The organism is Mucilaginibacter rubeus (assembly GCF_014643835.1).
Taxonomy (GTDB): domain Bacteria; phylum Bacteroidota; class Bacteroidia; order Sphingobacteriales; family Sphingobacteriaceae; genus Mucilaginibacter; species Mucilaginibacter rubeus.
This window is the reverse complement of sequence record NZ_BMKD01000002.1, coordinates 865,073-922,743: the sequence shown is the minus strand read 5'-3', so window position 1 is coordinate 922,743 and position 57,671 is coordinate 865,073. Positions and strand designations below refer to the sequence as shown.

General features: G+C 42.6%; 35 protein-coding genes (2 of these 35 running past the window's edge). 20 read left to right on the top strand and 15 right to left on the bottom strand.

Features of this window, described 5'->3' with window-relative positions; all coding sequences use genetic code 11:
- The 4 genes from IEX80_RS10335 to IEX80_RS10320 form a co-directional block, all read left to right on the top strand.
- A protein-coding gene (locus IEX80_RS10335; protein ID WP_218117248.1) for an IPT/TIG domain-containing protein crosses the window boundary here: on the top strand, nucleotides 1-1,296 show its 3' portion. The gene continues 39 nt to the left of window position 1, outside the view; the window shows 1,296 of its 1,335 coding nt (coding positions 40-1,335); its start codon lies beyond the left edge, outside the window; its stop codon occupies nucleotides 1,294-1,296.
- A gap of 227 nt (nucleotides 1,297-1,523) precedes the next feature.
- Nucleotides 1,524-3,077 carry a right-handed parallel beta-helix repeat-containing protein gene (locus IEX80_RS10330; protein WP_188832802.1) on the top strand — a complete coding sequence of 518 codons (1,554 nt, stop codon included), beginning with the start codon at nucleotides 1,524-1,526 and terminating at the stop codon, nucleotides 3,075-3,077.
- Nucleotides 3,078-3,102: 25 nt separating this feature from the next.
- A complete protein-coding gene (locus tag IEX80_RS10325; RefSeq protein WP_188832801.1) occupies nucleotides 3,103-4,620 on the top strand; it encodes a right-handed parallel beta-helix repeat-containing protein in 1,518 nt (505 codons plus the stop codon).
- Nucleotides 4,621-4,653: 33 nt separating this feature from the next.
- Entirely contained in the window at nucleotides 4,654-5,688 is a 1,035-nt protein-coding gene (locus IEX80_RS10320) for a LacI family DNA-binding transcriptional regulator (protein WP_090532961.1), read from the top strand.
- Between the two features lie 306 nt (nucleotides 5,689-5,994).
- Here the strand turns inward: IEX80_RS10320 and IEX80_RS10315 are convergent, their stop codons facing one another.
- The 3 genes from IEX80_RS10315 to IEX80_RS10305 are packed head-to-tail and all read right to left on the bottom strand — an operon-like array spanning nucleotide 5,995 to nucleotide 11,016.
- The gene (locus IEX80_RS10315) at nucleotides 5,995-7,452 is read right to left on the bottom strand and encodes an alpha-L-fucosidase (RefSeq protein ID WP_229701588.1); all 1,458 of its coding nucleotides are present in this window, start codon (nucleotides 7,450-7,452) and stop codon (nucleotides 5,995-5,997) included.
- Between the two features lie 17 nt (nucleotides 7,453-7,469).
- Nucleotides 7,470-8,831, bottom strand: a complete 1,362-nt coding sequence (locus IEX80_RS10310) for an alpha-L-fucosidase (RefSeq protein WP_090532959.1) — start codon at nucleotides 8,829-8,831, stop codon at nucleotides 7,470-7,472.
- A gap of 55 nt (nucleotides 8,832-8,886) precedes the next feature.
- Nucleotides 8,887-11,016: an alpha-N-acetylglucosaminidase gene (locus IEX80_RS10305; RefSeq protein WP_188832800.1), complete on the bottom strand. Its 2,130-nt coding sequence runs from the start codon at nucleotides 11,014-11,016 to the stop codon at nucleotides 8,887-8,889.
- Between the two features lie 425 nt (nucleotides 11,017-11,441).
- Between IEX80_RS10305 and IEX80_RS10300 the strand changes: the two genes are divergently transcribed.
- Nucleotides 11,442-13,988, top strand: coding sequence for a glycosyl hydrolase 115 family protein (locus IEX80_RS10300; protein WP_188832799.1), 2,547 nt, complete (start codon nucleotides 11,442-11,444; stop codon nucleotides 13,986-13,988).
- Nucleotides 13,989-14,261: 273 nt separating this feature from the next.
- Here IEX80_RS10300 and IEX80_RS10295 read toward each other — a convergent pair whose 3' ends face one another.
- Together IEX80_RS10295 and IEX80_RS10290 are read right to left on the bottom strand one after the other, a co-directional pair.
- The gene (locus tag IEX80_RS10295) at nucleotides 14,262-15,005 is read right to left on the bottom strand and encodes a LytR/AlgR family response regulator transcription factor (protein ID WP_090532953.1); all 744 of its coding nucleotides are present in this window, start codon (nucleotides 15,003-15,005) and stop codon (nucleotides 14,262-14,264) included.
- Nucleotides 15,002-15,988: a sensor histidine kinase gene (locus IEX80_RS10290; RefSeq protein ID WP_175490079.1), complete on the bottom strand. Its 987-nt coding sequence runs from the start codon at nucleotides 15,986-15,988 to the stop codon at nucleotides 15,002-15,004. Before IEX80_RS10290 ends, IEX80_RS10295 begins: the two co-directional genes overlap by 4 nt.
- Before the next feature lie 404 nt (nucleotides 15,989-16,392).
- Here IEX80_RS10290 and IEX80_RS10285 point away from each other — a divergent pair, with 404 nt between their 5' ends.
- Nucleotides 16,393-18,948 (top strand): TonB-dependent receptor domain-containing protein, encoded by a 2,556-nt coding sequence (locus IEX80_RS10285; protein ID WP_176627746.1) that lies wholly within the window; start codon nucleotides 16,393-16,395, stop codon nucleotides 18,946-18,948.
- A 250-nt stretch (nucleotides 18,949-19,198) separates the two neighbouring features.
- Here the strand turns inward: IEX80_RS10285 and IEX80_RS10280 are convergent, their stop codons facing one another.
- The 10 genes from IEX80_RS10280 to IEX80_RS10235 all read right to left on the bottom strand — a co-directional run bounded on the left by IEX80_RS10280 (nucleotide 19,199) and on the right by IEX80_RS10235 (nucleotide 33,936).
- Nucleotides 19,199-20,245, bottom strand: coding sequence for a DUF6807 domain-containing protein (locus IEX80_RS10280; RefSeq protein WP_188832798.1), 1,047 nt, complete (start codon nucleotides 20,243-20,245; stop codon nucleotides 19,199-19,201).
- Nucleotides 20,246-20,326: 81 nt separating this feature from the next.
- Entirely contained in the window at nucleotides 20,327-21,682 is a 1,356-nt protein-coding gene (locus IEX80_RS10275; protein ID WP_090532946.1) for a Gfo/Idh/MocA family protein, read from the bottom strand.
- Between the two features lie 463 nt (nucleotides 21,683-22,145).
- Nucleotides 22,146-22,595 carry an SRPBCC family protein gene (locus tag IEX80_RS10270; RefSeq protein WP_188832797.1) on the bottom strand — a complete coding sequence of 150 codons (450 nt, stop codon included), beginning with the start codon at nucleotides 22,593-22,595 and terminating at the stop codon, nucleotides 22,146-22,148.
- Nucleotides 22,592-22,918, bottom strand: a complete 327-nt coding sequence (locus IEX80_RS10265; RefSeq protein WP_176627743.1) for an ArsR/SmtB family transcription factor — start codon at nucleotides 22,916-22,918, stop codon at nucleotides 22,592-22,594. Before IEX80_RS10265 ends, IEX80_RS10270 begins: the two co-directional genes overlap by 4 nt.
- Complete coding sequence (locus IEX80_RS10260; RefSeq protein WP_188832796.1) at nucleotides 22,899-23,348, bottom strand: SRPBCC family protein; 450 nt, start codon at nucleotides 23,346-23,348, stop codon at nucleotides 22,899-22,901. The genes IEX80_RS10265 and IEX80_RS10260 overlap by 20 nt, the downstream gene beginning before the upstream one ends.
- A gap of 250 nt (nucleotides 23,349-23,598) precedes the next feature.
- The gene (locus IEX80_RS10255; protein WP_188832795.1) at nucleotides 23,599-24,726 is read right to left on the bottom strand and encodes a zinc finger domain-containing protein; all 1,128 of its coding nucleotides are present in this window, start codon (nucleotides 24,724-24,726) and stop codon (nucleotides 23,599-23,601) included.
- A gap of 32 nt (nucleotides 24,727-24,758) precedes the next feature.
- Complete coding sequence (locus IEX80_RS10250; RefSeq protein ID WP_188832794.1) at nucleotides 24,759-25,874, bottom strand: SPFH domain-containing protein; 1,116 nt, start codon at nucleotides 25,872-25,874, stop codon at nucleotides 24,759-24,761.
- Nucleotides 25,875-26,033: 159 nt separating this feature from the next.
- Complete coding sequence (locus IEX80_RS10245) at nucleotides 26,034-27,908, bottom strand: RagB/SusD family nutrient uptake outer membrane protein (protein WP_188832793.1); 1,875 nt, start codon at nucleotides 27,906-27,908, stop codon at nucleotides 26,034-26,036.
- Nucleotides 27,909-27,924: 16 nt separating this feature from the next.
- Entirely contained in the window at nucleotides 27,925-31,092 is a 3,168-nt protein-coding gene (locus IEX80_RS10240) for a SusC/RagA family TonB-linked outer membrane protein (protein ID WP_188832792.1), read from the bottom strand.
- A gap of 951 nt (nucleotides 31,093-32,043) precedes the next feature.
- Entirely contained in the window at nucleotides 32,044-33,936 is a 1,893-nt protein-coding gene (locus IEX80_RS10235) for a 7TM diverse intracellular signaling domain-containing protein (protein WP_229701587.1), read from the bottom strand.
- 319 nt (nucleotides 33,937-34,255) lie between these two features.
- Between IEX80_RS10235 and IEX80_RS10230 the strand changes: the two genes are divergently transcribed.
- The 14 genes from IEX80_RS10230 to IEX80_RS10165 form a co-directional block, all read left to right on the top strand.
- Entirely contained in the window at nucleotides 34,256-38,326 is a 4,071-nt protein-coding gene (locus IEX80_RS10230; RefSeq protein WP_229701586.1) for a hybrid sensor histidine kinase/response regulator transcription factor, read from the top strand.
- Nucleotides 38,327-38,753: 427 nt separating this feature from the next.
- Entirely contained in the window at nucleotides 38,754-41,717 is a 2,964-nt protein-coding gene (locus IEX80_RS10225; RefSeq protein ID WP_229701585.1) for a SusC/RagA family TonB-linked outer membrane protein, read from the top strand.
- A 17-nt stretch (nucleotides 41,718-41,734) separates the two neighbouring features.
- Entirely contained in the window at nucleotides 41,735-43,357 is a 1,623-nt protein-coding gene (locus tag IEX80_RS10220; protein WP_090532928.1) for a RagB/SusD family nutrient uptake outer membrane protein, read from the top strand.
- 56 nt (nucleotides 43,358-43,413) lie between these two features.
- Nucleotides 43,414-44,733 (top strand): BNR repeat-containing protein, encoded by a 1,320-nt coding sequence (locus IEX80_RS10215; protein ID WP_090532926.1) that lies wholly within the window; start codon nucleotides 43,414-43,416, stop codon nucleotides 44,731-44,733.
- Nucleotides 44,734-44,860: 127 nt separating this feature from the next.
- Nucleotides 44,861-46,096: a DUF2264 domain-containing protein gene (locus IEX80_RS10210; protein WP_188832790.1), complete on the top strand. Its 1,236-nt coding sequence runs from the start codon at nucleotides 44,861-44,863 to the stop codon at nucleotides 46,094-46,096.
- A 14-nt stretch (nucleotides 46,097-46,110) separates the two neighbouring features.
- Nucleotides 46,111-47,217 (top strand): glycoside hydrolase family 43 protein, encoded by a 1,107-nt coding sequence (locus IEX80_RS10205; protein ID WP_188832789.1) that lies wholly within the window; start codon nucleotides 46,111-46,113, stop codon nucleotides 47,215-47,217.
- Between the two features lies 1 nt (nucleotide 47,218).
- Nucleotides 47,219-49,072, top strand: a complete 1,854-nt coding sequence (locus IEX80_RS10200; protein ID WP_188832788.1) for a glycoside hydrolase family 2 protein — start codon at nucleotides 47,219-47,221, stop codon at nucleotides 49,070-49,072.
- An 8-nt stretch (nucleotides 49,073-49,080) separates the two neighbouring features.
- The gene (locus IEX80_RS10195; RefSeq protein ID WP_090532918.1) at nucleotides 49,081-50,964 is read left to right on the top strand and encodes a glycoside hydrolase family 35 protein; all 1,884 of its coding nucleotides are present in this window, start codon (nucleotides 49,081-49,083) and stop codon (nucleotides 50,962-50,964) included.
- Between the two features lie 69 nt (nucleotides 50,965-51,033).
- On the top strand, nucleotides 51,034-51,348 hold the full coding sequence (rhaM, locus tag IEX80_RS10190) for an L-rhamnose mutarotase (protein ID WP_090532916.1): 315 nt from the start codon (nucleotides 51,034-51,036) through the stop codon (nucleotides 51,346-51,348).
- Nucleotides 51,349-51,523: 175 nt separating this feature from the next.
- Nucleotides 51,524-52,333 carry a helix-turn-helix domain-containing protein gene (locus IEX80_RS10185; protein WP_176627730.1) on the top strand — a complete coding sequence of 270 codons (810 nt, stop codon included), beginning with the start codon at nucleotides 51,524-51,526 and terminating at the stop codon, nucleotides 52,331-52,333.
- 64 nt (nucleotides 52,334-52,397) lie between these two features.
- On the top strand, nucleotides 52,398-53,837 hold the full coding sequence (locus tag IEX80_RS10180; RefSeq protein ID WP_176627729.1) for an alpha/beta hydrolase: 1,440 nt from the start codon (nucleotides 52,398-52,400) through the stop codon (nucleotides 53,835-53,837).
- A gap of 102 nt (nucleotides 53,838-53,939) precedes the next feature.
- Nucleotides 53,940-54,506 carry an RNA polymerase sigma factor gene (locus IEX80_RS10175; RefSeq protein WP_176627728.1) on the top strand — a complete coding sequence of 189 codons (567 nt, stop codon included), beginning with the start codon at nucleotides 53,940-53,942 and terminating at the stop codon, nucleotides 54,504-54,506.
- A gap of 79 nt (nucleotides 54,507-54,585) precedes the next feature.
- Complete coding sequence (locus IEX80_RS10170; protein ID WP_188832787.1) at nucleotides 54,586-55,602, top strand: FecR family protein; 1,017 nt, start codon at nucleotides 54,586-54,588, stop codon at nucleotides 55,600-55,602.
- A 110-nt stretch (nucleotides 55,603-55,712) separates the two neighbouring features.
- Nucleotides 55,713-57,671, top strand: partial view of a SusC/RagA family TonB-linked outer membrane protein gene (locus tag IEX80_RS10165; protein ID WP_188832786.1) — the 5' portion only. It continues 1,494 nt past the right edge of the window; the window shows 1,959 of its 3,453 coding nt (coding positions 1-1,959); the start codon lies at nucleotides 55,713-55,715; its stop codon lies beyond the right edge, outside the window.

Genomic DNA, 57,671 nt, shown 5'->3' with positions numbered 1-57,671 from the left:
CAATACCTGCTTGCCGGGGCGCTTTTTATAATGATAGCTTTTGTAAGCTGTAAAAAAGAAAAAGTGCCTGCACACGATCCTGCATCACCTATCAGTATCAGTACATTTATCCCGGCACAGGGTGGCGGTGGTACCGAAGTATTGATCTCCGGTACTAACTTTTCAACAGATACCTCGCAAATTTCGGTTACCCTGAATGGGTTTAAACTGAAGGTCATCGGTGCCAACACCAAACAAATGATGGTAGTGGTGCCTAAGAAAGCAGGTTCCGGGCCTATTGTTGTAACTATTGGAAAAGGAACCGCAACAAGCACCGATAATTTTACATACCAATATACCAGGACTGTCACCACGCTGGCAGGATCAGGTAAAGCCGGCTTTGCAAACGGTAAAGGAACAGATGCTATGTTTGATTTTAGCGGGCAAAGCTGGTACCGAAGCTGCGGAGTAACCGTTGATGATAACCTGAATATTTATGTTGCCGATCCCGGAAATCATTGCATCAGGAAAATTGACACCGCGGGCAACGTATCTACACTCGCCGGTAATCCCCAGGTTTCGGGCTATGCTGATGGTAAGGGGAGCGCGGCAAATTTCTCCATACCTTATGATGTTGCCGTTGATGCCCAGGGAAATGTATATTCCGTTGATCCGGGAAATTATGACATCCGTAAAATAAGCCCCGATGGTACTGCAACCACCTGGGCCTGGGGAAATCAATCGCCATGGAGTGTTGCTGTCGACAAAACAACGGGTTTTGTTTATTACTCCAGTTGCTCCAGCCCCGGAAACATCTACCAGGTATCAGCTCAGTGGACTACCAAACAGGTTATATCCGGCCTTAATTATCCTGCAGGAATCAAATTTGACAAAGCCGGTAACTTATATGTATCAGTTAACGGAGACCAGGTTATCAGGAAGTTCAGCGCCGGCAACTGGAATGGTAGCATAGTGGCGGGGCAACTTGGCGTTTCGGGTTATTTAAACGGAACCGCTACAACCGCAAAATTTGCTTATCCATGGGGCATTGCCGTTGATAACAGCAGTAATATTTATGTAGCAGGCAATGGAACATGGGATGGTGGAAGCTATAACCCCGATCAAAGTATCCGCTTTATACAGGCCAATACTTTTGATGTAAGCACCTTTGCCGGCAGCGGTACAGCAGGTTATGCTGACGCGATAGGAGGATCTGCGCTTTTCAGCGGGCCAACCGGTGTTGCTGTTGATAAGAATGGAACCGTGTATGTTTTGGATAAAAACAACAATCGGATAAGAAAAATAGTTTCGGAATAATAACGATCCTTTTTAAAAATACTATCACAGTTTATTTTTCAACCCAGGCATATCCTTGTTGCCCGGGATAAATATGAGTAGTAGTTAATAATTGTTTGGGTTTATTTAAGGGTACTCCGTAGCAGAAACGTGTTTCTGCTACGGGCAGGTACTGCGCGGTTTTAAGTGCGAATAAACTTAATGCATGTCAAACAATTGCTACGCCAATTTTTCTTAGAATAAATTTAATGAAACATTATATAAATATCTTTTTAATACATGTTTTTGCCATTCAGGCAATGGCTTGCAGCAAAAAAACGGTAGGTAATGACGTAATAGTCTCAACCGGTAATACACATATCTACTATGTATCAGTTAACGGCTCTGATGCAAATTCGGGCAAAATCAATGCCCCTTTCCAGTCTATCAATGCCGCCTTAGATCATGCCTTGCCCGGTGATACCGTTATGGTTAGAGGCGGCAGCTATTATGATAAGGTGGTGTTTCCTAAATCGGGGGCAATGGATAAGTTGATCACATTGAAGGCTTACCCCGGCGAAAGGCCGGTGATAGACGGTAGTAAAATAATTGTTTCGGGCTGGGTGCCGCTGGTTACACTGAGCAATGTAAGATATATAACATTGGATGGCTTTGATATCTGCAATCTCACGAGCTCAACTTTTAATACCGATCCTGAAGGGATCGCCATCAATGGCAATTCGCACGATATCACTATCAAAAACTGCAACATTTATAACATAAAGAACAACGCATCCCTGAACGACTGGCGAAGCGGACACGCTATACTGGCAATTGGTAACGGAACTACTGCCATTACTAACCTAGTTATTACGCGTTGTACTGTACATGACACGCAGACCGGTACAAGTGAAAATGTAACGCTGGCCGGTAATATTGACGGCTTTGTTTTTAGCCATAATAAAGTATATGATACGGAAAACATCGGGATAATTGTTGCCGGTGGTGATGGTTTAAACCCTAAAGGAGATGTATCTACCAACTATGCCCGCAATGGAGTGATAAGTGATAATATTTTTCACGATAATACCATGACCAGGACCCCGGAAACCTGGGGCCCCGACAGGTACGGTGCTATCTCCATTTATGTTTGCGGCGGTGCTAATACCATTATCGAAAGAAACACAGTATACAACAGCGACCGGGGGATAGGACTGGTAAGTGAAAGCAACGTGTATGCAACCAAAACCACCATCGTGCGAAATAATTTTGTATATAACTGCTATCGCACAGGTATATACATGGGCGATTATCTGAACTACACATCCGGCGGAACTAAAAACTGTTACGTTGTAAATAATACCTTATATCAGAATAACCGTGTGCCAGGCGCTTTTGGCGAAATTGAAGGAGAGATCAGGCTTACGGAGCATTGCGACAATAACGTGATTAAAAATAACATAGTTTATGCAAGGCCCGTTGATGTATTTATTCATAAGTATACCACAACAGGCAGCAATAACATTATCGACAATAATTTATACTATACCACAGGCACTTCCCAATGGATCTGGAACAGCACTAACGGCGCACCATATACCGATTTAAATGCCTGGCGCGCAGCCAGCGGTAACGATGCCAATTCAACAAATGGGCAAGACCCTCTTTTGCTGAACACCTCGTCGCCCGATCTTCATATACAAGCGGCCTCTCCTGCAAAAAATACCGGAAATGTAATTTCTGCCGATATAAATGGCGCCACAGATATTGACGGAAATACCCGCATTGTAAATAATAAGATAAGTAAAGGCGCACAGCAGTAAGATGTTTAATTAAAAAAGTATGCTTATGAAATGTAATGTCTATGTTTTTTTAATGCTTGGTTTTGCTATACAGGCATTTGGTTGTAGTAAAAAGAACGATTCCGGCGGTAATGTTACAATTACCGGGAGCACTCATGTTTATTATGTAGCTGCCAACGGGTTAGAGTCAAATAAAGGAACAATTGACGCGCCTTTTCAAACTATCAATACCGCGCTTTCCCATACCATTCCCGGCGATACTGTAATGGTAAGGGGGGGAGTATATAGCGAAAAGGTTGTATTTCCCAAATCTGGCGTAATGGATAAGTATATCACGTTGAAAGCTTACCGTGGGGAAACACCTATAATTGACGGTAGTGCTTTTAGTGTTAACGGGAGGGAAGCCCTGGTAACTATTGATAAGGCAAAGTATATAGTTGTAGATGGCTTTGAAATACGCAATCTTAAAACCGCAACCGGCGATCCCAAAGCCATTATGGTTGAAGGTGGATCCGACTACGTTATTATAAAAAACAATACGGTATACGGTATTGATTATACTCAGCTCCCGCTCAATGGAGGCGGAAATGCTATACTGATCATCGGGAATACTGCCGATCCCGTAACTAATATTACCGTTACCGGGAACACAATCCATGATTGTAAAACCGGGTACGGCGAAAATTTAACCATCAATGGCTATGTTGACGGTTTTACCATCACCAATAATACCATTTATAATGCTCAAAATATTGGGATAGATGCAGCAGGAGGCTATGCAGCAAATAGCGATCCAACGCTTAACTATGCCCGTAATGGTGTTATCAGCGGCAACACCCTCTATAACATTGAAAGCAAAAGAGGGCCGCTTGGTGGACATGGCGCCATAGGTATTTATGTAGACGGCGGCAGGAATGTGGTAGTGGAAAAAAACAAAGTGTCCGTTACAGACAGGGGGATTGGTGTTGTGAGCGAAACCAATGGCTTCCCCACCGATCATGTTACCATAAGGAATAACCTGGTATTTAACTGTTGGTGCTCCGGGATCTATATGGGTGGGTATTTAAATTACACAGGCGGTGGTACAAGCAACTCGGCTATAGTAAACAATACCTTGTATAATAACAACCAGGCATTAGGTGCCTTTGGCGAAATAGAAGGGGAGATAAGTATTAGGGAAGATTGCACCAATAACGTTATAAAAAATAACATCATTTATGGCGGGGCATCAGATATGTTTATTCATAAATATACCAACCGCGGATCGGGTAATATCATAGATTATAACCTGTATTACACCACAGGCCCCGCGCAGTGGACCTGGAACGGCGTGGCCTATACCGACTATAATTTATGGAATGCAGCCTGCGGTGGAGACGCCAGTTCAACATATGGCACCGATCCTTTATTTGTCAATACATCCGGCCTTGATTTTCACCTGCAATCATCGTCAGTAGCAAAAAATAGCGGGCAGGTGATATCTGATGGCGTTAACGGTACGGTTGATTTTGATGGTAATACGCGTATCGTAAATAAGCAGATAAGTAAAGGGGCATATCAATAATCAATACCCATTGTTTTTAATCTTTATTACAAAATGGAAAAGATTCCCACAATTAAAGAGATAGCTAAACGCTTAAAAGTAAGCCCTTCAACAGTGTCGCGTGCCCTTCATGGTCATCCCAGCATTGGCCTTGTAACTACCATGCGGGTTAATAAGGTAGCAAGCGAACTAAATTATGAGCGAAATCAAACAGCTGTATTTTTTAAACAACGAAAAACATTAACTATTGGTGTAATTGTTCCGGATTTTTCTGACGCGTTTTTTTCTTCGGCCCTCAGTGGGATAGAAGATTACGCCAGCAAAAGGAATTATAACGTTTTTATTGGGCAATCGTTAGAAAACCCTGATAAGGAAAAACGTATCCTGGAAACAATGAAAACCCATCGGTTAGACGGTATTATCATTTCGATAAGCAAAAATACCACGAATTATGAAGTGTTTGAACAATTGAAAAAATATAACATTCCTGTTGTGTTTTTTGACCGTATTCCTGGCATGGAAGATATTCATTACTCGGTTTGTAATCTCCAATCGGGAATGCTACAAGCCATTGATTGCTTAATAGAAAAAGGGCATCGTAGTATTGGGTTAATTAATGGTCCATCGCAACTGGCTGCAAGTAAAGAGCGCCTGGATGCTTACAAACAGGGGCTTGATAAATATCAGATAGCAGTAAATACGGACCTGATAGTCTCTTCGGATCTGTCGTCTGCCCAAAATACTTATGCTATGCGGCGGCTATTATCTTTAGCAGATAAACCTACAGCTATTATCACTTTTAACGATTATGTGGCACGCGATGCAATTAAGTTGTTGAAGAACTATAATCTGGCTCCCAATCACGATATTAGCTTTGTCAGTTTTGCAAATTCTCCTATTTGGAGTTTTATGGATAGTGCCCCAATGGCGTCCATTGAACAATTTCCCCAAAAGCAGGGCATAAAAGCGGCCGAAATACTTTTTAAAATAATTGATGATCGCATCAGTGAAGCGTCGTTAACCCCGGTTTTCCATCATGCGGTATTTGATTCCAGTATGGTGTCTCACAGAGGGCGTACCAATGTATAGGATAAGGTTATAAAGAAGTTCGGGTTTTGATTTGCATAAAGCATTAGCGGGTAATATTTATACAAAAAGGGGTTTACATATTTTTTAGAAATTACACTTAATAAGTTGATTATTAAATATATATATGGGTGTTAACCCCGAATTGTGTTAACCCTGTTAACCTCTCTTTGTTAACAGTGTAAATCCAACCCAACACTATATATCGCTTAGTATCTGAAAAATCCCAAAAAAGCGAGGCTCATCATACCGCCTCGTTTTTTTTGAATTATAAGGTAGAAGTTGATAGGCTTGTTGTTTGTATACTCTTTAATATTCCAATTCAAAAGTGTCACTATACTTTAATATGCTGCTCTTTTGTAAAGATTTGGGAATTTGAATACGCAACTGCCCATTTTGATAGGCCCATTTTAACTTTTCAGAGTTGCCCAACAGGCTTACTTTTTTAATCCGTTTAATATTGTTTACAGGGAAACTTACCTCGGCCGGAAGGGTTACATTATCTTTTTCTGATAGCCAGAAGGCATATAATGTTTTTTTTGTTTTTGACCTTGTAAAATATATGTTCCCAACAGAATAAGGTATAACAGGTTCGGAAGCGTAAATTCCTTTTTCGTTAATCTTCATCCAATTCGCAATGTCCTGTAACCTTTGATAGGCAGTCGGATTCCAGTCGCCATCCGGTCCGGGGGCTATATTAAGCAAGAGGTTACCTCCTCTTGAAACTATTTTTATCAGCGTTTGCACCAATAGGCGGCTGGGCTTAAATTCGTCATCAGGAACATAACTCCAGTATTTGCCAATGGTCATACAGGTTTCCCATGGGTAGGATAAGGGCTTGTCCGGTACTTCCTGTTCGGGCGTGGTATAGTTTTCAAATTCGCCGGTCACTGTCCTGTCTACCATAATCAAACCCGGCTGATAGCTGCGGCTCATTTTTGCTATCCGGGCCATATCAATGTCCTGGTTATAATGTTGCGGGTCGTTATCCTTTGTAACTGATGGCCGTACCCAGCCGCCATCGAGCCATAAAATATCTATTTTACCATAACCGGTCATTAATTCTTCAATTTGGTTGTAAGTAAAATCTTTAAATTTTTGCCAGCGTTCAGGATATCGTTGCGGATCGTAATTTACATTATGATCTTTAGGAGGAAAGTAAGGCCACCAATAATTTTCATTATGCCAGTCGGGTTTGGAAAAATATGCCCCGATCATAAAATTGTCGTTACGGAAGGCGTTAAATATTTCTTTGGTGACATTGCTTCGCGGATTTTTCGAAAACGGAGTTTTAGGGTCGGTAATTTTATAATCTGTTTGTTTAGTATCAAACATGCTAAAACCATCGTGATGTTTAGTGGTAAACACCACGTAATTCATCCCCGCAGCCTTGGCCGCTTTAACCCATTTTTCGGGGTTAAAATTGGCAGGGTTAAAGGTGGTTTGGAGGTTTTCGTATGCTTTTTTATAGGCGAAATAATCATTGCTGTAGGGGCCGGTACGTGTAACCCAGTCATCAGGGCAAATAGTCCAGCTTTCGGCCACACCCCATTGGCTGTATGTTCCCCAGTGCATAAATAAACCAAACTTTTTGTCTTGCCAGCGGGCAAGTTTTTGCCGTACCAGCGAATCTTTAGGAAGCTGGTACGTATCTGACATTTTATGTTCGTTTTGTGCCAATACCGCCTGGCTGCATCCTAAAATAAACAGGCAGGGTAAAAGTTTTCGGATCATGATGATATAATACATTGATAGTTTTGTTTTCATAGGTAGATGAGTAAACATTAATTTAAAACCAATTCAATTACCGGTATCTCACTATCGGGCTTGGTTTCCGGTAGATTTAATATCAGGTCGTTACCTGTGCCTTTTGATTTGCTATCCTGTTGTATCTCCGACGCGTCATGTAAAAACTGAACGTATTTTACTTTATCCTTGTAGCCTGGTAAAGTAAGTGTTTTGCCGGGATATGCTAACAAATGCACGTATAAGCGCCGGGTATTTGCATTATAGGTAAGCAGGGTGTGCTCCGGGGCTACAAAGGTTTCCGGAGCTTCGGTACATCCATAAATGGAGCGGCTGTTATATTTCATCCAGGCTGCTATTCCGTCCAGCCTTTCGTTAGCACGTTTATCAAATAAACCGCGTGCAGTAGGGCCCACGTTAAGCAACAGGTTACCTCTTTTGCTTACAGCCTCTATCAGCATGGTAATTAATTGCGTGGTACTTTTCCAGCTGTTTTCGTCGCGGAAATAACCCCAGGAACCAGAAAACGTTTGGCAGGTTTCCCAATAAGTTTTGTAATCGTTTTTTTTGACCCACTCCGATAAATTTACCTGTTCGGGTGTCAGGTAATCCCAACCATCCTGGTATTCATTTAAATCGAGGCGGTTATCAATTATAATATTGGGCTGTAATTTTCTTATTTCTTTAACGAGTTCAACAGATCCCCAGTCTTTGGCCCCTTTCCCATGTTTGCCATTATCAGGGTACGAAAAATCGAGCCATAGCATATCAATTTTGCCGTAATTGGTAAGCAGTTCTTTAATTTGGTTATGCATGTAGGTGCGGTACCTGGCCACATCGCGGCCTTTGTTCAGCTTATCATAATCCTCATCTTTTTCGCTTGCCGGTTGCAGGGGGTGTAAAACATCAACGGTAAAGTCTGGGTGATGCCAATCCAACAGTGAATAATAAAAACCTATTTTTATACCCTCAGCTCTAAATGCATCAACAAACTCCTTTACAAGGTCTCTTTTAGCAGCGGTTTTAGTAGCCTTGTAGTCAGTATATTTTGAATCAAACAGGCAAAACCCTTCATGATGTTTAGTAGTAAGCACAGCATATTTCATCCCGGCTGCCTTAGCTTTCTTTGCCCACTCTTTGGGATTAAACAAATCTGGATTAAACTCATCAAAATAAGGCTGGTATTGCGCATCCGTCATGCGCTCCCATCTTTTTACCCATTCATGCCTTGCTGCCTGCGAATAAAGCCCCCAATGGATAAACATACCAAAGCGGTCATTAGTCCACCAGGACATACGTTTGGCTTTTTGTTCGGGTGTTTCTGTTCCTATTTTCTTTTGGGCATATAAAGGGGAAAATGCAATAAAAACCAATAAAATACCTGTTAACGTTTTTTTCATTTGGAGGATAGCTGACGTCAGTTTTAAGAAAGAGTGTTAAAAAAGGGCGATGTTTTTACATTGATAAAATTTCATCAACCACTTCCAGTAAAGGCCTTTGAGGCTTTTCAGGGTTTAGCTTTTGGTTGTCGTCCACCCATTTTCGTTCCCAGGAAAAGTAATCAGGTTCCTGAACGTTTTTACCTTGCAAATTGCTGCGCAGATAATCAAAATAAATCTCCCAGCGGAGCAAGTAATAGCTATCCATCAGGCCGGCCCACTCTTTATAAGCATACTCATGCAGATTGTCTTCGGTACGCACATTTTCGCCCCAATAGGTAATTTGCATTAATTCGTTTTTTAAATTGTTTGCTTTTTCTTCCGCGGTATTGCCGTTATCTATAGCTTGTTTGAGATAGGTGTTGAGCCTGAAATATTGATCGGTATTTAAGAGGTCATCTGTCAGCCTTATCATATGCAGGAATTTTGCGCTGGCTGCGTTAAATGTTTGCAGATTCTTGCTGTTATAAGCAGTTACCATTTCATTAAATGTGAGCGTGCCTTTATTAGCCAGCAGTTGCCGCACCATATTGATGAGGTCTATTTTATAAGTGGCCGAATTTTTAAGATCTGGTGCTGCTTTTGCAAATTCTTTTACCGCATTTGCAAAAGCAACCGTGTCATAATTACGAGTGAGCGTACCCCAACTGGAAATTGATTTAACTTTAAGTGCGGGTCTTGCGCAAAAAATGGATTCGCCAGCCCCTTCCTGGTAACCGGGAAGGCTTTGATAAATGGTTTGTAAAAATCCTTGCCAGGCGTTACTTGCATGCCCATCGCTTTTACCATAACGATATTGGGCGTATTTATCGATCCAGTTCCGGATATCCACATGTTCCTGGCGCCAGCCCAGTTCAAGCATCAGGTCATAATCAGGAGGGTTGTTATTGATGCCTTCAGGCATAATCCCCACACCTTTAAGATAATTGCTGTAAGTGCTTTTACGGACACGGTATACCTCATCGGCAAAGCGCTGCAGTTTTCCATATACGCCAGGCCGTTCGCCAAAATTATTAACGCTGCACCATATAAATGGTGTATTATCGTAAGCCTTACGCTTTTCCCAGTTATTTGTAAATTCACCAAAAAGCTCCTGTACCAATACTTTTGATTTATCGAGGCCATCAAGCATGGCCTGCTTGGGATTATCCTGCCAGCCCTGCAATACCCATGTTGAACCGGGGTAGTAATTTTGCATCGATGCCTGTATGGCAGTGCCTGCTTTTTTCAAATCAACACCTTCCGTTTTACCACCCTCATGAAAAGGGTCGCCGGCAAAAAAATGGATGTTCTTACCGTATAATTTTTGAATTTCGCTATAGTAGATGCCGGCAATGCGGCTAAACTCAGGATCAGTGGGGTCAAGTATATCAGGTCTTTTAAAAGCACCCCAGGTACCCTGATCAATAATATGTGCTTTTTTGTTTTTTAATGTGCTTGGCACCATGCCATAAAAACCTTGCAACACAGGTTGTATACCCAACTCCTGCATCCGCTTCATCATTTTCTGTTGAATCAGCTTCCTGTTGTCTATCTGGCTTTGCGGCATGGGACCTCCCCAGCCTTCAATATTTCCCATCAGCCACCATGCGGTATAAGCAGGCCCAACAATGAAACTGTTAATTTCACTTTCAGTGTATCCTATTTTCCTCAGCGTGTTTTGCCATACCGCTTCCATCCCTTCAACAGTAAGCATTGTATTAACACCATTTAACGCCATCCAGTCAAGCTCCCGTTCCCAGTCGGGCCAACTATAAAAGCTCATGGTATAGTTATAGGTGCAATAATTTAACGCATAACGATACTTGGCCGCAGCTTGTACGGTTACTTTTTTGTTAACATTAGGAATAGGAAACACGGGCGACATGTTATCACCCATGTGCGACATAGAACGATGGCAATAATATTTTAAATACCAGTTTACACCAACAGCCGCCGCATTGGCTCCTGAAGCATGGATAACCAGTTTATTCTTGATGGTTTGCAGTTCAACTATTTCTGAACTGGTGTTTTTTAAGGGTTCAAAAACGATATGGTTGCTTAACCACGGCGCGCGCCTTTTAACCAGTGCTTTTACAGGATCAAATTGTTGCGCTAAAAGCTGTATAGGCAATAATAAAAGTAGCAGACAGGTTGGTTTTCGCATAAAAATTTGTTGGTTTTTTTCTGTTAATATGTCCGAAACTAACTAAAATTTTATGGAAAGATTATGCATAATTCTATGCCCTGGAGCCTTGAAACTTACGCAAACGTTTGTTACTGCAAAGACAAACGTTTGCGTAAATTTTCACTGTTTTTTATCAAATATAGAGCGGGCGAAATGCTAATCCTGCCTGGACAACCCCGATCGACATTAACAGCCTGGGCTATTTTATGATAGGGTGAAAAAATGTAACCGATATTACGGTTACCTATGGCTGCCGATAACTACGGCCTATAAAGGCCGCTGAAAAATAGAATAAAGGCGCTAAATTAGAGCAGAATTACGGATATTAATAATCTAACTAAACTGGTGGTTTAACTCACGAGTTCGGTTGATTTTTAATACGGTCACATGATACAATATTATAAATGTTAAAATCACTCTTGAATACCCGCATAAGTTATTATAGATATTATAACCGCAGTATATTAAAAGCAACACCGCTACTGTTACTGGTAACCTTAACAACAATAAGCGTTAGTGCTCAAAATTTGATTGTAAAAACTGCTTTAGCCTCAAAATCAACAGATATTACAGTGGCCACTGCTCAAAAAAGTATAAGTTTAGCTATTGATAATTCTGATTACCAGGCGGTGAAACTTGCGGCTGGCTTTTTTGCTGACGATATAAAACAGGTTACCGGAACTTCGCCTGCTATTACTACTTTGCAACACCCCGCCGGTGAAATGATTATTGCCGGCACTATTGGTAAAAGCCCAGCTATTGATAGGTTGATAGCTGCACACAAGATCAAAGATATTAATAAAATTAAAGGCCGTTGGGAGGCTTCATTATGGCAAATAGTTAACAACCCCGCACCTGGTGTAAAAAAAGCGCTCATTATAGTTGGAAGCGATAGACGAGGGACAGTTTATGGACTCTTACAAATTTCAAGGAAAATAGGTGTATCGCCGTGGCATTGGTGGGCAGATGTTCCTACTGCTAAAAGAAAAACAGTTACGATCTCCGTACCTAAACCAACTTGGGATGAACCGGCAGTTAAATATCGCGGCATTTTTATTAACGATGAAGACTGGGGAATAAATCAATGGGCGAGGAAAAACTTTGAAAAGGATTTTGCACATGGCATTGGCCCCAAAATATATGAAAAATTATTTGAATTGATGTTGCGTTTGCGGCTTAACTATATTTGGCCTGCTATGCATGAAGTGTCTAAAGAATTTGGCGACACTCCCGAGAATGTAGCTTTGGCCGATCATTATGGTATTGTTGCAGGTTCATCACATTGCGAACCGATGCTGTATAATAACGTGCATTGGAACGAGAAACTTAAAGGTGTATGGAATTATAGCACTAATCCTGATAGTATTTATAAATACTGGAAAGAAACTGCTAAGCACAGAAAAGACAAAGAAGCAGTTTGGACAATGGGTATACGCGGTATACATGATCGTGGTATGGAATCGCCACCGTCAGGTATACCTGAAAGGATAACCCTTTTGGAAAAGGTATTTAAAGACCAGCGAGATCTTATTAATCAATACGTCAATAAACAATGGGGGCCTGTTGCCCAATGTTTTGTTCCTTATAAAGAGGTATTGCCTGTGTATGATGCCGGCTTAAAGGTACCTGATGATGTAACTCTGATTTGGGTAGATGACAATTTTGGGTACATTCGCCGCTTATCGAATCCAACCGAAAGGAAGCGGTCTGGCGGAAGCGGATTATACTGGCACTTATCTTACTACGGTGGTCCTCATTCGTATACCTGGATCAATTCTACCGCCCCGGCATTGATGTGGGAAGAGTTTCATAAGGCCTGGGAAAATCAGGCCCGGACGATGTGGGTGATTAACGTAGGTGATGTTAAACCGATGGAATTGGGGATCGACTATTTTTCACGCTTATCATGGAACCCGGAAAGTCAAAAGACGGATGCACAACCCCAATTTTTAAAAGCATTTCTTACAGAACATTTTAATGAAAATGTAGCTACGCTTAACAATTTGCTTACAGAATTTTATCGTTTAGGCACAGTACGAAAACCTGAATTAATGAATCGTGATTGGGCTATTTCTTTGTCGGATAACGAAGCTGTGCAATTACAAGCTGATTATCAGAGATTATTAAATCTTGAAACTTCTGTAGCAAAGTCTGTACCTTTAAATAAGCAGGATTCTTACACAGAAATGATTGGTTTTCCGGCCCGTATCATGGCAGAAACCGGACTTATATTTATGCATGACAGGGCAATTGTTTATGGTGCAAATCAATCTGCCCATCAGGTCGAGATAGATCGCCTTAAAGCAGCTTTGGAATCCGAAGTTGATAATTACAACAATAAAATAGCAGGGGGGAAATGGCAATATATGATGCCGGGAACAGTAACCGGTCAAAATCTTCTATCATGGAATAGCCAGGTAGCATGGCCATGGGCTGAAACCAGGAAACCGGATACCACCAAAAAAGCAATTCAGGCGGATATAACAAGAAACGCTTCATCTGCCGATGAACAAACCACAGCTGGAACCGCAAAATGGTCGGTTATACCAGGATTGGGCAATAGCGGCCAGGCTATGGCATTGACACCGGTTAACCTTAATTTATTATGGAAACCTGGTGATGTAAAAGCTCCAACATTGAATTACAATTTTAAAACTGATGGTAATTCAGCAAAGGTGAGGATTGATTTTATGCCAACTTTTAGAATTTATCCGGGTATGCAATTAAGGGTAGCCATTTTAGTTGATAATAAATTTATTTCAACAACAGAAGTGCCGGGGTCAAATGGCAAGGAAGATGAGAATGGACCCAACCGTAACCAGGGTATTAGAAATAATTACGTTAGTGCATTAATAGACTTACCAGCATTAACCACCGGGACACATAAATTATCTATCAGGGCTATTGACCCTGGCGTAGTAATTGATAAAATTTCATTTTATAAAAATTAGCGTCCTTAACTTTTTTATTTATTCCCAAAGCCGACGGTCCCAAAAGAAAAGACATATTCGGGAAACCGTTCCTGAGGAAATCAGCAGGTGATTGCTGCGTGTGCTTCTTAAAGTATTTCACAAAGTAGGATGGGCGTCTACGACCCATGCAAAACTCCATTCCTTTATGGCAGGATCTGTAAAGTTTGTATTGGAACATGCAGAGCCATTTTGGAGAAACGAGGGTTATGCCGGCTCATAAATATTTAACCCCTGATAGACAACCAATGATGATCAAGACCAATCTTTCAGGAATGTGGTAAAAACTTCTTTATATTGTTCGGTTACAGGTATCGTAGTATTTTCAATCTGGACAGAATTTTTGGTAACGGATTTGACTGCTTCTTTGGATACGATAAATGAGCGGTGGATTCGCAGGAAAATACTGGCCGGGAGTTTCTCTTCAAGGTTTTTCAGGCTTGTGAGGGTCAATAAGGGTTTATCCTGGTTCGCCAGGAAAATCTTTACATAATCTTTAAGTCCTTCGATATAAAGGATGTCTGCTATGTTAACTTTTACCAGCTGATAATCGACCTTAAGATAAATATAGTTCTTTTCAACAGGCGTTCCGGGAGTTATATTATTTTGAGCGCTTTCCAAAATCTCAAAATAATCATATGCTTTAGCAGCCGCCTTTGAAAAATCAACAAAACTAAACGGTTTCAATAAGTAATCTAACGCGTTCACCTTAAAGCCCTCTAAAGCATATTGATCATAAGCCGTTGTAAATATAACGCGCGGACCTTTTTTCTTTCCGGTTTGCTCTATGATCCTTGCCAGCTCAACACCGCTTAGGTCGGCCATCCGAATGTCTAAAAATATCAATTGAAGGCCGGGTTGTTGATGAATAGCTTTCAGCGCTTCGATAGCGTTGCCGAACCTACCCTGTAAATTTAAAAACGGGGTTTGTTCAATGTACGAAGTAATTAGCTTTAAAGCTATCGGTTCGTCGTCTACAGCTATGCAGTCAATTTTCATTTGAATCGGAACGTTAAATTTACAATGAATTCCCTGATATTGGAGTCGCGGTCAACCGATAATGTGTAGCGCCCGGGATATAGCAGGTCGAGCCTTCTTTTCGTATTGACAATACCGATGCCATTACTATCTTCCAACTGAGCCGTTTGTTCTTCAAAAAGGGAATTCCTGATCTCCAACTTCAGCTCGTCGGCAGATTGGCTGATCTCTACATAAATGTAACTTGGGTGTACACCGCTGATGCCATGCTTAAAGGCATTTTCAACAAATGGCAGGAAAAGCATGGGGGCTATTTCATGATTTTTTAGGTTGACCTGTTTTTCAAAAATGATCTGTACATCATCGCTCAGCCTCAGCTTCATCAGCTTGATATAGTCCTCAATAAATTTGATCTCCTTTTCCAGGTCGGTCAGATCGTTCTTGGTTTCATAAATAACATAACGCATCATATGCGAAAGCGTGTAAACCGCATCTTTAGACGCCACAGGGTTGCTATCGGCGAGTGCATAAATGGTATGCAGGATATTAAAAAAGAAGTGCGGATTGATCTGCGCTTTTAAAAAAGAAAGCTCTGAGCTGATTTTTTCCTGTTCGGTGGCACGGAAGGCTTCCTGGTCGGCCTTGATCTTCCGGGAGACCGCGATGATTGTGCTTACTCCGAGTAAAACAAGTGCAGTTATGATAGTCCAATAATTATAAACATGGTTATCGTCAGATGATTTTTTAGCCGGGTTTTTGTAAACTTTGGTAAATACAGCCTTCCAACCGGTTATTTCATCTAACCAATTGTTTAAGTACACAACGGAGACGAGAATAGCTATCATCAAAAGAACAAATAATACAGCCTTGTTTTTGTAAATCAATTGGGGAGTAAAATAAAACAGGTTGGCATAGAATAATGTTGCCCATACCAAATGTATCAATACCTGTTTGATCCAAAATTCACCGGGGAGTTTTAAGGGCCAGGATAATGGGAATAACATTAACGCTAATAAACAGGCCACTATATAAAAGTGAACTGAGAAAAAGATCTTCTTTAAGCCTGAAAAAGCCATATCGCGAATTTTACCATAAAAATAGCGGAAAAAAGTGCGTTTTGTTTCTCAGGCAAAACGCACCATACTGTATCAAATACAGTAATCAACTAAATCCCATCTCACCGGGATGCTGCAAATGACAAAATGTTTTTTTATTTTTTTTAAGGAATAGATGGTTTACAGGAATTAATAGACAGAATGACAACTTTGATCTATAGCTTATATTGAAAATTCCTCCAATCACAAAGCCATAGACTCTAACGTTCGTTTGGTCTATTATTAAGGCCGATCCGTCTATTCTGCAGATTTTGATCAATGTATTTACTTTGTTTTGTTTCAAAATCTCGAATATGGGAACTGAAAATTACAAGTTCAACTTAAAAAATACAACGAGCCTGCGGGCATTGAAACTGATAACCTGGTTTTTATTGGCAGCAGGGACCGTGCGAGCCCAACAGCCCGCAGGCCCGCCATCAGGTGCCTCTTTGGGTAATGGAACTATCTTCGGAACCGTAATAGACTCCCTGACTAAAAAGCCACTGGACTATTCGACAGTAAGCTTATTTAAAGCAGGTACAACTGCTCCAGTGAACGGTAGCCTGGCAGATCAGAAAGGGAGTTTCAAAATCACTGGTGTGGCGCCGGGAACTTATCGCGTCCAAATCGCTTTTATAGGTTACTCCACCAAAACAATTGACGGCGTTGTTTTAACGGGAGCCAAAACCGACAGAAACCTTGGGCAGGTCATCGTTTCGCCAAGCGCTAAGATGCTGGCTGATGTTCAGGTTACCGGGCAAAGAGCCCTGGTGGAAAACCACATTGACAAATTAGTTTTTAATGCAGAAAAAGATGTAACCAGTGCCGGCGGCAATGCTTCTGATATCCTGCGCAAAGTGCCCATGGTTTCGGTTGACATGGACGGGAATGTTTCCCTCCGCGGAAATCAGAACGTACGGATACTGATCAATGGCAAGCCTTCAGGAGCGTTGGTAACCAACGCGGGCGACGTTTTGAAATCCATGCCTTCCGATCAGATCAAGAATATTGAAGTGATAACGGCGCCCTCGGCTAAATACGATGCGGAAGGTTCGGCCGGCATTATCAATATTATTACCAAGAAGAAGGAGGTTGCCGGTGTAAGCGGCTCTATCAATATGGGTATAGGTACCCGTCAAAACAATGAGAGCGGAAATATCAATTTTAACAAAAATAAATTAAGCATTACAGCTAACCTTGGTTATAACGTTGGATGGCCGCAAACCACCTATCAATCCTTTAACAGTCAAAATACCGAACTGGGTACATCATCCTCGTCAAACGGGCAAAGTACATCAAATCGTCATTTTACCAATGGCTCGGCATCTTTGGGATATGATTTTAATGATCAAAACACGTTTAACTCTACTTTTAGCCTAAGGGGAGGGGCATTTAAAAATAAAGGTAACTCGGTCAATAGCAATAATTCTGCATCAGAGGGAAATATCGATTATACAGCCTTAACAAGCAACGAATTCAAAGTCTCCAACTTTGACTGGAATAACGATTTTACCCATAAGTTTAAAAAGGAAGGTGAAGAATTAAGCTTTGCTTTTCAATGGACACATGGCACATCAGATGTAAACTATCTGTCAGAATATTCTGCTTTTACCCAAAACCAGCGTGCGGTTAATAACGGTACCAATAACGAGTATACTTACCAGCTGGATTACGTACTACCAATCAGCAGGGTATTTAAGCTGGAAACAGGTGCGAAAAGTATTTTAAGGAGGATATCCAGCGAATACGATTTTTTCAATCCAGATGCTTCAGGCGCGTACGTATTTAATACGGCCACATCCAACACCTATAGTTACGACCAGGACGTGTACTCGGGCTACGGCTTGCTTACTGCAAATTTGAAAGATGGTTTTACTGTACAGGCAGGTGCCCGGTTAGAGAATACAAAAATTAATGGAAATTCGGGTAATGTCAGTGCGGGCCTGGCACCTTTTGATAATACCTATACCAATTTTATTCCAAGCTTTGTGATTTCAAAGGCTTTAACGCCTACCCAAACGCTGAAACTAAGCTATAGTAAGCGTATCCAGCGGCCGAGTCTGCAATATTTAAACCCGTTTCTGAATACCAGCAACCCTCTCAACCAAACGCAGGGTAACCCGGAATTGTCGCCAGAAATTACGCAGACCGTGGAAATGACTTATTCTACCTTCATCAAAAGCAGTGTGATCAATGCCTCCGTCTATTATAGGAAGACCGATGATATTATTGAAAGCTACGTGCGTACAGTGCCTTACACCACGGTGGATAATAACGGGAACCCGGTTACCAGGGATGTTTCCCTCACCAATTACCTTAACGTGGGTAACAATAATTCCGTTGGTGTAACCTTCTTTGGCTCAACAGAATTGTTCAAGGTCCTAACCATACGGGGCAACGTTAATGCATTTACCTATAAACCGCAGGTGATCAGTAGCCTACAGCAAGCAAGCCAGTCTACCTATGTTCAGTACAATGCCTTCATTAGCGGAACAGTAAAAATAAACAAGGCTTTGTCTGCCGAAACTTTTTTGATCCAGAACTCGGCAAGGAGAACTTTCCAGGGAACAAACCCCTCTTTCAATTTATGGGTGATAGGTTTGAAGCAGGATGTTTGGAAAAAACGCGGAACTATTGGTTTGAACATTACCCAGCCATTTAAGGATTATAAAGACTTTACTTCCAATATCAATAGCGGCCCGCTTAGTCAAAGCAGCAGGTTCTCAGTGCCGTTCAGATCTTTTGGCGTTAGCTTTGCCTACAATTTCGGTAAAATGAATTTTGGTCCGCAGATGCCTAAGAAGAAACGCGGCGTTAACAATGATGATTTAAAACAGGGTGACAGCAATGGGCAAGGGGCGCAAAATTGATAGACAATATTGAGGGAGAGTTTTTTGAGTAATACCCTTATCACGGTAAAATGATGGCTATATGGGCTATATCCAACGAACTGATGCCGGTAACGACACACAGCCCGACTGAAACGAAAAGTAACAACCCCGTAATTACCTGAACCTTGCGCCGGGATCAGCGGGCCGTGACATACCTGCCGGGATATTTAAAAATGATAAAAAGTAATTCTGATAAATATCCCGGACCGGTTTGTTTGATATGGTGATGCTATTTAAATGACTTAAAAGCCTCCGCAGCCTGGTTTAATTGCGCTGCGCTGTTAGTTTGCGGCCCATTGTGTATGATAATCCGATACCTGAATGTTACCGATTCGCCTTTCTTTAAAGTCAGGTTCTTTTCAGATTTGCCGTTGGTAAACACCTTTTCGCCCAGCGGATTGGCTGCAAACAGACCGTAGCCACGGGCATGCCAAAAAGTAGGATAATTAGGGTTTTGAGGATGATCGATAATGGTAACGCTTACCGAATCGGTTCCAATTTTACCATATACCTTGCACCATACGCCGCGGGTGCTCCATGCGTCGTTACCTGTTTTGCCTTCGCTGGTGAGGTAAGTACCGTTGGCAACTTTATCGGTACCACCTTTTACTATGGTAACATTACCCTTATCGTCAGTAAATTTCTGGTCGGCAGGGTCAGGGATTTGCAGCTCATGGGCCAGACGCAGGCCAAGCATGCCATCTTTGGCATCTTTAAAAAGAGCGTCCTTATCCGCAGTAAGCGTAGTTACACGGTCAATGATCCGTTCCCGGGCATTTCCGCTAAATTCAAAGCGGGTTTGCTCTTCCAGTATTACTTGTTTTTGCTGATCTGTCCAGTTTGCATGATAGGCTAATATGCCTTTTGTCCCATCTTTTGTTTCCAAAATTTTGTCGGTGCGGATCCAGCCATAACCACTCTTTTTAGCCGCAGGTATGGCATAGGAGTTATTCCAGAAATCCAGACCGTTCAGGTTTTCAAAGTTAAACCATAATCCTATGTGATGCGGATGATCTGTAGGATCGCCGGGCCGTGGGGCCAACGGAAAGCCGCGGGTTACCAATGTGCCGTTTGCCGACCGCAAAGGGTAAAGAACGGGTTTTTCTAAAGTATCCGGATACAGGAAACTGGTAAAGGGTTTTCCACCTATCAGGATATCTATTTTATTATTTGTTGCTTTTACCAGCCTTACCGGTTCGGCTTTTTGAGCGTGTACTACAGGAAACAATAGCATATTTGCGGCAACGGCAAGTCCCAGTTTTTTTATGATCTTCATTGCTTGATGTAAGGTTAAAAAGGCTGTGCGCTAATGGCAAGGCACAGCCGATGTCAATAATGTTTGTGACCTATCCAGCTATTAATATTTAAAAACTTTTCCATTAGCCATTACCTCCTGGGTAGCTTCATCAAAAGTAGCCTTGTAGCCGGTATGAACAGCTGCATTGGTCATGATATTGGCTATCGAATGGCTGTAACCGGCTTCAACCGGGGCGTTTGGCTGCTTACGGCTGCGCACGCATTCCATCCAGTTGCGTACGTGGTTTGAAGTAAGTATATCACCTCCGGTATTGGCTGATGCTACCACCTTTTCGGTATTAGCCAGGCTAATCTCAGGCAGCAGGTTTGCCTTCATATGCATGGCATCGGCCATTTTTTGAGTAAGACCTCCTTTTGGCGATACTGTATTGGTGATGAGGTTAAGCTCGCCGCCGTTTGAATAGTAAATTTCGGCTGGGTGCTCATCGCCATTGTGCATGCGTGAGCCAAAAGTAACCTGGAAGCCGGTTGAAGGATCATTAAGCGGGCCATAATCAAAAGCGGCCAGTATGGTATCCCAGTTGCGGCGCCCATCTTTCCACATATAGATGCCGCCGTTGGCAACTACACTACGCGGGTGTTTTAAGCCCGTAAACCAGTGTACCGTATCAATCTGATGGCTCATCCACTGCCCCGGCAGTCCTGACGAATATGGCCAGAACAGGCGGTACTCCAAGTATTTACGCGGGTCGAAATCTTCATAAGGCCGGTTCATTATAAAACGTTTCCAGTCGGTATCCTGTTCCTTCAGCTGTCCTAATAACTCCGGCCGGCGCCAGCGGCCTGGTTGATTCACATTCCAGGTGAGCTCAACCATGGTGATAGGACCAAACTTGCCCGAACTGATAAATTCATTGGCTGCATGATAATTAGCGCCGCTTCTGCGCTGCGATCCAATTTGCACAATTTTGCCCGATTCCTTTACTGCCTTTAAGGCAGCCCGGTTATCTTCCATGGTTTCGGCAAATGGTTTTTCTACATAAGCATCGCAGCCGGCCTTCACAGCTTCAATAGCATGGCGTGCATGCTGAAAATCGGCAGTGCTGATGAATACGGCGTCCACACTTTTACTATCATATAATTCTTCATTATTGCGGTAAGCTTTTACGTCATGCTGCATTTTTTCTTTCCAGAGGGCAGAGCCTTCCTCGCGCCGTTTGTTCCAGATATCGGATACGGCTACCACATCAAAGTTGAGTTCTTTATAATGGTTCATGAAACTGGGCACGTGCGAACTTTTGTGCCTGTCTGAAAAGCCTACCACCCCAATCCTGACCCGGTCATTGGCGCCAATGATACGTTTATAACTTTGTGCGCTCCAACTTTTGGGGGCAAGCATAATTCCGGCCCCGGCTAACGAGGCCTGCCTGATAAAGGTACGGCGTGATTTTTCCATGTAGTAAATAGTTTTATTTGCAGGTTGTTTTTCTTCAAAATACGGGTGCCGTCAGGGGGCGGACACCTTCATTTTTTGCTGATTAAAAGGTAAACTGGTTAAAGCCGGTGCTTATGCGCGACTAAATCAAATATCGAAGAATAGAATTGAAAAGCAATAGCGTTTTTAACTGTTAATGTAACAATAATACTGTTTTTTGTAAATCAGATTTCCTTTAATGTCCTGGTTTGAAATGTAACAGGTTAATATTTAATTAAGCTAATTGGTTAAGCAACCCTGATTTTTAGCAGTATAAAGTTTGAGATAAAACCCTAATTGATAATTGATTAAACCCTCAAGCGCCTTTCATGAAAAATGAAAGGCGCTTTCTTGCCTAAAAGTTGTTCGAAACTTTCAGGTTTTAGTTTCAATATATTGACTAATAGAATATGATGTTTTATTTGGTTAGCTTTAATTTCGTTAACTAACTTTCTTTAGGGTTAGGTTCCCCTTTACCTGTAGTAATGAGGTTGTACAAACTTCCCGTAATATAACCGGCCCAGGCGTTTGAGCAAACCTCATAACACTCATGCTGTGGAACCAGGCCCTGGTGGGTGAAGCGGATTTGTGTTTTGTCGTCCTGTTCGGAAATTTCAAAAATCACTTTGGTGCCTTTCCATTCGGTTTGATCTTTGGTGAAACTAAAATAGTTGTCCAGTACAAGCCAAACCACTTTTTGGTTGGGAACAACTTCTGTTAATTTCAAGGTACAGCGGTGAAGGTCCCTGGCTTTGTAGGTAAACTCGTCATTGAGTTTTTCTGTGCCGCCTTTAACTTCTTCCGACCACCATCCGCGAACATTATTGATGGCATCATAAGCCTCTTTAGAGGTTTTATCTACCGAAATGGTTATAGTTAAATCCTGATCTTTCATTTTTTGTTCATTTTATCGTTCATTAAAGCTCCCAGTTTGTCCAGTTTATCGCCCCAGAATTTATCATAGTAAGCTAACCAGGCCTGTAGCTCTTTAAAGCCGTCTTGTTTCAACACACAATGCCTTTCCCTGCCGATGTCTTGTATAGAGATAAACCCGGCGTTGTAAAGCACTTTGATATGCTTTGAAACGGCCGGTCGACTCATATCAAAGTTCTCAGCCAATGAGTTGATTGTACGGCTATCTTTTGAAAGCAGGTGCAGGATCTGCCTCCTGCTTGGGTCGGCAATTACCTGGAATACATCAAGCCTGTGCTGTTCCATCTTTTTCTGCGTTTATGATCTGCAGCATTTTGTTGATAAGCACCAACCAGCCTTTTTCCATCGAGCTAAACATCAACGGGTTTACAGAGTCTGCAAAATCACGGTGTACCAGCAAAAGTTCGGTGCCGTTATCTTTTTCTGTTAGCATCCAGTTCACTGTCGAATTGCTTAGTTCACCATTGCCTGAGCCGAATTTCCATGAATAAGAGAGTTTTTTGAAGGGGATAACCTCCAGGATCTTGCAATAAAAAATCCCGTCGAAATCCATCTCGGGCATAGGTTTGGCCTTAAGCTGAAATTCGTGACCCAGTACAGGTTTCAGATTGCCGGGCATGAGCCATTGCGATATCAGTTCCTGATCGGTTAAAAATTCCCAAACCACTGTGGGTGGGTGCGGGTAAAATAATTGGTGCTGAATGATTTTTGCCATGATAGGTAACTTTTAAGTTACTCAAATGTATATGTAACTTGTGAGTTACGCAAATTTATTTTTATTTTTATCTGGGATGGCTAAGAAGCTTGTTAAGATTGGTTTTTTAAATGTAGAGACGCATCACATGCGTCTCCCGCATGCAGATTACGATAGGCAAGCGCTGTGTAAAGGAAGTTTATCCTATGGGAGACGTAATTACGCGCTTTACGTAAAGATATTGGGGCCTTTGTGTCTTAGGGCAGCTTCTCTATGCAGGATGAGCATTTTGGTATAGGATCACTCCAATTATTATCAAGGCTATTACAAACAACACAGCAAGTATTATCTTCATTGCACTCACAGGGCGCTGGCCGATAACCTCGCCTGTGCTGGCATTAACTGTAAATTGATAAATCTTGTTATTGTAGTTATAGGCGCTTACCCAAACCGGTAACATCAGGTATTTTATAGCTTTATCAAGATATTGGGTATCGGTGCTGTCGATTCTTTGCTCGTCTCCGCCTATGTCGTCTCGTATGGCCGAATTTATCGCTCCAGCAGTTTGTTCGGCCGCTTTAGTAAAACCTTGTTCCGGGCCTAACTGGTAAGTTTCGGAACGGAAGCCGCTCATATAACGTTCATCAAACTTAACCAGCATATTAAAATTCCAGGGCCCGAGTTTGGTAAGCGTTTTTTCAGGCAGTGAGTTGCTGGCGGGTACCAACAAGTCACCAAAATCGCACTCTACTCTTCCCGAAGCGTACGACCAGTCAGTATGGCGTACCTGCCTTGTTTTGGTTTGCGTTTTTCCGTCGACGGTTTCGGTATAAGTTTCGGTGGTATAGTAATAATCGCCGCGCTCACCGCTATAATCGGTTATGGTATAGGTGTCGTATGTCCAGTGTGGCAGGTAAACACCTTTTAGTGCTGATGATGCATCGCTTACCTTTTTAGCCAGGTCATTTGGCGCCCACCAAAGACTTTTAAGCCATTTTTTGAAAAAATCAACACCCTGTTGTTGGGTAACGGCAAATGGCAAAATATAATGAGGCGGCACATATTGCTGTCCGCTTTCAAGGTCCAATACCAGGGGAGCTGTACAAAACGGACATTTATCCGAGGTTACAAACTGATCGAGGATGGTTTGTGAGCCGCAGTTTTTACAATTCACTACCTTAAGATCGGCACTTTGTTTATTGTTGTCAATACCGGCGACAAATTCCTCATAATCATAAGATAGAATATCGCGGCTGTCGGGGGCACTTTCAATGGCGTTGCTCACGCCACAGTAATCACACAGCAAATTATGAGTGCCGGGATTAAAGTGCAGTAATGCTCCGCAGCCCGAACAATTTAAAGAATTGTTTATTGCTGACGGATTAACCTGGTTGTTCATCTCGAAAATATAGATTTAGGAATAGTTGCAGATCAGGCTATCGGTGGAGGTACATTATTAAACAAATCTGCAATCTCTTCAACAGATGATGCAACCGCCCATGCAGCCATTCCTTTTTTCCAAATCATGCTTTCCCTGCTTAAGGTTCCGCTGGCGATCATAGTATTAATGCTATCTATAGAGTGCGGCCCGTCTGATTTTCCATCCTTTACAATATGATATTGGATGCCCGGCAGGGGTGGAGGAGGTGGTATATCACTACCGGTATTATTAGGACTAACCTGATTTTGCTGAAAGATATTGCCAACCTGGCCCATCATCGCAGCGCCAACACCCAAACCCATACCGGCAGCTCCTAAGTTACCACCAATGGTATTTTCGGCAGATTTTTCAATAGCATTGGCAGCCTGAAACTGCGCATAAGCGCCGAGATTACCCAATATGCCCATTTCGCTGCGTTTATCAAGCACCTGCTCAACTTCGGGCGGCAGGGAGATATTTTCGACTAATAGTTTGGTTAGGTTTAAACCAAGCTCAGCGAAATCGGGCTGGATAGATTCTGTTATGAATTTGCCCATTTCGTTGTAGTTGGCTGCCAGATCAAGCACGTTTATCTTTGATTCGGCTACGGCATCCATCCCCCGCGAAACAACGGTGTTCCGCAACTGCTCATTGATATCTTCAATGATAAAATCGGGATTAGTGGCGGCGATTTCCTTAATAAATACTTTAGGATCCTGAACCTTAAAGTTAAACGAACCAAATGCCCTCAGCCGTACCGGCCCAAATTCAGCATCGCGGATCATTACCGGGTTTTTGGTACCCCATTTTTGGTTGGTGAACTGACGCAGGCCTACGAAGAATATATCAACTTTAAACGGGCTTTCAAAGCCATATTTCCAGCTCATTAGGGTGGTTAACAAAGGCATGTTCTGCGTTTGAAGCTCATAAGTACCGGGAGTAAATACATCGGCGATGCGTCCCTCGTTCATGAAAACAGCGGCCTGCGATTCGCGAACAATGAGTTTTGCACCCATCTTTATGGCATTATCATGGCGCGGAAATTTCCATACAAGCGTATTCTGGGTGGTATCAACCCACTCTATTACATCTATAAATTCGTTACGAAGGATATTGAACAGGCCCATATTTTCGATGTCAGGTTTAAATAATGATTAAATATGTAAAAAAACAAATAAATGAATGTGCTCCCGGCTAATTATTTATGCTTTTAAATCTATATAAACAAAAAACCGGACACTAATCAATTGACTAATGCCCGGCTCAAATGTTACAAATCAACTAAATTATGGTACTACTTTATCAAGAGGCGGGATATTGGTTTCTGAACCTGCGTATCCTTTGCTCTGGTTAATATGACCATTTACATTCAGGTCGATCTCGCTTTGCGGGACAGGCCATAAAACATGGTATGGCGAAATAGTATAGTGATTACCCGAATTGGTTACAACATTAGGGTTTTTATAGAAGTCGTTCTTCTCCATGATCCTGTCGTAAAAGAAGTTGCTTGTTGAAAAATTAGCTACGTTGTAGCTTTTTCCATTATAAGCGGCAATTCCTGTTTGCGCAAAGATGAAAGCGATACGGGTAAGCTCAGTTTTACGTGGCTCCTCCCAATACAGTTCTCTCTGGCGTTCGTCAAGTATAGTGCCGATATTAACTTTGCCCGGATCTGTTAACAACTGTGCATTTGCACGTGCCCTTACTTTGTTGATATCATCCATAGCAAGTGCGGTTTGGCCTTTCCATACGTAGGCTTCGGCACGTAACAGATAGGTTTCGGCTAAGCGGAAAACATACCAGTCGGTGTTGGTACCACGCGGCGGGCTCCACCATTTATCAAGCGCGATAGGGCCCGAGCCAATAAACACTTTGTAATGCGGCCAGCCAAACCAGGCACGGATGGTATCTTTTGCACCATTCAGGAAGCGTTGCTTAACGTTAGCATCGGTATATTGCTCAAGATGCTTGCCATACCATGCCGGATCGGAGGTTTTAATGGCCGGGCTATTGTAAACCAGATCAGTCATGTTCATCCAGTTTCCGGGAGCGTGCCTTAAGTCGGTATTATCTGTCCAGATGTATTTGGTAGCATAAGGCGTACCGCGTAAACGACCAATACCACGGCCATACCATAAAGTAAGCGGGAATTCTTCGGTTACTTTATCTGAAATGCCCGGTTTCAGCGCTCCGGGGGTAAGTATAGTACCGTTATGCCACATCGGCACACAGTTCCTCATCACCTGTGATCCGTTTGGCGTAGCGCCGTCAAGTGTTTCGCGGTCAAGTACTACATATAAAGCCTCGGCATTTGTTCCTAAAGCCTTGTTTTCGGGTCGGTGAAGGTCCCAGATGATGTTTTTTGAAGCATCGCCCGCAACTATACCAAAACGATTGGTCATGAGGTGATACGGGCCGTTGATGGCAACGTTGGCGGCCGCAATGGCATCATCAAATAAACCAAGTGCCAAATCAACTTTAGCTAAAAGGTGAGCAGCACCGCCTTTGGAGATATCGCCTTTAGCGTTCGCATCGGTAAGGTTAGCTACGGCGAACTCCAGGTCTGTTTTCATTTGCTTCAGGATAACGATACGCTGCGTACTGAAGTAGCCGGTGTTTACCGCAGTTTCTTCTTTTAGCAGCAATGGCACATCGCCAAACTCATGCACTAAACGATAGTAGCGGTAAGCACGATGAAATAAAGCTGTCGCTTTTACCAGGTTTTTATCGGCGTCTGAAGGCCATTTAATGTTATCCAGCCTCGATAAAATAACGTTACAGTCATGGATGCCCTGGTACCATGCGCTCCAGTAGCGACCTATCTTGTTATAGTCGTCACTGTTTAGGTTGGCGGTAGGGGTGATACGCGCGTTCAGATCCTGTGCAGGTGTGGTTTTATCGGTAGTACCCTCAACCGCGGCATCGGTAAATATCGATTCGGTAAGCAACGGGGCCGAGTCGCCAAAGTATTCAAATCTGACGCTTACATTTAATGTAGCCAAAGCTGCTTTAAATGCAGCAGGTGAGGTATAAGTTACGTCGGGTGTAAATTTTGAAGGTGCCTGCGGATACAGATCGGCCCGCTTGGTACAACCCCCGGTTATAAATATGGTTGCCGCTGCTAAAGCCGCAGCCATGATGTTTTTGTTTATCTTGTTCATGTATTAAATCCCTCCTTTAAAAAACTACGTTAAACCCGGCTGATAAATATCTTGGAGTAGGACCGCCGTTTTGCGGATCCCAAAGCGGCCAGCTTGAAAACACAGCTGCATTGCTTGCATTCACAAATAATTTGGCGCTTGATATGCCCAGGCGTTTGATGAGCTGCGGACTGAAAGTGTAGCCGATAGAAGCGGTTTGCAGCCTTACAAACGAAGCTTTACGCCAAACATTAATGGTTGTGCCTGATGAACCTGAGTTTAAGCGGGCGTAATCGTCAATCTCGTTATCAGGTGTCCAGTAAGGCAATACGTATGAGTTCATACGCGCAAAGCCTACGCTGCCCGGGTTGTTTAAAGCCTGGTTGTATTGCCTTAACTGACCAATGCTTGATACCAGCAGGAACGATACATCGAAATGTTTAAGGAAATTGAAATCATTGCGTAAAGACCAGCTAAAGCGTGGATTGGTTGAACCCAGAAATTGCTTATCATCATTGGTGAATTTAAAATCGCCGTTTACATCCTGCAGTTTAAAATCACCGGGTTTAGCGCCGTATTTAGCTGCTTCAGTAGCATCTGCGGTTTTCCAAACACCCAGGATCCTGTAATCCCAAACAGCGTTGATATCGTGACCAATGAACCAGCCGTTGCCGATATCATCTTTTTCAACATTGGTGGTAACGCCGTTGGCATCAGTAACCGGGAATGCACCGTACAGGTGAACAATTTTGTTGCGGTTTAAGAAAAACGTTCCACTGGCATTCCAGTTAAAGTTTTCGCTTTTAATGATCTTGCCATCCAATGAAATTTCAAACCCCTTGTTGTTAACCTGGCCGATGTTGGTGTATGGGTTGGAGTTGTTAGCCCCACCAACTAAATCGCCCGATGAGTTGTAGCCCTGAACATCAAGAATACTTCGTTTAACCAGAAGGTCGGTAGTTTTACGGTCATAAACATCTATCGAACCGCTAAGCCTGTTGTGTAATATGGTGAAATCCAAACCGATGTTAGGACCTACAGTACGTTCCCATTTTAACTGGGCATTTTGTAGCGTGCTTACATAAATGCCGCTGTTGTTGGTTACAGTACCTGAATTGTTTGCTGTTGGATATTTGATACCACCCAATACAGCTAATGAGATAGATGGATCGGCAGTGGTTGTAGAGGTACGGTTACCATTTGCACCGTAGCTGAAACGTAATTTACCATAGTCAAGCCATTTAAAAGCGTCACCTTTCATGAAGCTTTCATCACTGAATACCCAGGCAATTGCTCCAGAAGGGTATACCTCGCGTGGATGCTGCAAGCCAAATGCAGAGAAACCGTCGCGGCGTACAGTGGCGGTAACAATGTACCTGCCCAACAAGGTGTAGTTGATCCTGCCCATGATGGCATCGGCATTATAAATTCGGTCATCGCTGCTTTCAACAGGTAAATTACCGGCGCCTATGTTGTGGTAACCCAAAATATCGGTTGGGGTTAACTGTGTGTTTGAAGCATTGGTATACCAGGTTTGGTATTTTTCTTTGTTAAGCAGGAAGGTTGCATCAAAGCTATGTATGCCAAATGTTTTGTTCCAGCTTAAAATATTATCGAGGTTGTACCTGTAGCGGTTTTCCTGTGTACGGATGGCAGTACCACCCGAAAGTTCATTAGGGTTAGCTACCGGGCGGAAAAAGAAGTTTCGGTACGATTCGATGGTTGGTGCATAATTCACCGTATACTTAATACCGAAAGGAAGATCCAAACGGGCAAAAAGTACCGAGAACAGCGTGTTTTGAACCGCTACGTTTTGATTATAGCGGTTCCCGAGAAATGGGTTACGCTGATTTAAACCGCTGTCATCGGTATCGATACGGCGTAATGAGCCATCGGCATTGTACACATCTCCATAAGGAGATGAGTTAATGATCTGCGTCCAGTCGACTTCGGTACCATCAATGCCCTGACCGCTTAGCGAGGTACTGGCAGCGCCTTCATCACGGCTTGCAAACTGTGCATTTACGCCCAGGGTTAAAAACTTAGCTGCCTTACCTTCCAGGTTTACGCGGAAACGGCCGTCGGTATACTGTCCGCCCTGGATCAGGTTCTGGTTTTTAGTGTAGTTGCCCGATACATAATATTTAACGGTTTCTGAACTTCCCGAAAAGCTGCCTGTATAATCCTGACGGAAGCCATTGCGGAAAATCAGTTTTGACCAGTCGGTCATTTTACCAGCCTGGTAGTTGGCAATCTCGTTAGGGAATAAGCCCAAACGCTGCAGCCAGATGGTGGTAGGATCGCCTGTAGCACCGTTTAGGAACTGGTCAAGCGTTACACCCTCAGGCAGTTTGTTGGGGTTGCTGTAATAATAATAAGGATTTGAAGTATTAGAACTACGGGCTCCGTCGGCACGCCAGTTAAGGAAGCCATCGCCTGTATAGTATTTTTGATTTTGCAATAGTTGAGCAATACCGAAATTGGCATTCAGAGTGATTTGAGTACCACCCTTTTTACCTTTTTTGGTAGTAATGGCTACAACACCACCGGCAGATTGTGCACCATATACGGCAAGTGCGCTTGGATCTCGTAACACATCGACACGGTCGATATCGTTAGGGTTGATATCAGCCAGCTGACCCGGATAAATAACCCCATCCAATACGATAACAGGTTGTACGTTGCCCGAAAGGGAGGCTTTACCCCTGATCTGCAAATCGCCGGTACCGCCGCCTTTGGCCGAGGTATTCAAGGCAACCGATATACCCGGGATATTGCCCCTGATAATATCCGTAGCACTGGCCGGGTGTTCATTTTCTAATTTCTCGGCCTTAACACTGCTGATGGCACCGGTAACATCTTTAACGGCACGTGTGCCGTAACCTATTACTACAACTTCTTCCAGCTGTTTGTTGGCATCGGCCAGTGTTACATCAATTGTTGTGCGTCCATTAACCGGCTGCTCTTGTGTGGCCGAACTCACAAAGCTGAAAACAAGTGTAGCGTTGCCGTTGGCTGTGATAGAATAGCTGCCTTTTAAATCCGTAACGGTTACCGCACCTGTTGACTTGTTTTTTACAGTGGCGCCAGGTATTGGCAGACCCTGGTTGTCTTTAACAATACCTTTCACGGTAATGTCCTGTGCGAACGTGCGTGTTAGTATTGTAATAAGTAAAACAAAAATTAGCGTAATTTTTTTCTTCATAATTAATTGCTGTTTAATTGGTTAAGCAGCCCGTGGCTGCCGGAATGGGCTATAGGCAAACCTGGTTTACACCATAGCGATGCAGGTAATAACTGCTGTGCAATCTTTACTTCATATAAGCGATTTGTTGGTTAAGCGTATTACTAATTGGTATTGGTGGGGGTAAATTTAACGTGGAATAAACCAATAATGCAATAGGTTTATTGTGTGTAAGTTATTGATTTTAAGATGTTTAAATATATTTTGATACGTTTTGATAACGAAAAACTCAAACGTTGAAGTTGCGTATTTACAGCAGGTTACACCTCGTTGTTTTTTTCGGGTGATACGCTTGGTGAACAAGAAAAAAAAGTGAAAATATTTAAAAAAATGACAATTGAGGGGATTGGAGAGTGGTTAAAACCTGCCCTATTGCAACAGAAATAAGGTTTGGGGGATGGAAACAGGAGGGGCGCGTCCTGTTAGAGGAGAAAATCGCTATTGAAAAGCCAATACGTTCCTTACCAATGAATTAATCAAAGGAATTATTGATAATACAAAGGGGCTGTTCCCTCAGGGGCTCTCGCAGATTTAAGTTAACCCACAAAATCAATAGTCAAATTGGGTAAAGTGCGTGAGTTGAGCCCCTCTGGGGGTAGGGGATAGGACGTTTTTTTCTACAAACCTTTTCCCCCTCTGGGGGACTTTTATAATTTAACAAACAGGTATTAATTGCCAAGGACAAGTGCACCAGAGGTGCAAAAGGTTTGTAGCAAGTGAGATTATTGAAATACCCCTTGCCCCAGAGGGGCAAAACAATACACCTTGCTGATTAAACGACAAATCAATTTTATGGAATAGCTTGGATCCGCGAGGGTTTCGGAGGCATCGACTTACTTAGACTATATACAAACAGCGAAAAATGTCAACGAATAACACTCCCCAAATCCTACAAAGAAGAAATGCTACTTCTCACATCACCAGCACCGTCCATCCCTGCTGATCATTCTTTTTCCTTGATTTTTTCTTTTCCTGCAATACTTTCTTTATACGGATGGCGTAAGTCCAGCAGGTGCTTTGGCGGATATCGAGCTTTTCGGAAAGCTGGTGCGATGATATCGTGCCGTTAGTACTGTAAATAAGATAGGTTAGATAAAAAGCCTTATTGATAGGAATGCGGCTGTTTTGAAATATGGTATTATGCAATGCCGATTCTTCATAACTGCATTTAGTACACCGGCGGCTGTGCGGCAACCTTCCTGCACAATATGTTGTATTTGAGCAGCGGGTACAGATAAAGCCATCTTTCCATTTTAAAGCCGACAGGAATTTAAAACAGGTTTCCTGGTCGGGATACTTTGCGCTGAATTCTTCATAGCCCAACTCTGTGGATAACGCTCGTGATTCGGTAACCTTTTCAATGTTTGTTTTGAGCTGGACATTATCTTTTTCAAGTAAAATATTCATTCTTAATATTTCACCGGCCTGCTTTTCCAGCTGCTCGTTGGCCCGTAACAATTCTTTGTTTTGGTTTTCGATGATCTGACTTTGTTGCCTCACCTCGTTTGATTTTTCAACCAGTTCGTGTGTGCGGATTTCAACCTGGCGCTCCAATTCCTCATTTATTGAATCCTTCAACTGGCTGTTCAATTGCATTTGCCGTATGGTTTCTTCATGGGCTGCATCCTTCTCTTTCCGCAGGATCCTTACCTGGTCGCCAATGGCAAATGATAACAGTATCATCTCAATAATAAAACAAAAACTAAGGCTATAGTAACTTATAGGTGCAGGTAAAAAGTAAGCGTAACCAAGGGCGGTAAACGCTTTAACTATAAAGCCCACAAACAAAATTGAGTAGGCCAGCACAAAAAAGCGGGCCGGCTTGTAGCCGTTTTTATAGATATAAACACCGGTAGCAAAAGCCAGCGATAGCGGGATTACTTCAACAAACTTATATACAAACAGCGAATTGTTGAAGATAAGGCAATACAGAAAATAGGTGGTGCGCAGCAATATCACACAATTGATTAGCCTGTTAAACTGCGGAGCTTTTATTTTAACCTGCAATAGCTCCTTGCTGAATATCAGGGCGCAAATACTGGTAAAATATAGGGCAGTGCCGTTCCCGTAATTATTTAAAGCTGGCGCTCCCGGCCATAAATATTGGAACGCGATGCCATCGGCACTCATTTCGTAAAGGCCTACGCTTAAAATGTAAAATACGTAGTACAGGTATTGTTTCTTTTTAACCGCAAGGAACATAAGCAGGTTATGGAAACAAAAAATAAGGATCATGCCATAAAACAAGCCATAGGTTAAGTATTCATTAAGCGCATAATGAATAAAGTAATTAATAGTACGATAAACTATGATAACGTTCACCGCATTGTGCGATTTGATCCTGAAATAATAGGTATGATAACCAGGGTTGGTATCCCCGATCAGAAACTCAAAGTTTTTATGATGGAAAAGCCTGCTATTGAAATTAAGGTTAGCGCCCGATTCACTTTTGATATAGTTACCCGCCGCATCAGGCATATAAGCCGTTACCTCATCGGTTGTTTGATCAAACAACTCAATAATGCTGTTGTTGTTTACCGGTTCGCTAAAGTACATCCGCACGCGAAACCAGTAAGCAGAGTTTTTATGGTGATTGCTGGGGTAGTATGAGCTGTTTTCGGTAAAAGAGGAGCTCATTTCCTGTATATCCCGGAAAGTTAGTTTCCCGGTGCTATCCTGTAGGTATTTTACCTCGTTAAGGGTAAACTTATGTTGCTGAATACCTTTATCAACCCGGAGTATATTTTGAGCACGGGAAGTAAGTGCCCACAGGCATACATAAAAAATAAATAAGTACTTAGTCAATGCAGGTAAATGTTTAATCAAATGTTTTCAATAAGTAGTGTTGCCTGCAATAATTTAAAATGCATAATTACTGCATTCTCCCATTTTTTGGGATGACGGTCATACACAATAATGTTTATTAAGAACAGGTTTACAATCTCCCAAATATAATTAATTGTTAATTATTTGTCGTTGCTGGTTGCTCTATTTTCTTTATATTTTCTGATACACTTTTGATGTATTGTAATTCATGATGTACCAAAACAGGATAAAATTTGCGAATGAAAGCCTGCTACATTTTGATACCTTTGAAAACAACCAGTTATTGATTATACGGCGAATGTTTCAGCGATTAAAGGCCTTTTTGCTCATTTTTTTTATATGCTATTCTTTAGCAGCCATAGCAAAAGGCCCTGGTTTCCCAGTTAGGTATTTAGGTATTGAAGATGGTCTTTCAAACAATGCGGTAACCTGTATTACACAGGATAAATATGGCTTTATGTGGATGGGAACTTATGACGGGCTCAACAGGTATGACGGTTACACATTTAAAGTCTTCCGGAACATCTGGGGAGATAAAAACTCGCTCGTCAATAATCACATTAAATCCATTAACGCCAGCGGCGGACGAATATATGTAGGAACCGAAAAAGGACTCATGTATTTTGATTATGCCGACTCGCGCTTTCATGCGCTTTATTGTTATAATGAAAAGCATGAGCCAATTAAAATTGGGTTTAATATCAATGAGATAGTCTCCGATCGGTCGGGTAATATTTTCGCTACCAATGGTACATACGGCTTCCTAAAATTTGGGAAAACAGATACCATTGGCAAAGAGATCCTGTATGATGTCAAAAAACAACAGTTTAATACCATTGCTGCCCAGATGGATACGCAGGGCACTATCTGGATTCTGGTAAACGGGGTTGGGCTTGGCAGATACGATGCACCGGCTGAAAAGATAAAAATTGTATCACCAGAACTGGCATATGCAGGTTGTATGACCATTGATGGAAAAGGTAAAATTATTGCAGGCGCAGGTAATGAATTATGGATGTATGATCCTGTCACCTTGAAAACTACGAGGCTGGAGAACGGGCTTAACAAAGTGACCAACAACAATATTTTTAGCCTCACCACAACAAGAAACGGCGATATCTGGATTGCAACCAATGGGGGAGGGATTAAAGTTTGGAACCCGGAGACCAATACGCTCATCTATATCAATGCAGGCGAAACACCTAATAGCTTACGGAGCGATGCTGTTGATGCTGTTTATGAGGATGATGAATCCCGGATCTGGATAGCAACCTTACGGGGTGGCGTGAACATTATTGACCGCAAACCGGCCTCTTTTCATGTGTTCGCGCATGATGCTTTTAATAAAAATAGTGTTATCAATAATTTTATCCTGTCGTTTTGCGAAGATAAGCAGCATAATGTATGGATTGGCACTGACGGCGGCGGGTTAAATTACTGGAACACTAAAACAAATACGTTTACTGCCTATGTACACCAAAATATTCCGGGATCTATCAGCAGTAATTTTGTTGTAAGTATTTTAAACGACTATACCAATAAGATTTGGGTGGCAACCTTTAATGGTGGCATTGATGCGTTTGATAATGCAACCGGCCGGTTTAAACATTATAGCTGTTATAACCCGGTGGATAAAAAAGAAGAACGGAATTTTTGGAAGCTTTATGAAGATTCGCAGCACCGTTTGTGGGCAGGCAGTACCTGGGGAGGGGCATTGTTTTTGTACAACCGGGCCAAAGATCAGTTTGAACTTTTTGATAACAGCCTGGTAAACCTCCACGCGCTTTTTGAAGATCATAGAGGTAATTTGTGGGCGGGAAATTATAGTCGCCTCATCAAAATTGATGTTCAGCATAAAAAACACCAGGTTTATTTTATCGGCCAGGCCATCAGGGCTATTACCGAAGATAATAAACGCAATTTATGGATTGGTACCGAAGGCGGAGGGCTGCTTCAATATAATACCAACACCCATCAGTATAAAAGATACACCGAATCGGCAGGGTTACCGAGCAATACTGTACTGAATATATTGGTTGATAACAGCGGCAATTTATGGTGCAGTACTTATAATGGCCTTTCCTGTTTTAATGTAATCACAAAAAAGATCACCAATTACAATGCATCTGATGGTTTGCAAAGCAACCAGTTTAATTACAACGCGGCCTTAAAGCTGGCATCGGGCAAAATGTTGTTCGGCGGCATCAAAGGGTTTAATTTGTTTTCGCCCGATAGTATCGCTCCTTATGCACACCAGCCCCAGCTCATGCTTTCTGATTTTAAAATAAACAACGTTTCAATTGAGCTCGATAGTGTATATGGCCCAAAACTGCCGTTAAATGAATTAAAAAATATAACCATCCCGTTTAGCCAGGCAACGCTGAACATCAGTTATACAGCGCTTGAATATTCATTTCCCGAAAAGATATCCTATGCATATTACCTTGAAGGCTGGGACCATGGCTGGAACTATGTAGGCAAGCTAAAGTCGGCCTACTTTTCGCGTCTCAATGAAGGCTCCTATACACTGAAAATCAGGGCTACCAATACGGAAGGACAGTGGACAGCGCCACCCATTACCATTAAAATTATTGTTTTGCCACCTTGGTATCGTACCTGGTGGGCCTATATAGTTTACCTGTCATTAATAGTTGCTATAGGCTACGCGTTTTACAGGTACAGATTAAACCAGGCCAGGCTCAGGTTTAAGGTAAAGCTGGCCAACCTGCAGGTGGAGAAAGAAAAGGAGCTCAACGAAAAGAAACTGACTTTCTTTACCAATGTATCGCATGAGTTCAGAACGCCGTTAACGCTTATTATTAACCCTATAAAGGACCTTCTTAATCAAAGTAAAGGAAATGCAGAAGAGCTGAGCACAATTTACCGCAATGCGCGCCGACTGCTTGGTTTGGTTGATCATTTACTGCTTTTCAGGAAAACCGAAAGCGAAAATGCTTCGCTGAAAGTAAGCAGGTTAAATTTTGTGACTTTATGTAACGAGGTTTATTCGTGCTTTATTCAGCAAGCCAAAATTAAACATCTTCGTTATACCCTCGAGGGCGGCTCAGATGCCATTGAGGTGTACTGCGACCTGGAAAAGATAGAAATAGCTTTGTTTAACCTCATCTCAAACGCTATAAAATTTACTCCCGACCGTGGTACTATCCATGTTGTAATTGAACAGGACGATACTTATGTATATTTTAAAGTAATCGATAATGGCATAGGCATAAATACCGAGGCCGGCGATAGGCTGTTTGATAAATTTTACCAGGCAAAGGATAAAAACTACTTCCGCAAAGGTTTTGGCATAGGTTTATACCTGGTTAAGGTTTTTATAGAAAGTCATAAAGGTAATATTAGCTACTCAAACAACCCCGAGGGGGGCACTACATTTGTGCTTGCGTTGCCAAAGGGTAAAGCTCATTTTTCGGGAGAGGTTATTGTCGATGATGTTGTGCCGGATTACACGTATGTAAATGAGCTTATTAGCGAAGATAACAAAGATATTGTGCCGGAAGACGAGGATTTGGCGAGATTGGAGCTCTTCAGTTCGGCCAGGCATACGCTTACGGTGATTGATGATAACGACCAGATCCGTTCATACATCAAAAAGATTTTTACGCCGGGCTATAACGTAATCGAGGCGCAGGACGGTACCACAGGCCTTGAACTTATCAAGAAGCATATCCCCGATGTAATTATAAGCGATATCGTGATGGATGGTATCAGCGGGCTTGAACTGTGCCGGATTGTTAAAGAAGACCAGGCCATAAGCCATATCCCTGTTATCCTTTTAACCGGCGATACAACGCCGGATATAATGCTTAAGAGTATAGAGGAAGGGGCCATTGATTTTTTGCGCAAGCCTTTTGATAAAGAATTACTCATAGCGCGCGTAAAAAGTGTGCTACGCAATAAAACCGAGCTTCAGAATTACTTTTATAAGGAGGTTACCAAGAAAAGCACCGGTCGCAGTATCTCACAGGAAAATAAGGACTTTCTGAATAATTGTATTTCGGTAATTGAGCATTATTTTACCGACGATAAGTTTGATGTATATGTGTTGGCCAAAGAGATTGGTATCAGCTATGCAACCTTATTTAAACGTCTTAAAAACATCACGGGGCAATCGGTCAATAACTTTATCCGGTTTGTGCGCCTGCGCAAAGCTGCCGAATTACTCATTCAAACCAATTGTAATGTTAATGAAGCTGCATTCCAGGTTGGCTTTAGCGATGTGAAATACTTTCGCGAACAATTCTTCAAACAATACGGGATCAATCCGTCTGATTTTATCAAAAAACACCGCGCAAATTTTCAAATTTCGTATCGTATGAACGAGTTTGAAAAAAACTCTTCCAAATAAGACCCTGCCTTACCGGGATAGTACGTTGTCGCCGGAAAAGCTTTCCGGAAAAATAAAAGTGAATTTGACACTTATTTTATTGCTTATTCTACAAAAAACTATCAAAAAGAGGGTTTTTTATATATTTTGACCCCGGTAATTTATAGTTTTACCCCTCTCTCGCAAAGCCAAATTCCGCTTATTTCGTTTTAACCGACAGGCAATAATCAGTACCAATATTTTATTGCCGGCAATTCATAAACTAAAAATTAATGCAATGAAAATTTCAAAAATGCGCAACCGGGCAGCTAATGCAGTGGTGTTAAATCGGCCCGGATAGGCTCAGTTACCACACAAAATTCCAAATTAAATGAACCCTTATAAACCAAATTAAATTATGAAATATAGATTTACTCTCTTAAAAAGTTTTTCCGTATTGCTTTTAATAATGATGCTCACAGGCATTGCTCAACTGGCAAGCGCGCAAACAAAAATTAATGTAAAAGGTGTTGTAAAAGATGCTACCGGCAATGTGTTGCCCGGTGCAACTGTAAACATCCAGGGCACAACCCAATCAACCACAACCGATGTTAATGGCACTTTTAAAATAGAAGTTGCGGAAGGCTCAACGTTAAAGATCTCTTTTGTGAGCATGGTAGCCAAATTCATTGCGGTTACAAAAAATACCACCACATTAAATATCGTACTTGAAGATAGTAACAAGCAGCTTAATGAGGTTGTAGTGGTTGGTTACGGTACGCAAAAACGATCGGACGTTACCGGTTCGGTTACAACGGTACCCAAGTCCCGCTTATCACAATTGCCGGTAACTAACGTATTGCAGGCCGTAGAAGGTGCCGTTGCCGGGGTAACTGTAACCACCACATCATCAATTCCTGGTCGCCAGCCTTCAGTTACAGTGAGGGGTCAAAATTCCATATCGGCAGCTTCGGGGCCTTTTGTGGTAGTTGATGGTATCCCGCTTACAAAAAGTGGGGGATCACTTAATGATATTAACCCCAACGATATTGCGTCAATGGAAATCCTTAAAGATGCTTCCGCAGTTGCTATTTATGGTGCTAACGGCTCGCAAGGCGTTATCCTGATCACTACAAAACGTGGTACTACTGGTAAACCTGTAATTCGTTACAACGGATATGCCGGTTATGAAAATCTTGGGCATATCCTTGAACCACGCGATCCGGCCTCATTTACCCAGAAGTTCCTTGATTATGAATCTCAAAACCACTTAACTCAACAATTCCCGGAGCCGGTGTATAATAACTCAGAAAGGGCTAACTATGCAGCGGGCCGTACTATTGATTGGGTAAAAGAAACTACCCAGCAAGGCTTTATGCAAGATCATAACCTGAGTGTAACAGGCGGTACCCCCGATGTTAAATACTTTTTATCAGGCGATTATCTGAAACAAAAAGGTGTGATAAAAGGCTATCAGTATAACCGTGCAAGCGTACGTTCAAACTTGGATGTAAACGTAACCAGCTACCTGAGCGTGGGCGCAAATTTGTATTTCGCTAATAATAACTATGATGGCGGCAGGGCAAACTTACTGAACGCTACAGCCATGAGTCCCTATGGCAACGTATATAACGCCGATGGCACTTATACTATTTACCCGATGGCGCCTGAGCAATTATATGTTAATCCATTGCTTGGCTTAACTACAAATCAGATAAACCGCAGTGTAAACATTAGCGGTAATGGCTATGCTGAAGTGAAATTTGGAGGTGTGCTCAAAGGCTTAAAATACCGCTTAAATGCCGGGTATACTTACCTGCCTACCCGTGTAGACGGCTATAGCGGCCGTTTGGCTAATACACCTTTAGGTTCGGCAACCGCGGTAAGTTCCGAAACAAATAGCTACACACTTGATAACCTGTTGCTTTATACCCGCGATTTTGGTAAGCACCGGATCGATTTTACAGGCTTATACAGCGCGCAGCAGCGTAAATATTTCATTTCGGGAATAGCCGGCACTGGTTATATAAACGACGAACTGTCATTTAACCAGATTGGTATTGGCGCAACAGTATCAGGCGCAAGTGTAAATGGCTTTTCAGGGAGTTATTCAGATAGGTATGCGCTTAATTCGCAAATGGCCAGGTTGAATTATTCATATGACAGCAGGTACCTGGTAACCCTGACCGTAAGGCGTGACGGTTCATCAGTATTTGGTGCCAATACTTCCAAATATGGCTGGTTCCCGGTTGCAGCTCTTGGTTGGAATGTAAGTAACGAAGATTTTCTCAAAAACTCCAAACTGATCAATAACTTAAAACTTAGGGCATCATACGGTAAAACCGGTAACGAGGCGGTAAGTGTTTACAGAACCATTACATCGGATGGTACGGTAAGGTTTCCTTTTAATGGGGTAAGTACCGTAGGTATACAGGCAAACAATCTTGGTAACGGAAACCTGCACTGGGAAAGCACTAACCAGGCTAATATCGCGGCCGACTTTTCTGTGTTGAATAGCAGAATCAGTGGTACCGTGGAATATTATGATTCAAGAACAACCGGACTATTGTTAAACCGCGCCCTACCAACCATTACCGGTTACAACCAGGTTGTTGATAACATAGGTAAGGTAGCAAATAAAGGTATTGAGGTAACATTAAATACCCGCAATATTGATGGCAAAGATTTTAGATGGGAAAGTACTATTGTGTTTGCAGCAAATAAAAATAAAATTGTTGCCCTTTATGGCGATGGGAAAGATGACATAGGTAACAAATGGTTTATAGGCAAGCCTATCAATGTGATATATGATTACAAAATGACGGGTGTTTGGCAAACAGGCGAAGATCCTTCCAAGCAGGATCCCGTTGCTAAGCCGGGGGATTTGAAATTTGCCGATATTAACGGTGATGGTAAAATTACTGCCGATGGGGACAGGGTAATATTAGGACAGCAGGACCCTAAATGGACCGGCGGTTTAACCAACACATTTCATTATAAGAATTTTAACCTGAGCATCTTTGTACAAACGGCACAGGGTATGTTAAAAAATAACGCCGATTTAAATTACGCCGATGAATCGGGCAGAAGAAATACGCCTGCCGCGGTTGGTTACTGGACACCAACCAATAACAGTAACGAGTTTCAGTCATTAACTTATACCAACACGCGTGGTTATGGTTATCCGCGTAATGCCAGCTATACACGTATTAAAGATGTGACTTTTAGTTACGTAGTTCCTCAAAGGTTGCTTGATAAAGCAGGCATAAGCGGTTTAACCTTTTATTTAAGCGGTAGAAACCTGAAAACGTTTACAAACTGGATAGGATGGGACCCTGAGGCCAATTACTCAACCCGCGGATCGGGCGATTGGGTAAATAATTATCCACAAACCCGTACAATCATTTTAGGTGCTAATATTTCTTTAAAATAACTAACCCGTAAAAAGACATGAAAAACTATTCAGCAATATTACTCTTTGCAGGTGTGTTAACAGCATTCGCATCTTGCAAAAAATCATATCTCGACGAAAAACCATACTCGTCATATACTCCCCTTACTGTTACCGATTCATTGGGTATGGAGGCATCGGCAATAGGTTTATACAACCTTGAAACCGGTATCCTAACCTATTCAGGTGCGCAGGGCTGGCCAAGTGTTTGGCAGGTAGGTACAGATGTGGCGAACGCTACAGCCCAGCAGCAGGGGATAGAGGTGCCTTATTATAATTATAGTGCGCTGGCACCACAGGATGACGCCGCCAAATATATCTGGGGCAAATATTATGCGATGATCAATAACGCTAATATTATAATTGACAATGCTGAAAATCCATCAAATACAAAATTAGGATCTATAGGAAAAAAACAAGTGGAAGCAGAGGCCAAGTTTTTCAGAGCCTATGCCTACAATAACCTGGTTACCTTATTTGGTAAAGTGCCGCTTACTGATCACGCTTTAACTGTTCCGAAGATAAACTTTACCCGTGCGTCTCTTGATGATTTAAACGCGCTTATTACCAGTGACCTTAACTATGCAGTTACTAACCTGGCCGACCTTAATGCCGGTACCGCGAAAACAAACGCTCAGGGTAAGCCGGTTGGCAGGGCTAACAAATACATGGCAATGCAGTTGTTAGCCGAAGCTTATCTGCGTATGGGTAAAAACGACCTTGCTGAGCAGCAAGCTCAGGCCATTATCAATAGTGGCAAATTTAGCCTGATCAAAGCCCGTTATGGCGTAAGGGCAGGTGGCGCCGGCGATTACTATTCAGATATGTTTGTATATGGCAATCAACGCCGTGCACAAGGCAACGCCGAAGCTATCTGGGTGCTTGAACAGGAAAATTCATCAGTTGTTGTAGGTGGAAATGTGGATAATGCTCAGCAACGCAGGGTGTGGGGCGCGGCATACTATCAGATTCCGGGAATGTTGCCTTGCGATTCCTTAGGTGGTCGTAGTATCGGGAGATTAAGATTAAGTAACTGGGTGCTTTATGGGCTGTATCCACAAGGGGACATTCGTAATTCACAATATAGTATTAAAAGACAATACTATTACAATGATCCTAAGTACCCTGCGTTATTAGGAAAACCTGTACCATTTGCTGGCGCGGATACCTTATTCAGGATTTGCCCGAGTACAACTAAATGGGGCGCGTTTGATCCTAACGATACTTTTGGCTACGCCATGATCAAGGATTTTATCATGATGCGTTTAGGTGAAACTTACCTGCTACTCGCCGAAGCACAGTTTAAACAAGGCAAAACTGCCGATGCGGCCACTTCTATTAACGTGTTAAGGACGCGGGCTAATGCACCACAGGTAACGGCCGCGCAAATGACACTTGATTTTATACTTGATGAACGTGCCAGGGAATTGATCGGCGAGGAAAACCGCCGCCAAACCTTGATGCGTACAGGTACACTGGTTGACCGTGCCACGCGGCTTAATAGTAACGATGCCGTTCACCCAACAACCGGGCTCGCAGCTAAGAATCTGCTGCTACCTATCCCTCTGTCTGAAATTCAATTGAATAAAGATGCGGTGCTGGAGCAAAATCCGGGTTATTAAATTAAAACACAAATAAAAAGTAAGGGCAATATCCATTGCCCTTACTTTTACTTTTTATGAAGCTATACCATTTAAGATCACTTTTTTTTACATGTGTCCTGTTTGGGAGCACTATTGTTGTATCTGCTCAAACCGGCAAAGTAACTACTACCACTATTGGTTTGGGCTGGGCTAATAACTCTGTCAATACAGTTGTTTTTCGCAAAAACTCATTAGTTACTTTTAAGGGTGAACAATACGCCGCTTATTATAACAACGACCAGGCTTTAGTGTTGGCTAAGAGAAAAAGCGGATCTGGTAACTGGCAGGTTGCTGCAACGCAATATAAAGCCGATGCTGCTGATGCCCATAAGGATATCAGTATCATGGTTGATGGTGCCGGTTATTTGCATGTTGCCTGGGGGCACCATAATCAGACTTTAAACTATGCTAAAAGCATTAAGCCCGGAAGCCTAACTTTGTCGGCCCAACAAAGCATGACAGGGGGTGGCGAAAACAAGGTCAGCTATCCCGAATTTTATCGTTTACAAGATGGCGATCTGTTATTTGTTTACCGCGACGGAGGTTCGGGTAACGGAAACCTGGTCATGAACAGGTATAATATAACTACTCAAAAATGGGTTAACATACAGCAAAATCTTATTGACGGTGAGGGTAAACGCAATGCCTACTGGCAAATGTGCATCGATAAAAAAGGGACAATCCATATTTCATGGGTATGGCGCGAAACGCCAGACGTAGCAAGTAATCATGACATGTGCTACGCCCGATCAAACGACGCAGGTTTAACCTGGGAAAAATCGACTGGCGAAAAATATATGCTCCCGATTAATGCTGCTAATGCTGAGTACGCATGCCGGATTCCGCAGCACAGCGAGCTCATCAATCAAACATCCATGTTTGCCGATGACGGGGGCAACCCTTTTATCGCAACCTATTGGCGCGATAGCAGTTCAACTGCACCGCAGTATCATATTGTTTTTAAAACCAGCAGTGGTTGGCACTCGGCCAATCTTGGTTTTAGGAAAACGGCATTCAGCCTTGGAGGCACAGGTACCAAACGGATCCCGATATCTCGCCCGCAGATCATTACCTGGAACAATGGCGGGATGCAATCAGCAGCACTAATTTTCAGGGACGCTGAACGCGGTAATAAAGTTTCGGTGGCGATGAATGCCGACCTGAAAACTTCAAACTGGCAGGTTAGTGATTTAACTACCACGCCTGTAGAGGAATGGGAACCGACTTATGATACCGAGCTATGGAAAGATAAAAAGATTCTTAACCTGTTTGTACAACAGGTAGCCCAGGTTGATGGTGAAGGGAAAGCCAGTATACCGCCCACTAACATACAGGTATTGGAATGGACGCTTTAAAGTTGAAAGTCTGTCGAAAGTCTTTAGACATATTTTAAGAAAAAACGACTTAAGACTTAGAGCTTTCGACTTGAGACTTACAACATGGAACTTGAATCAAAGTATAATAAACAAATAAACATCCCGGATGAAGAAACTCATATTTTACTTTCTATTGATAAGCGCTCCGTTTTGTGCATCCGCCCAAAGCAAAAAGAATATCGCCCAGGTGTCCGACAGGAAATTGTGGTTAAGCTACATGGATAAGGTAGCCCGGCCGGTGATTAGCAACCTTGCTGCCGATCAGCTTAAAGAGAAAATGCCCATGGAATTGTCTGATAGGGTTGATAATAAGGAAAGTCGTGCTAAGGTGGGATACCTGGAAGCTTTTGGTCGTACATTGTGTGGTATAGCACCGTGGTTACAATTAGAAGGTGGTGATCCAGCCGAGGTAAAACTTCGCGAACAATACAGGGCCTGGTCTTTAAAGGCTATTGCAAACGCGGTTAATCCGCAGGCTAAAGACTATATGCAATGGAGCGGTGGCCAGCCATTGGTTGATGCCTCGTTTGTTGCTTTTGCCTTGGTGCGGAGTCCATGGTTATGGGAGCATCTTGATGATGCTACCAAAAAACAAGTGGTTGAAGTAATGAAAACTACCCGGGCAACTGTTCCGGTTTATTCCAACTGGATTTTGTTTTCGGGGATGATAGAGGCATTCTTTTGCAAATATGACCTTGGCTACGATCCGGTAAGGGTTGAATTTGGTATCCGCGAATTTACAGAACATTGGTATGTTGGCGACGGTATGTATTCGGACGGGATGAGCTTTCATCTCGATTATTATAATAGCATCGTGATCCATCCAAACCTGAGTACCATATTGGAAGAGGTAGATGCTAAAAAGAAAACTTATGTGCGTGAGGAACAACGTGAGTTGGCTGTTGGCCAACGTTATGCCGAAGTGCTTGAGCGCCTTATTAATGCTGATGGAAGCTTCCCGGCTATCGGACGGTCGATAGTTTATCGCGGCGGCGCATTTCATCATTTAGCAAATATCGCCTACAAAAAACAACTGCCTGCAAACCTGAAACCGGCACAGGTAAGATGCGCGCTAACAGCTATGATCAAAAAAACGCTTGGCGCACCGCAAACTTTTACTGCCGATGGCTGGCTTAATATGGGTTTATATGGCAAGCAGCCCGGCCTGGCCGATTTTTATATTACAACCGGCAGCCTTTATTTCTGCGCTACTGTTTTTGTACCATTAGGCTTGCCCGAAACCGATCCGTTTTGGACTGATGCGGACGAACCCTGGACCGCAGTTAAAATCTGGAGCGGCCAGGATGCACCTGCCGATCATGCACTTGATATTAGAAAATAATACAACATCTTTATATGAAATACTATCGTTTTTTATTGCCGGCCTTTTTGCTGCTAAGTATCCTCGGTCGTGCGCAAACCAAATTAACCAGTTTTAGTCCGGGCGCAATCTGGCCAGATGATAAAGGGGTGCACATTAATGCCCACGGGGGAGGCATTCTGTATAATAATGGGGTTTATTATTGGTTTGGCGAACACAAAATTGCCGGCGATGCAGGCAACCGGGCAATGGTTGGGGTTCATTGCTATTCGTCAAAAGATTTATACAACTGGAAGGATGAGGGGATCTCGCTGAGTGTTTCGCCCGATACCACAAATGATATAGCAAAAGGCTGCATCCTGGAAAGGCCCAAAGTTGTTTATAACAAAAAGACAAAGAAATATGTAATGTGGTTTCACCTGGAACTATTAGGCAAAGGCTACAGCGCTGCCCGCGCCGGGGTTGCTTTAAGCGATAAGGTGATCGGCCCGTACAAGTTTATTAAAAGCTATCGCCCCAACCCGGGGCAGATGCCGTTTTATCCGGCACTTACACCCGAAGGTGATAAAATAAACTGTATTAATCCGGCTCACGAAACCGATAAGTTTTTTTGCCGCGATTTGCCCGGTGGCCAGATGGCCCGCGACATGACCGTTTTTGTTGATGACGACGGCAAGGCTTACCACGTTTTTTCATCCGAAGAAAACTACACCCTTGACCTGGCCGAACTAACTCCCGATTATACAGGGCATACAGGTAAGTTTATCCGTATCTATATAGGCCACCAAACTGAAGCTCCTGCATTATTTAAACGTAACGGAATTTATTACATGATAGGCTCGGGCTGTACAGGTTGGGCACCCAACGCCGCCCGTTGGTTCAGTGCAAAATCAATCTGGGGGCCATGGACCTACCACGGCAACCCCTGCCAGGGACAGGATAGCAAAATAACTTACGGCGGTCAAAGCACGCATGTATTGCCTGTTGCCGGTAAAAAAGATGCCTTCATATTTATAGCCGATAAATGGGCTCCAAAAGACGCCATTGACGGCCGTTACCTCTGGCTGCCCATCAGCTTTAAAGGTGATGACATCGAAATAAACTGGGTAGATAACTGGAACCTTGACGTATTTAAGAAATAATATGCGAAATTTTATAAGCTTGTGCTGTCTGCTGTTCATTGCCGTTACGGCGACTGCTCAGGACAGTCTCATTACCAATATTCAAAGCCGTAAAGCACTTGATCTGAACGGCAAATGGCAATACATTGTTGATCCGTACGAAACCGGGTTTTATGATTATCGCTATAAGGAGCTCAACGAAAAAAATGGGGATGCCTATTGGAACAGCGGCATCCCGGCTAATAAAACTGAGAAAAAGGAGCACGGCTACATCGATAAATATAGCATTGATGTACCCGGCGACTGGAACCATCAAAAGCCGGAGTTTACTTATTACGAAGGAACTATCTGGTATAAAAAATCGTTCGACTACGTTAAACCGGCCAATGGCGGCAGGCAGTACCTTTATTTTGGCGCGGTAAATTATAGGGCCGATGTATACCTGAATGGAAAAAAATTGGGGATGCACAAAGGTGGTTTTACGCCTTTTAATTTTGAAGTACCTGCCGGGCTGCTTAAAGAAAAGGATAACCTGTTGGTGGTTAAGGTTGATAATAAACGCTACGCCGATGAGGTACCTACCCTCAATACCGACTGGTGGAACTACGGTGGTATAACCCGCGATGTAAAACTGGTGGAAGTACCGTCTACCTATATCCGCGATTTTGTGATCCAGCTTAAAAAGTCTGTTAACGGTGCAGTTCCCGCTAAACAACCGGAGGTAAGCGGATGGGTTAAACTGAGCAATACTCCGCCAACTGGTCAAAATATCACCGTACAAATACCCGAGCTTAAGTTTAGTAAGCAGTTTGCTGCCACAGGTGCGCTTATACAGGTTAGCTTTAAATTACCAAAAGTGCAGCTTTGGTCGCCCGAAACCCCTAAGCTGTATAAGGTTATCGTAAGTACTGGTGCCGATAAAACTGAAGATAAGATAGGGTTCCGCACCATCGAGGCGTATGGCCCGAAGCTATTGTTAAACGGTAAGCCCGTATTTTTACGGGGGATCTGTATCCATGGCGAAATACCGCAGGATGTACGGAGGGCTTACAGCCAGCAGGATGCGGAACAATTGTTAAATCAGGCGCGTGAGCTTGGCTGCAATATGGCAAGGCTGGCACATTATCCCCACGATGAAAAAATAACCCGACTGGCCGATTCGCTGGGTATTATGGTTTGGTCGGAGATCCCGGTTTACTGGACGATTGACTTTGGCAACGCAGCAGTACTTGAAAAGGCAAAAGTGCAGCTTAATGAAATGATTACACGCGATCATAACCGTGCCAGTATCATTATCTGGTCGGTTGGGAACGAAACACCGGTGAGCCCAACACGTACGAATTTTATGCACGATCTGATTATCAGGGCCAAACAACTGGATGATACGCGCCTGGTTTCGGCGGCGCTTGAGGTAAATTATGGTTCGGGTAAAGATTTGAATGTGGTGGATGATCCGCTGGGTGAGTTTGTTGACCTCGTTGCTTTTAACGAATACCTTGGCTGGTATGGCGGCCTGCCTGATAAATGCCGCACTACAAACTGGAGCACGCCATACAATAAACCTTTATTTATCAGCGAAACCGGGGCCGAAGCTAAAACCGGTTTTCATGCCGATTCATTGACCCGCTTCGGCGAAGAATACCAGGAATGGTATTTTAAAGAGCAGGTGGCCATGTTTAAACGGATGCCTGCAAATTTCGTGGGCTTGTCACCATGGGTAATGGCCGATTTCCGGTCGCCCAAACGGAATAACCCGGTGTACCAGGAAGGCTGGAACCGCAAGGGCCTTTATGATGATAAAGGCAACAAAAAGAAAGCATTTTATATTCTTCAAAACTATTACAAACAAAAAAAAGCGGAAGCGCTGAACCGATAGCCACCACAATGAAAAAAACTATTATATTCTTTTTAACATTTTTAACCCTGGGTATAACCGGCTTCTGCCAGGCACCCAAACATACATTTGCGTTAGGCGATGAAGCCTTCCTGCTTGACGGGAAACCTTTCCAGATGATCTCGGGTGAAATGCATTATCCCCGCGTACCGCGCGAAGCCTGGCGTGCCCGTATGAAAATGGCGAAGGCTATGGGATTAAATACCATTGGCACCTACGTTTTCTGGAACCTGCACGAGCCCCAAAAAGGCAAGTTTGATTTTACCGGTAATAACGATGTGGCCGAGTTTGTTCGCATTGCCCAGCAGGAAGGCCTGTGGGTGATCCTTCGCCCAAGCCCGTATGTATGTGCCGAGTGGGAGTTTGGAGGATATCCTTACTGGCTACAGAATGAAAAAGGTCTTGAAGTACGCAGTAAAGAGGCTCAATATCTTAAGGAGTATGAGAGCTACATCAAAGAGGTGGGCAGGCAATTAGCTCCGCTGCAGATAAATCATGGCGGTAATATCCTGATGGTACAAATTGAAAATGAATACGGCTCATATGGCAGCGATAAAGAGTATCTGGGGATTAATCAAAAACTATTTAAAGAAGCCGGTTTTGATGGATTGCTGTACACCTGCGACCCTGCCCCCGATTTGGTAGCTGGTCATTTGCCGGGATTACTTCCTGCTGTTAACGGTCTTGATAATCCTGCAAAGGTTAAAAAGATCATTAATGAAAATCACGATGGTAAGGGCCCGTATTATATTGCCGAGTGGTATCCGGCCTGGTTTGATTGGTGGGGAACTGCCCATCACACTATCCCTGCCGAACGTTATGCCGGTAGGCTTGATTCCGTACTGGCAGCAGGGATTTCTATCAACATGTACATGTTTCATGGTGGCACCACCCGTGCGTTTATGAATGGCGCAAATTTTAAAGATACCTCGCCTTATGAACCGCAAACGAGTAGCTATGATTATGATGCTCCCTTAGATGAGGCAGGTAATGCCACGCCGAAATTTATGCAATTCAGGCAGGTGATCCAAAAGCATTTGCCTGCCGGTGTGCAATTGCCCGATGTACCGGCAGCCAAACCAGTAATAACAATACCGGCTGTTAAACTAACACAATCGGTAAGTTTATTAAATACTCTGCCGGCTGCTAAAGAAAATATAAGTCCGCTTACGTTTGAAGACTTACACCAGGACTATGGCTTTGTGTTGTACCGCACGGTTTTAAATGGAAGCCAAAGCGGGCAACTCAAGCTAAAAGAGCTTAGGGATTACGCAGTGATCATGATTAACGGTAAAAAGGTAGGCACGCTCGACCGCAGGCTTAACCAGGACAGCCTTTACTTAAAGTTGCCTGCAGGTAAAGTAACGCTTGATATTTTGATAGAAAACCTTGGCCGCATCAACTTTGGTAAGTATCTTTTGCAAAATAAAAAAGGGATCACTCAGCAGGTGCTTTTAAACGGAACAGAATTGCAGCATTGGAAAATGTATTCGCTGCCGTTTCATGATCTAAGCACTGTGAAATTCTCTGCCGCAAGGCAAAATGCTCAATCGCCGGTAATCAGGAAAGGTGGCTTTAAATTGGATCAATTAGGGGATACCTACCTTGACATGAGTAACTGGGGCAAGGGTGTGGTATGGGTAAACGGGCATAACCTTGGCCGGTACTGGGGCATCGGTCCACAGCAAACTTTATACCTGCCGGTTGAATGGTTAAAGAAGGGATATAATGATGTTGAGGTTTTGGAACTGTTAAAGCCTGAGCGAGACCAGTTAGCTGGCGTCGATAAACCGATATTGGATGTGGTAAAACCTCAAATAAGCTTAAAGCCGAAAGCTAAAGGCTCAAAGCCTATTTTGCAAATAAACTATTAAAAGCTTTGAGCTTTTTGCTTTAAGCCTTGAGGCTCTTTTGATAACAGACATATATAAATACTATTTACAATGGCAAGGGTAGCGTTTAAAATGAAGCTTCATGAAGGGCAAACCGCCGAATACAAGGCGCGGCATGATGCCATTTGGCCCGAATTGAGCAGTTTGCTTAAAGATGTGGGGATCAGTAATTATTCTATTTTTTTAGATGAAGACACGCATTGGCTTTTTGGCGTAATGGATGTTGAAGATCAGGAAGCCCTTGATCATTTGCCTGATAGCCCTATTATGAAAAAATGGTGGTTATACATGGCCGATATCATGGATACTAATGCCGATCATTCGCCAGTGAGTGTGCCTTTGAAAGAGGTGTTCTTTTTGCCATAGATACGAATATTGCTATTATTAAACTGGTTGTCATAAAGAGCGTGCTGCGGCAGGCGCCTTTGTGACGGCCATTTTTGTTTTTTATGGATAGCATATGCCTGGCTTTCACCTTGCTGTATACGTTGTATCTTAATTAAAAAAATTATTTTTACAGATATAGTTAACCTCAATAGGTATGGTTGAGATATTTCAGAATATCCGTAAAATATACAGGTTCAGCGCACCTTGCGAAGAGTTGGCTAACTATATAGAATTTTATTCGCAATCAGTTTTAGATTTATCTGCACAGCAGGTGAAAGCTGAGTTTTCAACGGTGAAAATGTTCCCCAGTTGGACACCTACTTTTTATATCAACCTTGGTTCGCCTTATTATATTGATTTGAAGAATACGAGGTATTATGTAGGGAAGCAGCAGGATGTTTTAATATTGAGAAATGAGGATGTTACCAGGCATAAACTATCTGCCGATAATATATTCACGGTTAAATTTAATCCGGGCGGTTTAGAAGCCGTTTTAGGTTTAAATCAAGTTCCGGTTATTGATAAGCTCATTAACCTTAATCAAATTTTGCCCTGGGAATTGCTTCAAAAAGTAAAACAGCCAATAAGCTTTGAAGAGCGTGTGATCATTGTTGAATCATATTTGTTAGAAAAGCTCATTAAACAGGCAAGCCAGGATCATTATGTTAAAATTGTTAACGACAGCATTGGCGAATATCAGGCTACCGGTATGAAGTTGAATACGTCAAAAGTTGCAGAGAGACTGTTCATTACTTCTAAAACTATCAATCGGTATTTCAACAGGGTGATTGGCACTCCGCCTAAAAATTATTTTTCAATTGTGCGGGGCAGAAATGCATTAACAGCATTTGTAAATGACAGAGAAAACTTTGTTCCGATAGATTATGGATATTATGATTTGAGCCATTTTCATAAGGACGTTATGAACCTTACCGGTCAAAGGATAACCAAGCATCAATTTTAATTTGTCCGTTTTTTACTTTTTGTGGGTAAGGCAGATCGCTTTCTTTGTAAGCTAAACAACGGTCATGAAAACATTCCTTATCATATTATTTGGCGCTACTTTTCTTATTCAAAAAGCTTACAGCCAGAAATATAAGCCGGTATTAGAACCTTACCCCGGGCTGGTTAAGGCAGACCCCAGGCTTGTTTTAAAAACAGGTTACCTCGTTGTACCGGAAAATAGAAGCAAGCCCGAAGGTTGCAAAGTGAAGATCCCGTTTTTATTTGTACGCCGGCCAGATCAGGACCCACGCAAAAACATCACGCTTTACACTACAGGTGGCCCAGGCTACAGCACTACACTAAATATTGATAGCATAAGCTATAACTCCGGTTGGTTAGCCTATGGCGGTTTTATTGCGTTTGATCAACGGGGAACAAAGAGGGCACAACCATGCCTGGATTGCATGGAAGTGGCAGCGGCCATTAAACGCAGTTACAGAGAAGGCAAAAATAAGGATAGCCTCGTATCACAAGCCGTTACTGAATGCCGGAACCGGTTTACAAAACAAGGCGTCGATTTATCGGCCTTTAACACCATTGAAAGTGCTGAAGATATAAATGATTTAAGATTAGCCTTAAATGTTGATTCGCTTAACCTGGTTGGCATATCCTATAGCGGCGGTCTTATGCTTACCATGGTACGAAATCACCCTGAAGGCGTTCGTGCGCTGCTTTTAAATTCACCACTGCCGGGTTATGTTAATTTTGAGGAACACGCTTTGTTTAATATCAATGAAGCGCTTGAGCAGGTATTTCATAATTGCGAAACGGATTCTTCTGACACAAAATATAAAGATTTAAGAATGAAATTCCATCAATACTTCAGCACTATCACCGGGAAGAAGTATACCATATCTTATCAGGAAAAAGGAAGCAATCAAGCTAATAGTCTCACTTATACAAAAAACGAATTACTCGATGCAATAATAGGCCGGATGAACTCCCGGCAGGTTAGCACGGTGCCTGCGGTAATGATTGATTTAATTGAAGGCCGTCATGATAAATATGTACGGGAGGTGTTTGATGGCTATTTCGCGGGTAATTCAAGCGTATCACTGGGTATGCGGTATTCTGTTTATTGCTCAGAACAAATTTCGTACGATGACCCTGCGTTGGAAGCACAACAACACTTGGTACTACCGTGGTTGGCCGGGTATCCGTTTAATGATGTAAATCATGTCATATGCAATTGTTGGAAGGTGAAGGCTGAACCTGCTGTAGCAAAGCAGCCTGTTTATTCTACAGTACCGGCATTAATTTCGGCAGGTGACGTCGACCCCGATTGCAGGCCGTTTTATAACAGGTTGATAAAACGGTATATGCCTAATAGCCAATTATTGATCATCCATAACAGGGGGCATGCTCCGGGTTTTAGTGTAGATGGAACTGATTATGTGAAGCTATTTTTAGATAACCCACATCAGAAACTTACATCTCAATCAAAAAACCTGATCATTGAATAGCTTAATAGCCATTGTCAGATTTTTCGGTAATAAAGGTTTTGTCGTCTGTTAACATTATGCTAACATAGCAGCCTTACATTTGAGCCAAAACAACTCTTTAGCATGTATCCTGCACTTACTGATGAAGCGTTGATGGGGCTTATCCAGCAAAGCAACCCCGTTGCCCTTGAAACTCTTTTTAATCGTTACTACAAAACCTTATGTCAGCTGTGCACGGTGTACACTAAAGATTATACCGTTGCCGAAGAGATCACCGCCAATCTTTTCATTAAACTCTGGGACAACCGCGATACGGCCATCCTTAATGTAAAAAGTTACCTGTTTGTTGCTGCCAAAAATCTCTCTTTAAATCATATCCAAAAAAAGAAAGATCCGGTATATTCTATCGAAGATATCGACCTTCAGGGCCACATGTTAAAAGATAGGGATAATCCATTTAAAATTCTTTCTGGCCGCGAATCGTACAATAAAATACTAAACCTTATTGATACCTTGCCTGTCAGCCAAAGGCAGATATTGCTCATGAGCCGTATTGATAACCTTGATAAAAATGAGATAGCCAAAGTGTTGGGTATTTCTGTTCGTACGGTTGAAACTACACTTTATCAATCTATCAAAAAACTTCGCCAGCTGTTAAAAGGGCAGCATAATTTCACTTCCGAGGGTTAATGATTTCTTAATATAAACTTAACTCATTTCGCTACGTATCGGGTACGTAAAATCAGTCTTTATTGCAGAGACAGATTTAATGGAAGATAACAGTTACCGCTTAATAGTTGAATATTTTGAAAAAACCATCAGTGATGATGGCTTAACACAGTTACAGGAGTGGATTGAGGAGAACCCTGAAAACCTTGCCCAGTTCAGTGAAACCATCCAGATCCTGGAAGCATCCAAAGTTTATTTTAAACAGCCGGAAAATGCCGAAAGCACCTGGGCAAAAATCAATGCGCATATAACCCAACCCCAGATACCGGTAATTAAACGCAGTTCTAAATTTAACTGGATGGCTTATGCCGCCGCTTGTTTGCTTATTTGTACTGCCGGTTGGTTTGGATACCGTTATTTTAAACAGTCGCCGGTTTTGGTTTATGAAGAAATCAGCAATGCCGATGGCAAGCATTCAAAAATAATACTGCCAGATAGCTCGACAGTTTATCTGGGTGGTGGTAGCAAACTCAGATACGCCAAAAACTTTAGCGGCGAAAAACGTGATGTAACGCTTAATGGCGAAGCTTTTTTTGATGTGGTCCATCAGGCTAAACCATTTGTAGTTAAAAGCGGCGATATCACAACTGTGGTATTGGGTACTTCATTTAATATTAAAGCCTATCTGGCCGATCATAAAGTAGCTGTAACCGTGCAAAGCGGTAAAGTAGGGGTAATGGCCAATGTGCAGGGAAAACCTCAAATGGTTAAATACCTGGTAAAGAATGAACAGATCAGCATCAATACCCAAAATGGTATCTATACTTTTAACAACACTGATGCATCATCAGTAAGCTCGTGGATCAATAACGAATTTGTTTTCTACAATACAACTTACAGGGAGATAGCCGCTTCGCTTGAGCATCATTACGGTGCTAAGATTCGGTTTACAGAACAGGACTTAGGCAATGTAAGGCTTACAGCCAAATTAAGGGGAATGACATTGACAGATGCCATGGAAACCCTCAGCGCGCTATCCGGATTGGGCTACACGCAAAAAGGCAATCAGCTATTTATTTCAAACAATAATCAAAAAGGAGGAAGTATAATGAAATAGTATTTACCCGGCTATTGGTAAAAGCCTGGACGTTGCTGGTAACAACCCCAGGCTTCAGAATTTTGACAATTTAAACTCACGGTTAGACAAGTATAAATTAAAGTAAATATATGAAAAAGTTATGGTTATTAACCATGCTGTTCTTTTTACAATTGCCTTTTGGCGGCATAAACGCTAAGGCTCAAACAGTAATAAACAAAAGGATCACGTTTGGTGCCGAGGGCACCATGCTAAAGGATGCCTTTCAGCAAATTGAAAAATCAAGCGATATCTCTATCAGCTATAACAATAGCCTGCTTGATGATAAACGCAAAGTACATGTAACAAAAGCAGAGCGCTCTTTAGGCGAAACACTCGACGTGCTTTTAAAAGGAACTACCTGCACTTACAGGGCAGCAGGCGAACGAAATATCCTCATCATTGCAAAAACACAAGATAGGGGTAGCATTAAAGGGAAAGTGGTTGATGAAAAATCAGAACCACTTCCCGGTGCAACTGTAAAAGTTCCGGGAACCGGTGCCACTGCTATCAGCGGTGTTGACGGTTCATACACGTTAAATATTGTGCCGGGCATTTACACGGTTGAAGCAAGCTTTATCTCTTACGAAACTAAGAGGATCCAGAATGTAAGTGTTAGCTCGAATACCAATACTGTTTTAAATATCACGCTTAGCCCGGCCGATAATAAACTTAACGAAGTTGTGGTAACGGCACTTGGTATAAAAAGGGAAGATAAAAGTTTGGGTTATTCTGCCCCGGTCATTAAAGGTGAGCAACTAACCGGCGCTCTTTCAGGTAACTGGACTGATGCATTATCGGGCAAGGTAGCCGGTTTAAACCTGATCCGTTCAAACAGCGGCCCTGCGGGATCAAACAAAATTATCCTGCGTGGTGAAAATAACCTGACCGGTGATAACGAAGCTTTGATAGTGGTTGACGGTGTTGTAATTAACCAGGGTAGCGGCAGACGTACAAGCAACTCCGGCGAATCGGCTTATGGTACCAGCAGCGATAACATGCCTGCCGATTATGGCAGCAACCTGAACGACATCAACCCAGAGGACATTGAAACGGTAACGGTATTGAAAGGCCCGGGCGCGGCGGCGCTTTATGGCCAGCGCGGTGCCAATGGTGCTATTATCATCACAACAAAATCGGGTAAAAAGCATAGTGGCCTGGGCATCACCTTTAACTCAAATGCAAGCCTTGAAAGTGTAAACCGCTGGCCTGATTTACAATATGAATACGGACAAGGTACGGCGGGTTCCCGTTATTATTCGTACGGGGCAGGGCCGGATGGTGCAAGCACCAGCTCGACAAGCTCGGCTTACGGCCCTAAATTTGATGGCCAGCTTTTTTATCAGCTTGACCCGGTTACTCAAAAACAAAGTACAACACGCACACCATGGGTGCCATACAAAAACCAGATCCGTGATTTTTTTGATGTTGGCCAAACTTTCACCAACTCGGTAAGTGTTGACGGCGGCAGCGATAAAACAACCGCCCGTTTCTCGGCAACCAACGTTACCAATCACTGGATAACACCTAACACAGGATATACCCGTAACAGCATTGCTTTATCGGTTAACTCCAAAATCAATGATAAGTTAACCATCAATGCAAAAGTAAATTACAATAATAAAAACAGCGATAACTTACCTGGTGCAGGTTATGGTAACCAGTCGCTGATGTATTGGTTTATATTCTGGCAGCCCAATGCCAATTTAAACTGGTTGAAGAACTACTGGAAAAACGGGCAAGATGGTAAAGCGATCTTTTATCCTTTCAGCTCGTTCCCAGAAAACCCCTACGCAGTATCAAATGAGTTTATCAACAAGTCAAACCGTAACTCGGTTACAGGAAACGTAGAGGCACTTTATAATGTCACAAAAGAGTTTAGCATACAGGTTCGTGCTACTTTAGACATGGGCTATGAGCAGCGCGCACAGCAGCGTCCATATGATGCCGGAAGTAAATACCCGAAAGGCTCGTACCGTACACAAAACATCTATTCGGAAGAGCAGGGTGCCGATTTCCTGTTGAAATACAACAAGAAAATAACGCACGAT

What these genes read in the sequence shown, in the direction of transcription:
- IEX80_RS10185 (WP_176627730.1), top strand. Translation starts at nt 51,524, where the DNA reads ATGGTTGAGATATTTCAGAATATCCGTAAAATATACAGGTTCAGCGCA.
- IEX80_RS10195 (WP_090532918.1), top strand. Translation starts at nt 49,081, where the DNA reads ATGAAAAAAACTATTATATTCTTTTTAACATTTTTAACCCTGGGTATA.
- IEX80_RS10180 (WP_176627729.1), top strand. Translation starts at nt 52,398, where the DNA reads ATGAAAACATTCCTTATCATATTATTTGGCGCTACTTTTCTTATTCAA.
- IEX80_RS10300 (WP_188832799.1), top strand. Translation starts at nt 11,442, where the DNA reads ATGTTAAAATCACTCTTGAATACCCGCATAAGTTATTATAGATATTAT.
- IEX80_RS10295 (WP_090532953.1), bottom strand. Translation starts at nt 15,005, where the DNA reads ATGAAAATTGACTGCATAGCTGTAGACGACGAACCGATAGCTTTAAAG.
- IEX80_RS10325 (WP_188832801.1), top strand. Translation starts at nt 3,103, where the DNA reads ATGAAATGTAATGTCTATGTTTTTTTAATGCTTGGTTTTGCTATACAG.
- IEX80_RS10205 (WP_188832789.1), top strand. Translation starts at nt 46,111, where the DNA reads ATGAAATACTATCGTTTTTTATTGCCGGCCTTTTTGCTGCTAAGTATC.
- IEX80_RS10320 (WP_090532961.1), top strand. Translation starts at nt 4,654, where the DNA reads ATGGAAAAGATTCCCACAATTAAAGAGATAGCTAAACGCTTAAAAGTA.
- IEX80_RS10215 (WP_090532926.1), top strand. Translation starts at nt 43,414, where the DNA reads ATGAAGCTATACCATTTAAGATCACTTTTTTTTACATGTGTCCTGTTT.
- IEX80_RS10250 (WP_188832794.1), bottom strand. Translation starts at nt 25,874, where the DNA reads ATGGGCCTGTTCAATATCCTTCGTAACGAATTTATAGATGTAATAGAG.
- IEX80_RS10200 (WP_188832788.1), top strand. Translation starts at nt 47,219, where the DNA reads ATGCGAAATTTTATAAGCTTGTGCTGTCTGCTGTTCATTGCCGTTACG.
- IEX80_RS10285 (WP_176627746.1), top strand. Translation starts at nt 16,393, where the DNA reads ATGGGAACTGAAAATTACAAGTTCAACTTAAAAAATACAACGAGCCTG.
- IEX80_RS10315 (WP_229701588.1), bottom strand. Translation starts at nt 7,452, where the DNA reads ATGAAAACAAAACTATCAATGTATTATATCATCATGATCCGAAAACTT.
- IEX80_RS10225 (WP_229701585.1), top strand. Translation starts at nt 38,754, where the DNA reads ATGATGCTCACAGGCATTGCTCAACTGGCAAGCGCGCAAACAAAAATT.
- IEX80_RS10255 (WP_188832795.1), bottom strand. Translation starts at nt 24,726, where the DNA reads ATGAACAACCAGGTTAATCCGTCAGCAATAAACAATTCTTTAAATTGT.
- IEX80_RS10240 (WP_188832792.1), bottom strand. Translation starts at nt 31,092, where the DNA reads ATGAAGAAAAAAATTACGCTAATTTTTGTTTTACTTATTACAATACTA.
- IEX80_RS10310 (WP_090532959.1), bottom strand. Translation starts at nt 8,831, where the DNA reads ATGAAAAAAACGTTAACAGGTATTTTATTGGTTTTTATTGCATTTTCC.
- IEX80_RS10245 (WP_188832793.1), bottom strand. Translation starts at nt 27,908, where the DNA reads ATGAACAAGATAAACAAAAACATCATGGCTGCGGCTTTAGCAGCGGCA.
- IEX80_RS10170 (WP_188832787.1), top strand. Translation starts at nt 54,586, where the DNA reads ATGGAAGATAACAGTTACCGCTTAATAGTTGAATATTTTGAAAAAACC.
- IEX80_RS10330 (WP_188832802.1), top strand. Translation starts at nt 1,524, where the DNA reads ATGAAACATTATATAAATATCTTTTTAATACATGTTTTTGCCATTCAG.
- IEX80_RS10265 (WP_176627743.1), bottom strand. Translation starts at nt 22,918, where the DNA reads ATGGAACAGCACAGGCTTGATGTATTCCAGGTAATTGCCGACCCAAGC.
- IEX80_RS10305 (WP_188832800.1), bottom strand. Translation starts at nt 11,016, where the DNA reads ATGCGAAAACCAACCTGTCTGCTACTTTTATTATTGCCTATACAGCTT.
- IEX80_RS10230 (WP_229701586.1), top strand. Translation starts at nt 34,256, where the DNA reads ATGTTTCAGCGATTAAAGGCCTTTTTGCTCATTTTTTTTATATGCTAT.
- IEX80_RS10290 (WP_175490079.1), bottom strand. Translation starts at nt 15,988, where the DNA reads ATGTTATTCCCATTATCCTGGCCCTTAAAACTCCCCGGTGAATTTTGG.
- IEX80_RS10210 (WP_188832790.1), top strand. Translation starts at nt 44,861, where the DNA reads ATGAAGAAACTCATATTTTACTTTCTATTGATAAGCGCTCCGTTTTGT.
- IEX80_RS10260 (WP_188832796.1), bottom strand. Translation starts at nt 23,348, where the DNA reads ATGGCAAAAATCATTCAGCACCAATTATTTTACCCGCACCCACCCACA.
- IEX80_RS10270 (WP_188832797.1), bottom strand. Translation starts at nt 22,595, where the DNA reads ATGAAAGATCAGGATTTAACTATAACCATTTCGGTAGATAAAACCTCT.
- IEX80_RS10175 (WP_176627728.1), top strand. Translation starts at nt 53,940, where the DNA reads ATGTATCCTGCACTTACTGATGAAGCGTTGATGGGGCTTATCCAGCAA.
- IEX80_RS10275 (WP_090532946.1), bottom strand. Translation starts at nt 21,682, where the DNA reads ATGGAAAAATCACGCCGTACCTTTATCAGGCAGGCCTCGTTAGCCGGG.
- rhaM (WP_090532916.1), top strand. Translation starts at nt 51,034, where the DNA reads ATGGCAAGGGTAGCGTTTAAAATGAAGCTTCATGAAGGGCAAACCGCC.
- IEX80_RS10280 (WP_188832798.1), bottom strand. Translation starts at nt 20,245, where the DNA reads ATGAAGATCATAAAAAAACTGGGACTTGCCGTTGCCGCAAATATGCTA.
- IEX80_RS10220 (WP_090532928.1), top strand. Translation starts at nt 41,735, where the DNA reads ATGAAAAACTATTCAGCAATATTACTCTTTGCAGGTGTGTTAACAGCA.